Origin of the sequence: Streptomyces sp. NPDC053755, assembly GCF_040677675.1 — a bacterium.
Classification (GTDB): domain Bacteria; phylum Actinomycetota; class Actinomycetes; order Streptomycetales; family Streptomycetaceae; genus Streptomyces.
Genome location: NZ_JBFASK010000018.1, coordinates 1 through 44,787, shown reverse-complemented (window position 1 = coordinate 44,787; position 44,787 = coordinate 1). Strand labels below are relative to the sequence as shown.

Genomic DNA, 44,787 nt, shown 5'->3' with positions numbered 1-44,787 from the left:
CGGGGCCCGCGACACTCTCAAGGCCATCCGGGACGGGACGCCCCGAAGGACCGGGGGCGGGTGGGCACGGGACGTCAGGAGACCCGAGCCGTCAGCGGCGCTTCCTCCACACCGGCCTTCTCGGTGTCGGCGAGAAAGGCGCCCAGCGAGGCCAGGATCCCGGGCGCCGGCCGGTAGTAGACCCAGGTGCCGCGCCGCTCGGAGGTGAGCAGGCCCGCCTCCCGGAGCTTCTTCAGATGGTGGCTGACCGTGGGCTGGGAAACCCCCACGTCGGCGATGTCGCAGACGCACGCCTCACCACTGGGGTGCGAGGCCACCCGGGACAGGAGGCGGAGGCGGACGGGGTCGGCCAGCGCCTTGAACATCGCCGCCATGACCTCGGCGTCCCCTTCGGACAGCGCGGCGGTCACGAGGGGCGGGCAGCAGGCTCCGGCCGGCGTGCCGGGTATGTGAGAGGTCGGCTCGGCCGAGGGTCCGGACCTCACGCGGAGGCCGCCGGGCGGCCCATGACGGCGTCCGCGGCGCTGGGAAAGCAGGCCACACAGGCCACGTTGATGGAGTAGAGCATCGACGTTCCCTGGCGCTCGCGCAGGACGAACCGCACGTCCGCGAGCAGCTTCAGGTGGTGGGACACCGTCGACTGTCCGACGCCCATACGGTCCACGATCTCTCCCACGTTCATCGGCCCGGGGGCGAGCGCGAGCAGATTGAGGATCTGCACGCGGGTGGGGTCGGAGAGGGCCTTGAACCAGGTGGCGTAGGACTCGGCCGTGCTTCGGTCGATCAGCTGGGCATTCATCGTACCGCTCATGATCCATCGATGTTATTCGATAACCACCCGTGACGGCAAGGTTCGTGCGGTCCGGAGGAGGCTCACGGAGGGCCCGCCGAGGACCGCCGACACCTCGTGGGCACCCGAAACCGCCGACACGACCGACCGTGTATGTACCACGCAGGGGACACTCCCACCGGTGCGACCTGCGAACAAGCCCCACTCCCCCGCAGCCGGCCCCGTGAGTGCGGGACGCGCCCCTGCCCTGGGGCGAGGGGCCCCGGATCTCCATTGCCCCCGTTCCCTTTAATCGTCTATCATCGATATTCGATAGAAGGGGGTGCCCCACGAGCCTCCCCGCGCGGCTCGCCACGTCTCTTGTAGGTCGCTTCACGGCGCCGCTCCCCTCATGTGTCACCGTCTCAGAGAGGTTCACCTGTGGACGAATTGCGGGCCCTGGGCCTGTTCATCCTGCTCGAGGTGCTGCACTACCTCCCGTGGTTCCTGGTCGCCATCGTCCTGGGGATCGCCGTACAGCGTCTGTCGATCGACGTGGTCGCGCGCCGCAGTTTCGCCCACGGGCGCAGGGGCGTGCTCGGCATCGCCATCGTCACGGCCGTCGGAGCGTTCAGCCCCTTCTGTTCCTTCACCGTGATCCCGCTGATCCGCCGCTTCCTGATAGCCGGCGTCCCGCTCTCGGCGGTGATGTCGTTCTGGATCGCCTCCCCGTCCATGGACCCGGAGATCTACGCGCTCTCCGCCGCCCAGCTCGGGCTCCCCATCGCCACCGCCCGCCTGATCGGTGCCCTGGCACTGAGTTTCGGCGCCGGTCTCATCGTCCTGGCACTGGAACGACGCGGCCGGTTCGCCGATCCGCTCCTCGACTCCACGGAGGAGAAGGCGCCCGCCAAGAGCTGCTCGCAGGAGACCGTGGCCGTGCCCGAGACGGCCTGCTCGGCCGCGAAGGCGCCCGTGCCCCAGACAGTGACCGTCGGAGGCGGCGGCAGCGCCGGCGGCGGCAGCGCTGCGGGCGGCTGCGGTGGCTCCGCCCGGGAGGCCGAGGCCGTGCCCGCGGCCGGTGGCTGCTCCACCGCCGCGCGGAACGACGCGGACGACGACGGCACCCCGTGGCGCGTGCTCGTGCGGCGCGACATCAAGAACCTCCGTGCCGGCGAGATCCTGAAGGAGATCGTCAGCGACTCGCTGATCCTGGGCAAGTGGCTGCTCCTGGCCATCGTCCTGGAGGCCCTGATCGTCCGCTACGTCCCCACCGACGTCGTCTCGGGCATCCTCGGCACGGACGGCGTCGTCTCCGTGCTGGTCGCCGGCCTCATCAGCGTCCCGCTCTACCTCAACGGCGTCGGCGCCATCCCCGTCGTCGAGGGCCTCCTGGACCAGGGCATGGTCGCGGCGGCGGGCGTCACCTTCCTCCTCGGCGGCGCCATCACGACGATCCCCGCCATGGTGGCCGTCAAGAGCGTCGTCAAGACGAAGGTCTTCGCCTTCTACCTCGGCGTGGGACTCCTCGGCAGCATGGCCATCGGCCTCGTCACGCTGCCCCTGCTCTGACCCGGCACTCCTCCTCACCCCCCACCCACGCTCCTGCGGCGACCCCCGACGCCGCAGGAGCGTCGCCGTACCGCCGACGAACACCGTGCGCACGCCCCTTCGGGAGCGCACCAAGGCAAGGAGCGCCCATGACCTCTCCCCCACGTCCGGACGTCACCCTCGCCGCGATGACCGACGACCACGCGCCGGACGTCATGGCGATCTACCAGCAGGGCATCGACGAGGGCGACGCCACCTTCGAGACCACCGCGCCTCCGTGGAGCGCGTTCGACACGTCCAGGCTCGCCGCACACCGGTTCGTGGCGCTGGACCGGCGGGGGCGGGTGGTCGGCTGGACGGCGGTGTCGCGCGTCTCGGTCCGGCCCGCGTACGCGGGAGTCGTCGAGCACTCCGTGTACGTCTCTCCCACGGCGCGCGGAAACGGCGTGGGGCGCACGCTCCTGGAGGCGTTGATCGTCTCCACGGAGAAGGCGGGGATCTGGACGATCCAGGCGGGCATCTTTCCCGAGAACGGCGCGAGCCTCGCCCTGCACGCGTCCACGGGGTTCCGCGTGCTCGGGCGCCGGGAACGCGTGGCTCGCCATCACGGCGTCTGGCGCGACGTCCTGCTGGTGGAGCGGCGTAGCCCGGTCGTGGAATGACGGTGCCGGTCACCTCGGTGACCGGCGTCGGGGCGCGGGTACGCGGCCGGCGCGGATCGGGCCCGCGCCGACCTGCGGGTCAGGGGAGCTCGAAGGGCAGGTCCATGCCGTCGAGCGCCGCCGCGCATGCGCATCGCCTCTCGGCGTCCAGGAGGGGGACCGTCCGCAGGACCAGGTCCTTCAGGCGTTCCACGTTGGCGCCGAAGACCCGGAAGACCTCGTCCTGCGAGACGCCTTCCCCGCGCTCCACGCCGGCGTCGTAGTCGGTGACGAGCGCGATGGAGGTGTAGCAGAGCGCGAGCTCGCGCGCGAGGACCGCTTCCGGATGTCCCGTCATGTTGATCAGGGACCAGCCGGCCGACGCGTACCACTGGGACTCCGCCCGGGTGGAGAACCGTGGCCCCTCGACGACCACCATCACCCCACCGTCGTGGACATCCGCCCCGGCCTCACCCGCGGCCTTGAGCACGGCCGCCCGCCCGGCGGCGCAGTAGGGGTCGGCGAAGGAGACGTGGGCCGCGCCGCGGTCGTGGTACGTCTGCACGCGGCCCGTGGTGCGGTCGACGAGCTGGTCGGGAAGGACGACGCTGCCGGGGCCGAGGGACCGGCGCAGCGAGCCGACGGCACAGGGTGCGAGGACCTGTCGTACCCCCAGTGAGCGCAGTGCCCACATGTTGGCGCGGTAGTTGATGCGGTGCGGGGGAAGCTCGTGGTGACTGCCGTGCCGGGGCAGGAAGGCCACGGTGCGGTCGCCGACGGTTCCCACGGACACCGCGTCGGACGGCGGTCCGTACGGAGTGGTGACCTCCACGCGCCGTACCGACTCGAGGAGTTCGTAGAAGCCGCTGCCGCCGATCACGGCGATGTCGGCGGTCGGCTCCTCGGATGGATCACTCATCGTTCCGTTCCTCCTGAGGTGGGCGTACGGGACGGCCGTGGGCCGCCGGGGCCAGGGCCGGAGACGAGGGGGGCGAGGGAGGTGACGGTCTCGTGCCCGCGGACGGCCGGACGCTCGTCACCCGGACGCCGGACCGCCACGGTCCGCCAGCCGGCCTCGGCGGCGGCGTCCAGCTCGGCGCCGACGTCGCTGACGAACAGCAGGTCGTACGGCGCGTGCCCCAGCTCCTTCGCGATCGCGTCGTAGGACGCGACGGAAGCCTTGGGGCCGGCCGTCGTCAGGTCGAAGTAGCCGTCGAGCAGGGGCCGGAGGTCGCCGAGCGCGGTGTGGCCGAACCAGTCCCGCTGGGCGGCGACGGAGCCCGACGAGTAGACGAACCGGCCGACACCCCACGCCTTCCAGCGCTCCAGCGCCGGTGGTACGTCCGGGTACACGTGTCCGTGCAGCTCGCCCGCCTCGTAGCCACGCGCCCAGATCAGCCCCTGCAGCGTCTTCAACGGAGCCGCCTTCGCGTCGGCGTCGGCCCACTGCTCCAGGAGCGCGAGGGCGTCCGCCTCGTCGACGGCCGTCCCGGCGTGGGCGGTGACCGCTCCGAGGACGCGCCGCCACTCGGCGGTGCCGCGGTGGGCGGTGACCCACGAGGCCAGGCGCGCTCGCGCGTAGGGGAACAGGACGTCCCGCACGTGGCTGAGGGAGCCGGTCGTTCCCTCGATGTCGAGGACGACGGCACGGATCCCCGGCCGGGGCGGCCCGCCCTGTCGGCCCCCGGTCATCGGCTGTCCCTCAGCAGGGCGTCGAGCCGGGGAAAGGCGCCGGCGATGGGCTCCTGCGTGAAGTCCCCCACCCATCCGTCCTCCTTCTCGAAGAACCGGATGGCGCAGAAGTCCGGCACGGGTCCCATGTCGAACCAGTGGCGGGTGCCGGCGGGCACGGACAGCAGGTCGCCCGCCTCGCACACCACGGCGTAGACGCGGTCCTCCAGGTGGAGGTAGAAGCAGCCGGTGCCCTGGGCGAAGAACCTGACCTCGTCCTCGGCGTGCCGGTGCTCGTCGAGGAACGTCGACCGGGCCTTCGCCGCCCGCTCCTGCCACTGGGCCCCCTCCTCGGGGTGGAGGCGGGCGACGTCGACGAGCCTCAGTCCCTGGCGGGCGCAGAGCTCGTCGACCTCGTGGCGGTAGGCGTCGAGCAGCTCGTCGGACGACACCTGCGGGGTGACCCGGGTGCGCAGCGGCCAGCGGGTGAAGGAGACGGACCGTTCGCGCAGGGCCCGCGCGATGGCCTCCTCGTCGCGGGTGCGGAGCAGGACGGTGTCCGGTGCGTCGTCCGGCATGATCTGCAGCAGTGTCATGGCGCGGTCCTGGGGTCGGGTGCCTGCGCGGCACGGGTGACATGCAGTTCGGCGTGGGAGAGCACGAGCAGGTGGCAGAGCGACTCGAGGCATTCGAGCCGGTTCCTGGCCTGGCCCAGTGAGTCGCCCCAGGCGGTGATGCCGTGATCGGCCAGGAGCAGTCCGGGCGGGCCTGCCCGGTCGGCCCCGAGGTGGGCGGCGACGTCGTCGGCGATCCGGTCGACCTGGGGCCAGTTGGGGAAGACCGGCAGGTCCGTGGAGGTCGGGTCCTTCAGCCCCAGGCCCTTGAGCAGCTCGAAGCGTTCCACGCGTACCGAGGAGACGGCGTCCGGGGAGGCGGCGCGGTGGGCGACGACGGTGGCGTACGGGGAGTGGACGTGGATGACGGCACGGGCTCCGGTGGTGCGGTAGACCGCCGCGTGGATGGAGGTCTCCGCCGAGGGGCGGACCTGGCCCGGTCGGGACGCCTCGCCGGTGCGGGCGTCGACCTCCACCACGTCCCGGACGGTCAGCGCGCCCTTGTCACGGCCGCTCGCCGTGATCAGCGCCCGGTCCGGATCGTCGGGCAGCCGCATGGAGACGTTGCCGGACGTGCCCGGCATCCATCCGCGTTCGTACAGGGTGCGGGAGATGTCGGCGAGTCGCCCGGCGGTCTGCTTGCCCGCGACGGTGGACGGCGCATAGCTCATGCGGTCACCTCGGAGGTGTGGTGGACACCGTGCTCGGAGACGATGGCCGTGATCAGGGAGGCGGGGGTGACGTCGAACGCCGGGTTGTAGGCGCGGGTGTCGGGCGGTGCGGTGCGGATTCCGCCGTAGGCGGTCACCTCGTCGGCGTCGCGCTCTTCGATGACGATGTCCCGGCCGTCGGCGAGGGACCTGTCCCAGGACGACTCGGGGGCGACGACGATGAACGGGATGTCGTGGTGGGCCGCGGCGATCGCCAGCCCGTAGGTTCCGATCTTGTTGGCCACGTCCCCGCGTGAGGTGATGCGGTCGGCCCCGACCAGGACGCAGTCGACGAGCCCTCGGCCCATGGCCGCGGCGGCGGCGCTGTCGACGCACACCCGGTGCGGTACGCCGGCCTCGGCCAGCTCCCAGGCGGTCAGACGGGCGCCCTGCATCAGTGGCCGGGTCTCGCCGACGAGGACCTCGGTGACCTCTCCGGCCTCCGCGAGGGCGAGGATCGTGCCCAGCGCGGTGCCCACGGCGGTGGTCGCGAGGCGGCCGGTGTTGCAGTGGGTCAGCAGCCGCAGGGAGCGCTGGGGGCATCGCTCCCGCACGAGCCGGGCAGCGTGTCCGACCATCCGCCGGTTGACCGCCCTGTCCTCCTCGATCATCGCGGTGGCCTCGGCCAGGACGGCGTCGGGGCCGTCGGATAGCCGTCCGAGCACCCTGTCGACGGCCCAGGCGAGGTTGACGGCCGTGGGGCGGGCGGCGGCGATGCGCCGGGCGTCGGCGCGCACGGCCTCGCGCCCCGGGCCGTCCGTACGGGACGGGCAGTGGGTGTACGCGGACAGGGCGACGCCCAGGGCGCCCGCCAGTCCGATGGAGGGGGCGCCCCGTACCGCGAGGGTCGTGATGGCGGTGATGACGTCGTCCACGGTGGCCAGGCGCAGGAGGCGCCGCTCGTGGGGCAGCGCGCGCTGGTCGAGGGTGACGATGGCGTCGCGGTCCCAGCGCAGTGACGGCTGGTCGGAGTGCTTGCTCACGGGCGGCGGCTCCTTGGGGCCTGAGGGTGACGGCGGTCAGTCGGTCAGGGGACGCGACCGCAGTTCGACCAGGGTGGGCGCGGCGTCCACGTCGGCGGTCACCTGCTCGTGGTCGTCGCCGACGGCGATGACGTAGCCGTACCGGTTCATGTACGCCCGCGGCGGGAGGGCCAGTCGGGTGCCGGGGCCGGCCGTCGCGACCGCGGTGTGCACCGTGGGGCCGAAGAGGTCGGTACGGACGGTCACTTCGACCGCCTCGCAGTCGGCCTCCGGGTAGAGGAACCTGACGGCCGCGGTCCTGCGCGCCTTCGGCGCGGTGTCGGGGGTGAGCCCGGCCGCCACGTGGGCGGCGGCGACCGCCGGGTCGGTCCCGGTGGCGAGCATCCCGATGAGGGGGATGAAGTCGCCCCCGAGGCGCGCGTTGATCTCGACGAGGCGGGGGCCCTGGGGGGTGAGCTTGAACTCGGTGTGCGTGGCACCGTGCTCGAAGCCGAGCGCCTTGTGGATGCGGTGCAGCTGGTCCAGGAGTTCGGAGTCCTGGAGGAGCGGGTCGGCGGCGTCGACGGTGTGGCCGGTCTCCTCGAAGTACGGTTCCATGCCGACCTGCTTGCGCGCCACGATCGTGGGGGTGCACACGCCGTCGACGACGACCGCGTCGATGCTGATCTCGGGACCGGTGAGGTACTCCTCGACCAGCACGTCGGCCTCGTAGCGCGGCACTCCCGGCCAACTGGCGCCGCCGGCCGCGGTGAAGGCCGCCTCGACGGCGTCGCCGTGATCGGCGCGGACGACACCGAGGCTCCCGGCGAGACCACGGGCCTTGACCACCACGGGATAGCCGGTCGCGTCGGCGGCACCGCGCGCCTCGGCCGCCGTGGCGACCGGGACGCAGGCCGGCTGCGGCACGCCGGCGGCCGTCAGCCGCGCCCGGGTGGTCGCCTTGTCGCGGCAGGCGAGCACCGCGTCGGGCGCGCTGCCGGGCAGGCCGAGGCTCTCGGCGAGCCTCGCGGCGGTGTGCACGAGGGACTCGTCGTAGGTGAAGACGCCTGCGACGGGCAGCCGCCGCATGACCTTCTCCGCCTCGGCGAGGAGTTCGTCGACGTTCCTGGTGTCGAGGAGCGAGGTCCCCTCCACGTAGGGAAGTTGCCAGCTCGGCTCGTGGGCGTCGAGGAGCCACAGGCGGAAGTGGCGGGAGACGGCCGCCACGATGTACTCCCGGTAGCGGCGGTCACCGCTGCCCATGAGAAGCAGGACCGGTGCCTCGGTGGGGGACGACTGCGGGTGGGGCGTGGCGGCCATGGCGGGAAACCTTCGTGTCGACGTGGGGTCGGGGCAGAGGCCGGCCGACGGAGGGGGGCGGAGCCAGGGTCGGCAACGACGCTGTCGCCCAACGGCCGGAACCCTGCCAGCATTGAGCAATGTATGTCAATAGATCGATGAATGGCCGGGAAGTGACCCTTGCGGACCGTCATCGGCCCCCGGCGCCCCCGCTCCGGCGCGTCCCTCTCCACGGACCCTCGCCCACGCCCCCGTCGGTCCATGTCGGCCTGGACATGCACGCGGACGGACACCCTCACCCGCAGGTCGCGTCGCCGCGGTCACGCGGTGCCGCCTGGCCCGTCAGGCGCGTGGACGGATCGATCGGCAACCATCGATCCTCCGGCGTCGCACCCGCTTTCCGGACGTCCCGGGGCGGGCCGGCAGCGGAACCGTCAGAACGGGGAACCGTCAGAACGGGGAGCCGTCGGCACCGCGCGGGAAGGCCCGCTGCCTGAGTTCGCCGAGAGCGTCCCAGCGAATGGAGAACCAGGCCCAGGTTCCCCGCTGTTCGCGGCGCAGCAGCCCGGCCGTGGTGAGGATCTTCAGGTGGCGGCTCACCGTGGGCTGGGCCAGGTCGAGCGACTCGGTCAGGTCGCAGACGCAGAGTTCCCCGGCCGGCGACTGGTCGATGAGGTGGACGATCTGGAGGCGGGTCTGGTCGGCCATCGCCTTCAACCGGGCGGTCAGCACCTCGACTTCGTCGCGGTCGATCAGCAGCCCCGGGGAGCACGGGACACATCGCTCCGCGCTCAGGTCCTCAACCGGTATGCCCGCCAACGGAATCGCCATCCGGACACCATACGAGCCGACAAGATCGCAGGGCGAATCCGAGGCCGATATCCGTCAGGCGTTCACCAACCGTTCACCCACGGGCTCATCGCAGCAGGGCCGCGATGGCCCGGGCGGCCTCGCGGGCGGGGCGGCCGACGCCGACGAGGGTGGCCGAGGCGGGGCCGGTCCAGTCGCCGTAACCCAGCAGATGGAGGCGGGGCTCTCCCACAGCCTCCGTTCCCCTGGTGGGGATGTACCCGCCGGGGCCGCGGAGCCCGAGCGGGGCGAGGTGGGCGAGAGCGGGGCGGAAGCCCGTGCACCAGATGATCGCGTCGGCCTCGGCCCGGCTGCCGTCGGCCCACTCGACACCGGTCGCCGTCACCCGCGTGAACATCGGCTGTGCCTTGAGGAGGCCCGCGTCGCGGGCTTCGCGTACAGGCGGCACGGCGACGATGTCGCCGAGCGAGGCGACTCCCCCGCCGTCGGCGCCGCCTTCGTCGAGGGCGCGGCGCCGGGCGGTGGCGTGGTCGAAGAGGGCACGGCCGTCGATGTCGTCGGCGAGGAACCGGGCGGGCCGCCGCGTGACCCAGGTGAGGTCGGTGCCGTACGCGAGATCGGCGGCCACCTGGGCTCCGGAGTTCCCCCCTCCCACGACGACGACCCGCATTCCGGCGAACTCGCCGGGAGTGCGGTAGTCGACGGTGTGGAGCTGCCGCCCCTGGAACGCGTCACGGCCGGGGACGGCGGGGAGGAACGGTCGTGACCAGGTCCCGGTGGCGCTGACGACGGCCCGGGCGCGCCAGGTGCCGGAGTCGGTCTCGACGCGAAGGCGCTCGCCGTCGCGGCGGACCGCCCGGACGCTGACGGGTCGTCGGACGGGGAGTCCGTAGCGCTGTTCGTAGTCGGTGAGGTACTCGACGACATGGGTGGCGTCGGGGTACGTCCCGCCCGGCTGCGGTGGCATGAGGCGGCCGGGCAGGGAGGAGTAGGGGGCCGGGGAGAAGAGGCGGAGCGAGTCCCAGGTGTCCCGCCAGGCTCCGCCCGGCGTGGGCCGAGCGTCCAGGACGGCGAAGTCGAGGCCGCCGAGGCGGCGCAGGTGGTACCCGGCCGCCAGCCCCGACTGGCCCCCGCCGATCACGACGACATCGAGTGAGCCGCTCATCTCTCCGGCCTCCCTTCGTACGACGGCGCTCCGCCCGGTCGGAGTGGCGGGGCACCCAGAAGTGACGTGACGGGGTTACCGCCGGGCGGGGGCGAACCGCTTGCGCCAGGCCAGCGACACGTACACGAGCGCGACCAGGACCGGGACCTCGATGAGGGGGCCGACGACTCCGGAGAGCGCCTGCCCGGAGGTGACGCCGAAGGTGGCGATGGCGACGGCGATGGCGAGTTCGAAGTTGTTGCCGGCGGCGGTGAAGGCGAGCGTGGCGGTGCGGTCGTAGGGCAGGCCGACGGCCTTGCCGAGCGCGAAGGTGCCGAACCACATCACGGCGAAGTAGACCAGCAGGGGCAGCGCGATCCGGACGACGTCCAGCGGCTGGGAGGTGATCGTCCTTCCCTGGAGGGCGAAGAGGACGACGATCGTGAAAAGCAGCCCGTAGAGCGCCCACGGCCCGATCTTCGGCAGGAACGTCGTCTCGTACGACTCGCGGCCCCGCGTCCTCTCACCGATCCGGCGGGTGAGGAAGCCGGCGACCAGCGGAACGCCGAGGAAGACGACGACGTTCAGGGCGATCTCCCCCATCGAGATGTCGAGCGCCTCGCCCTCACCGAGGCCGAGCCATCCGGGAAGCACGTCGAGGTAGAACCAGCCCAGGACGCCGAAGGCGACGACCTGGAAGACCGAGTTCAGGGCGATCAGGACGGCGGCGGCCTCGCGGTCGCCGCGGGCGAGGTCGTTCCAGATGACGACCATGGCGATACAGCGCGCCAGACCGACGATGATCAGGCCGGTGCGGTACTCGGGCAGGTCCGGCAGGAAGATCCACGCGAGGGCGAACATGAGCGCCGGACCGAGGACCCAGTTGACGACGAGCGAGGAGACCATGAGCCTGCGGTCGCCGGTCACGGCGTCGAGCCTGTCGTACCGGACCTTGGCCAGCACCGGGTACATCATGATCAGCAGGCCGACGGCGATGGGCAGCGAGACGCCGCCGATCTCGACCTCGGCGAGCGCGTCGTCCAGTCCGGGGATCAGCCGGCCCAGGCCGAGACCGAGGGCCATGGCGAGAAGGATCCAGACGGCCAGGAAGCGGTCGAGCGTCGACAGCCTCGCCACGACCGACGGGGCATCGGCGGCGACGGGCGCGTGGTCGGTCGACGGCTTGGCCACGACCGAGGAGTCCTCGGCGCCGACGGGTGCGTGGTCGAGGGTCACGGACAGGCCCTCTTGTTCTCGGTGGCGCGACGGGCGGACTCGGCGAGGTCGGCGAACCGGCCGGCGAGCTGGGCGATGACGTCCGGCTTCAAGCGGTAGTACGTGAAGCGGCCGCAGGGCTCGGTCTCCACCACACCGGCCTCGCGCAGCACGCGCAGGTGGTTGGAGAGGTTGGTCTGCTTGGCACCCGTCTCCTCGACGAGGTGGGTGGTGCAGAGGGTCTCGCGGGCGAGGAGGGTCACGATCTGGAGCCTGAGGGGGTCGGCCAGCACCCGGATCAGATCAGTGTCGACTGACGTCATCATGGACTGATACTGTCACATCACTCGCCACTGACACCAGCCAGGGCTGATCCCACCGCCGGCAAGGAAGATCCGATGACCGCCGCTCCGCTCGCCTCCGTGCTCTTCGTCTGCGTCCACAACGCGGGTCGCTCCCAGATGGCCGCCGGCTTCCTGAACCACCTGGCCGGTGACCGCGTCGAGGTCCGCTCGGCCGGGTCGGTCCCGGGCGACCGGGTCAACCCGGCCGCGGTCGAGGCGATGCGGGAGGTCGGCGTCGACATCTCCGACCAGAGGCCGAAGGTCCTCACGACCGAGGCCGTGCGGGCTTCGGACTACGTCATCACCATGGGCTGCGGCGACGCCTGCCCGGTCTTCCCCGGCAAGGAGTACCTCGACTGGGCCCTGGAGGACCCGGCCGGCCAGGGCGTCGAGGCCGTGCGTCCGATCCGCGACGAGATCAAGGGCCTCGTCGAGCGCCTCGTCGCCGAGATCGACGCGAAGCGGGAGGCGTGACCGCCGCCGCGCGACGGGGTGACGCGTCCCGGGCGTCGGCGGCGTCACCCGTGAACACCAGCTCCTGCCCGTCACGTTGGCGGACCTGACGGGCAGGAGCTGGCCCCCTGCTCCCGGCAGGAGTGGACCGGGGCGCCGATGAGGATGTCGGCGGCGCTGGGGAACTCGGTGACGCAGCGGGGGTTGACGGCGTACCTGATGCTGGCACCGGCACGGCGCCGGGTCAGGAAGCGGACGGCGTGGAGGACCTTCAGGTGGTGCGAGACGGTCGACTGGCTGAGCCGCAGATGAGCGACGATCTCACCCACCGGCACGGGCCCCGGCCGACCGCTCAGGAACCGCATGATGCGGATGCGCGTGGGGTCGGCCAGGGCCCGGAACCAGCGGGCGTACTCCTCGACGGTCTCCCGGTCGAGTGACGATTCGGACATGGGAATCCTTCGCGGACCATGATGTTCACCGCTGCCGAGCCGGTCCGGCGAGCGGCGGACCGGCCGGGTGGTCGGGAGCCTGCCCGCCCGGCCGCGACGGCGAGCGAAGGAGCCGGCCGACGGGTGTGCCGACGCTCTCCGGGACGGTGGCGGCGCGGCGCCGCCTCCCCGTGCGGGACACGATTCCGCGGGCGATGTCGTCGCCCGGTCGGCCGTCGCGCGCGCCGGGATCGCCAGGGGGCGAACCCGGCGGTGTACCACGTGGCCCGGGCCGCGGCCGGAACTCCCGCTCCGGCCGCGGCCCGGGTGGGACGACGGGTGTCAGCAGCAGGCGCCGTCCGGAGCGCACGCGGGCGCTGCGGCGTCACCGTCGACGGGCTTGCGGGCGCGGATGATCGCGGCGTGGAGGCCGTCGGCCGCCTCCTGGGTGAAGACGACCTCCGCGTCCTTCAGGCCGACCGCGTCGAGCAGTTCCTTGTACTCGGCGACCGAGAGAGCGCCGGCGATGCACTGGCTGTGTCCGCCGCGTTCGGCCCGCTCCTCGGGGCTGAGCCGGTCCTCGGCGACGACGTCGCTGATGCCGAGGCGGCCGCCGGGGGTCAGGACGCGGGCCATCTCGGCGAAGACGGCGGGCTTGTTCAGCGACAGGTTGATCACGCAGTTCGAGATGACCACGTCGACGGTGTCGGCCGGCAGCGGGATGGACTCGATCGTTCCCTTGAGGAGGACGACGTTGTCGATCTCGGCGTCGGCGACGTTGCGGGCGGCGAGGGCGAGCATCTCCTCCAGGAAGTCCAGGCCGAAGACGCGGCCGTCGGGACCGACGCGCCGGGCGCTGAGGATGACGTCCAGGCCGCCGCCGGAGCCGAGGTCCAGGACCGTCTCGCCCTCGCGCAGTTCGGCGACGGCGCTCGGGTTGCCGCAGCCGAGGCTGGCGAGGAGGGCCGCGTCGGGCGCGGTGCCGGGCCCGATCTCGTCGTACGCGGCGGGACCGAAGGTCTGCGGATCGGGTGAGCAGCAGGCGCCGCTCGTCTCGGCTTCGGCGGCCTTGGCCCGGTAGTACTCCCGGACTTCTTCCTGCAGGCTGCCGGCGGTGGTGGTGTCGCTCATGACGGGTGGTCCTTCTCGGTCAGGCGCCGGCGGGGGCGAGGCGGTGCACGGGGCGCGGGTAGGAGGGCTTGAACGACACCGGGGTGGTCGCCGAGGAGGTGACGGCGGCGGCCAGGTCGGCGGCCTTGACGGCCTCGGTCACGGCCGCGTCGAGGGCGTCGGGCTCGCAGGCGACCCGGGCGTTGACGACGGCCCGGCCGGCGGGCGCCGCCGCGGCGGCGGCGCGGTCGAGGGTGGGCTGCGCACCGGACTCGGTGAGGCTGAGCTTGGCGAAGTCGCCGTCGGCCGTCTCGACGGTGATCTTGGCGTGCCCGATCACGGCGTCGTGCTCCGCGGCCCAGGCCGACAGCTCCTGAAGGACCGTGCGGGCCCAGGCGGTCGCGTCGAACCCGTTCCCGGCGGCGGTGAGGTCGAGCTCCTGGTTCATCCAGGCGAGCTGGGCCTCGGCGGCCGCGTAGCGGTCGTAGTCGATGTCGAGGACGACGTCCTCGTTCGTCGCCGGCGCCTGCCACGCGTCGAGGAGCGTCTCCAGGTGGGCGCCCGTGGTGGCCGAGTAGCCGACGACGGTCGCCTTCGGGTTGCTCGTGCGGAGCGAGGCGAGGAGTTGCTCGGCGCGGTCCGCCGTGATGGTGTCCAGCTTGTTCACGGCGATGACGTCGGCCTCGGTGACCTGCTGGCGGAAGAGGTACGACAGGTCCGACTCCGGCTCGCCCCGCTCGGCGGCGCGGGCGAAGGCCAGGTGCCGCAGCGGGTCGACCACGGTGGTCAGGGGGGCGACGACCATGTCGTCGCCGTAGTACTGGCGCAGCGGCCGTACGACGGTGGCCTGGAGGTCCGTACAGCTGCCGACGGCCTCGGCTATCACGGTGTCGACGCTGTCCGAGGCGACCAGCGCGACGATCGCCTCGACGAGGTCCTCGAACTTGCAGCAGAAGCAGCCGCCGGTGACCTCGGCGACGCTGTCGAGCTTGCTCCGCACGAGCTTGGTGTCGACCAGTTCGACGCCCTGGTCGTTGGTGATGACGGCGACCTTGCGGCCCTGCTCCTGGAGCGCGAGCGCGGCGGCGGTCATGGTGGTGGTCTTGCCCGCCCCGAGGAATCCGGTCAGGGGGATGAAGGTGATCATGTGGTCCTTCTCGTCCTTGTCGTGGAGCCGGGCGGGTCAGCCGCAGCAGCCGTCGCCGGAGCCGCCCAGGAGGGGCAGGTTCGCGGGCTGGGCCGGGGCGGGGGACGCGGCGCCGAACGCGACGCGCCGACTGTTTCCGAAGGCGTCCAGCCAGGCGTTCGCCCGCGGGCGCAGCGCCGGGTCGGAGAGCAGCATCGAGGTGGTGACTTCGCGGGGTGTGCAGCCGCGCAGGGCCTTCGCCTGGTGGGCTCCCGCGCCGAACTCGACGGTGCGCAGCCCCTCGGCGTAGGCGTCACGGACGGGCGCGTCCAGGACGAGGGCGAAGTAGATGCCGCTGCGCTCGCCGATCGCGGCGTAGTCGAACCCGGCCCACTTCGGGAAGAGCCGGTGGTTCTTGCGGATGGTGACGCAGGTGGCGACCAGCGCGCCGTCCTTGTAGCCGAGGTAGGCGCGGACGTCGGCGCCCTCGTCGATGAGGGCGGAGAGGATCCCGACGATGTGCTCCGGCTCCTCGCCCGCGCCGTTCTTCTCGCGGTTGAGGCAGGTGAGTTCGGCGATGCGGGCGACGAAGGGGCGGATGTCGCCGCCGTCGACGCGCTCGATCGTCACGCCGGCCGCCTCGGCGCGGCGGACGTCGCCCTTGATGCGCTGACGCTTCTTCAGCGGCAGTGCGGCGAGGTGTCCTTCCCAGTCGGGCGCGTCGAGGCTCATGAAGTCCTCGTAGCCCCAGAAGGTGCTGGACGCGCCGGCGGCGCCGAGCGCGTCGACGAGCGCGTCGTTGCCGCGGCGGCGGGGGATCCAGGGGGCGACGATGCAGCGGATGCCCGCCTCGAACGCGGCCGGCACCAGCTTGTCGACGATGGCCCCCATCAGGGTGGGGGTCCAGAAGTTGTACGCCACCTCGGTGCGGTAGCCCAGCGGGGAGCCGAGCAGGAGCGTCGGGAAGAAGGGATCGGTGCCCAGGGCGTCGACCTCGGCGCTGCGCGCGGCGTCGGTCTCGGCGCCGCAGCACACCTCTTCTCCGGAGGGCGCCTGCCATCCCAGGTAGGTGCGCGGCTCGTGGTCGACGACCGGCGGGGTGGTGAGGATGTAGCCGGGGAGGAGGGCCAGTTCGCCGCGGGCGCGGTGTGCCAGGGTGTGCCAGGGCTGGACGTCGGGGAGTACCTTCTCCGTGGCGCGCAGCCAGGTGGGTCCGAGGTACGGCCACGAATCGGTGAGGCCGGCGAGCTCACCGTTCCAGTCCATGTCCGGGAGGGCCTGGCCGGTGGTGATGACGACGCGGGGTGATCCACCCATGTCAGTGTCCTTGTCTTGTGAGCGGGCGGGTCAGCACTTCACGCAGCAGCGGATCTTGCCCGCGTCCTCGGCGTCGGTACGGCGCTCCTGCCAGAGTTCCTCGACGCGCTTGTCGGGGTGCGTCCACTCCACCCAGAAGCCGCGGTCGACGGTGGCGATGTCCTCCATCCACGGCGAGGAGAGCAGCGGCGAGCCCTTGAACAGCAGCAGACGGGTCTGCAGTGCGGTCGGGTCGGTGACGCGGGCGAGGCCCGTCTCGACCAGCCAGTCCTCGAAGCCGAGGAGCTCCTCGTACTCGATCCACGGGGTGAAGGGGATGAACGTCGGGTACAGCTCGAAGCCGATCCGCTCGGCCTCGTCGACCGCCTCGCGCATGTGGTCGACGTCGATGTGCTTGTCGAAGATGCGCAGGATGCGGTTGGAGGGGAACTCGAGCGCGCAGGTGACGCGGCGCAGCCCGAGTGAGACGAGCTTCTCCAGTTCCTTGGTGTAGTCGAGGACGTGGTCGACGCGGGTGGTGAACTCGAACGTGATCGGGCCGATGGCCTCGACGAGCCGCTCGACCACACCGATGCCGATGGTGCGGGAGTTGAAGAACTCGGCGTCGATGAAGCAGAAGTGCCGGACGCCCTCCTCCGCCAGCTGTAGCGCGTCGGCCAGGACGCTGTCGGCGTCGTAGGCGGCGACGCCGCCGTCGTACGCGCCGTAGACGGAGCAGTAGGTGCACTTGTGGTGACAGCCGCGGGACGCCTCGATGTTGCCCATCAGGCCGAACGGCGAGTGGTGCGCCGGGTAGTGCACGAGCGAGGGGAACAGGTCCCGGGCGGGCTTGGTGACCGAGATGCGCCGACGCGGGGGCTTGGGCCGCATGCCCGTGCGGGTCATCAGGGCGGGCACGGCGTCGAGCGCGAGGGTGCCGGCGGCGAGCTGGGCCAGCTCCTCGCTGATGAGCTCGGGCTCCTCCATGATGATGCCGTCGGCGACGTCGAGGAACTCCCGGTGGTTCATCTGCGCGTACTGGCCGAAGGTCACGACCGTGGTGCCGTACGCCTCCGCGACCCTGCGCGCCAGGGCGATGCCCCGCTCGAGGCCCTCGAACTGCTGGACGGAGACGAGCGTGAGGTCGAAGGGGCCTTCCGGGATGGCGTCGGGAAGCAGGTGCGCGTCCCAGCCGACGACGTCGGCGCCGTGGTGCTGCAGAGCGGCGGCCGCACACGCGGATGTCAGGGGCTGAAGCTCCGCTTCGAACGCGGAGGCAACCAGAACACGGGGACTACTCACACTTCCCCCCAGGGAGTGATCAAGGAGCGTGAACGGAGCGAGATGGGGCCGGGTCAGAGCCCTGGTCGGTAACGACGCTGTCGGCCGACGGCCGGAACCCTGCCAGCGTTGAGCGATGTATGTCAATAGATCGATGAATGACTGAAAGACCATCCCTCCGTGGCCCCGTCGCCACGGAGAGCCACTGCCCCGATTCGCCCACGTCTGTGGCTGGTTGCGAGGAGTGACGGGCCGTTCGATGTGGGTGGTTCACGCAGCGTGAAGCCGTCGACGGCAAGGAGGCCGGCGAGCGGCCCAGGGGCTGCCCCCTTCACGGCAGGCCCGGCCGGCACCTTCGGCAGACCAAGCCGCGGGGCCGGATTCAATCGCCAAACATCGATGATTTCGAGCAATCAAGAGGTCGCCAGGACGACTCGGAGGCGGTAACGTTCGCCCACGGCATCGCGGTCCGCACCCGGGGTCAGCGGGTGGACGGTACCGATGTCATCACGCTTCAGGCCCTTCAAAGGGGAGTGGGCCGAGCACCAGTCGTTCCGGCGCGTGAGCGTCCCACGGCAGCAGCCCCCTCCGGTCCCGGGCGAGTTCAACGGGGAACGCGGTAAGGATCGCCAGGGCATCCGGCTGCAGACCGTACGTCGCCGTCATCCGCACGCTCGATATCCACCGCGTCGCCCTCCCGGAGCACCCGCGGGCTCGCCCGCGTCCGCCCGTCTCGCCCCCGCGGCAGATGAGTGCCACCGGCGCTCACGGCCGCACCCGTGCCACGCCCGGCCCCGGACCCGCCTGCCCCATGGGCGGTGGTCCCCGACCGCTGTTCCTGTTCCCTGACTCCCACCCCTTCCCTCACCGCAAAGGCACCGCCATGTCTTTCATGTCCTGCGACATACGCAGCTCGGCACCGCGCCTCACCGGACGCCGTGTCCGCCAGGGCGCCTCCGTCGCCTCCGCCGCTCTCCTCCTCTCGGCCGCCCTGACCGGCTGCGCCGGCTCCGCGAAGGCCGGCTCGGACGCCATCCAGGCCAGCGGCTCCACCACCGTCGCCCCGGTCGCCTCCGACGCCGCCGAGGCGCTGAAGGCCAAGGGCCTGAACATCACCGTCGCCACGCAGGGCGGCTCCGCCGGCGGCATCTCCCAGCTCGGCACCGGTCAGATCGACATCGCCCTCAGCTCCAAGCCCTTGTCCGACAAGGACCACAAGACGTACCCCGGCACCGAGTTCGTCACCACGCAGATCGGTGCGGACGCCGTCGGCGTCATCATCACCAGGGAAGTGGCCGACGGCGGGGTCAAGGGCCTGTCCAAGGCGCAGGTGGCGGGTCTGTTCGAGGGCAGGATCACCAACTGGAAGGAGGTCGGCGGCCCCGACCTCCAGGTCTTCGTGTACGACAAGGAGCCGGGCCGCGGGACCCGCGAGGTGCTCGACAAGTTCATCTACGGCAAGGACGCGCCTCCGGCCCCGCCCAAGTCGGCGAACTACGCCGTCGTCGGCGGCAACCTGGAGACCCGCAACAAGCTGAAGTCGACCCGCGGTTCCGTCGCACCGCTGTCGACCGGCTTCATCGACGGTCACCCCGAACTGGTCGCCGTGCCCCTGGAGGGCGTCGCCCCCACCCTCGCGAACGTGGCATCCGGCAAGTACCCGATGACCCGTCCCCTGTACATGATCACCAACGGCCGGCCGCAGGGCACCGTCAAGCAGTACATCGACCACATCCTCTCGCCCGAGGGCCAGAAGCTGCTGCCCAAGCACGGCTACCTCACGCGCGAGCAGATGGGCCTCTGACCATGGGTCTCACTCTGGAGCGCCCCGCCAGGGCGCCCCGACCCGCCGTGCCGCGGCGCTCCTCCGGGAGCGGCCGCGGCAGCCGGGCGAGATGGGTCTGGGGCTGGGCGTACAGCGGCATCCTGTCCGTGCTGCTCACCCTCGCGGTCCTGCTCGGCTACCTGGTCACGGGCATCGCGAGCGGAACCGTCGACTGGGCGGCCCTGTTCACCTCGTCCACCTGGAGTCCGGGCGACCTCGCCTTCGGCGGCCTGGCCATGATCTACGGCTCGGCGGTCGTATGCGTCCTGGCGCTGGTGCTCGCCGTCCCGATCGGCTGGGCGGCGGCCGTCGCCTTGTCCGAGTACCTGCCGCCGCGCCTCGCCAGGCCGCTGCGCCTGAGCATCGAACTCCTGGCAGCGGTCCCCTCCATCGTCTACGGCCTGATCGGCATCATGGTGATCCGGCCGTTCGTGGCGGACCTCGGTGACGTGCCGGGCGGCGACAGCCTCCTCGCCGCCGGCATCGTCCTCGCCGTGATGATCATGCCGACGATCGTGGCGGTCAGCGTGGACGCGCTGGCCGCCGTGCCCGACCGGTACCGGGAGGCCGCGTACGCCCTCGGCCTGACCCGCCGTGAGGTCGTCCGTTCCGCCGTACGCCCCCTGGCCCGGTCGGGCATGCGCGCCGGCGTCCTCCTGGGCCTGGCCCGGGCACTGGGTGAGGCCATCGCCGTCTTCATGGTCATCGGCCGCGCCGACGGACGGCTGCCGGAGTCGTGGGGTGACTTCTTCTCCTTCCTCGTGCGCCCGGGCCAGACGCTCACCACCAAGCTGGCCGGCCCCGAGCCGATGCTCGCGGGCACCTCCGGCCCGTACTTCGCGGCCCTGTGCGGTCTCGGCGTCATCCTGCTCGCCCTGGTCGCCGCCGCCACCGTGTGGGGTACCCGCGGCTCCACGGGGCGGGCCGCGCGCGCTCCGCGTGCCCGTCGGTCCTCCGCGTGGCTGCGCGCGCCGAAGGACCGGCTCACCACCGTCGTCCGGCTCGGGGCCCTGCTGCTGCCGGGGGCCCTGCTCGTCGGCATGCTCGGCATCCTGCTGGCCCGCGGCGGCGCGGCCCTGAATCCCGTCTTCTGGTTCTCGCCCTCCGAGGGCGCGGCGGGTGGCGGCATCCGCGACCAGATCGTCGGTACGCTCCTGCTCCTCGCGACCACCGCGGTGATCGCGCTGCCGCTCGGCTACGGCGCGGGCATCGTGATCGGCACGCGTGCCTCCGCGAAGACCGCCCGCGTCCTGGAGACGCTGACCGTGGCGGTCGGCGGGACGCCCACCATCCTGCTCGGCCTCGCGGGGTACGTCCTGTTCTGCACGACCATGGGCTGGGGCCGTTCCTGGCTGGCCGGCGCCGTGGTGCTGGTGCCGGTGGTGGTACCGGTGGTCGCCCTGACCACAGCGGGCCGGATCCGGAGCATGCCGGGGGAGATCACCGAGGCCGCACTGGCGCTGGGCCTCACCGGCTCGCAGTACGTCCGCTCCGTGGTCATTCCGTACACGTGGCCGGCCACGCTCACCGGCCTGCTGCTCGGCCTGGCCCGCGCGGCGGGCGAGACGGCCCCCCTGATCTTCACCGCCACGGTGTTCTTCGGGGCCCCCGCCCTCCCGGCCGGCGTCGTCGACGCGCCGGTCCAGGCCCTGCCCACGCACATCTTCACCCTGTCGCAGGACTCGGGCGCCCCGGAGGCGATCGCCCAGGCGTGGGGCAGCGCCCTCGTCCTGGTCCTGATCACCGCGGGCCTGCTCAGCCTGGCGGTCTTCCTGCGCAACCGCTTCGAAGGAGCACGACGATGGACGACGTGACAACCGGTGCCGCGGCCGTGGCCGCCCTGGTCGACAGGGCCGTCATCGCGGTCCGCGACCTGGAGATCCTCGACGGTACGAAGCGCCTGGTCGGACCGGTGACGTTCGAGCTGGCCCCCGGGTCCACCACCGGCCTGTGCGGGCCGTCGGGCGCCGGCAAGTCCACCGTGCTGCGCGCCCTGGTCGACCTGCTTCCCCACGGCCTCCGCCGTCAGGGCGAGGTGGAGGTCCTCGGGCGTCCCGTCCGCTACGGCAAGGGCGACGCCGGCCTGCGCAGCACGGTCGTCCTCGTACCGCAGACCCCCGTGGTCTTCGGCGGCAGCATCCTGGACAACGCCCTGTTCGGCCTCCGTCACCTCGTGCGGGCGTCCCGGACGGAGCTGCACGACCGCGTCGAGCAGGCGCTGCGCGAGGCGGGCCTGTGGAACGAGGTCTGCGACCGGCTGGACACGCCTGCCCAGACGCTCTCCAACGGCCAGCGTCAACGGCTGTGCCTGTCCCGGGCCCTGGCCCTCGAACCGGCGGCCCTCCTGCTCGACGAGCCGACGAGCGCCCTGGACGAGCGGAGCCGCGACACGGTCGAGGAGTCCGTGGCGGCCCTGCGGGGCAACCGGACGGTCCTGCTCGTCTCCCACGACCCCGCGCAGGTGGAGCGACTCTGCGACCGGACGGTCCGTATCGACCTGCCGAACACCTGCGAGCCGTCCGCGGCGGCGGTCTGAGCGCTCGTCCGCCCCCTCCTCCGGGCCCGTCGTCGCGCTCTCCCCGCGACGGCGGGCCGCGGCGTGACCGGCGTCTCGGCGACTCCACGGCCCGTCCGTGCGACGGTGGATGCGCCGGACGCCCCTTCCGGGGAGTTCCCGGGCACGCTAGCGGCGCACGCGGGGCATGCCCAGGCCGATCCAGGAGATGATCTCGCGCTGGATCTCGTTGTTGCCGCCGCCGAAGGTGAAGATGACGGCGGAGCGGTAGCCGCGTTCGAGCTCGCCGTGCAGGACCGCGCCGGCCGAGCCCTCCTTGAGGGGGCCCGCCGAGCCGACGACCTCCATGAGCCAGGCGTACGCGTCGCGGCGGGCCTCGGAGCCGTAGACCTTGACGGCGGAGGCGTCCTGGGGGGTGAGGGTGCCGTGCTGCACGGCGTGGACCATCTGCCAGTTGAGGAGTTTCATCGCGTCGAGCCGGGTGTGCGTACGCGCCAGGCAGCGGCGCACCCAGCCGAGGTCGATCACCCTGCGGCCGTCGGCGAGCTTGGTGTCGGCGGCCCAGCGCTGGACGTCGTGCAGGGCGCGGATCGCCATGGTGCCGTGGGCCGCGAGGGTGACGCGCTCGTGGTTGAGCTGGTTGGTGATCAGGCGCCAGCCCTCGTTCTCCCCGCCGACGCGCCGGGAGACGGGCACGCGCACGTCGTCGTAGTAGCTCGCCGTGGTGTCGTGCGAGGCGAGGGTGTTGATCAGGGTGCAGGAGTAGCCCGGATCGGAGGTCGGCACCAGCAGCATGGTGATGCCCTTGTGCGGCGGGGCGTCCGGGTCGGTGCGGACGGCGAGCCAGACCCAGTCGGCGGTGTCGCCGTTGGTCGTCCAGATCTTCTGGCCGTTCACCGTGTAGTGACCCGTGGCGTCGTCGCCCTCCCTGACCGCCCGGGTCTTCAGGGCGGCGAGGTCGGTGCCCGCGTCGGGCTCGCTGTAGCCGATGGCGAAGTCGATCTCCCCGGAGAGGATCCGGGGGAGGAAGTAGCCCTTCTGCTCGTCCGTCCCGAACCGCATGATCGTCGGCCCGACGGTGTTGAGGGCCATGAGCGGCAGCGGTACCCCGGCCTGGGCCGCCTCGTCGAAGAAGATGAACTGTTCCATGGCTCCGAGTCCGCGCCCGCCGTACTCGACGGGCCAGCCGACCCCGAGCCACCCGTCGGAGCCGAGTCGGCGCACCGTCTCGCGGTAGAACCGCTTCTGGGCTGCCGGGTCGGCGTAGCGGGCGTGGACGTCGTCCGGGACGAGTTCGGCGAAGTACGCACGCAGCTCCGCGCGCAGGCGGTGCTGGGCGGGCGTGTACGCGAGGTGCATGGGGTCCTCCCGGGGCAGCGTCCTCGGTGCGGTGCGGGGCGGCGCGCGCGACGGCGGACACGGTAGAACGTGTTCCATAAATGGGGAAGCCCCCGGGCCGCGCGAGACCTCGCGGCCCGGGGCCCGAGAAAGCCCGGGGCGGACGCTTTGACGCCTCGGAGTGGCGTGCGGCCGGACGTCGGGGCGGCGGGGGCAGGGGCGAGGTGGGACGTCGGGGCGGCGGGGGCAGGGGCGGGCGTGTGGGGGGGGCACGCCTGCCGGATCGGCTCCGGCCCCGGGCGGAAGGACGTCAGCGCCGGGGCGGCCGAGGGGCACGAGCCCCCGAGGCGTGGTCCACGAGAGCGGGGCCCGAGGAAGGCCCGGGCCCGGCAAGACTCCGGCCGCGGGAGCCGGCCGTCAGGAAGGCGCGCGACTCCCGGGGCGGGCCTGGGGTGCGGTCAGCCGGCCGAGAAGCGGGAGCCGCCGGCCGCCAGGGCGGGCTCCGAGCGGACGGGACCGTCCAGCAGGGGGGCGAGGGTCTCGGCGCGCCGGGCGGGGTCCGTTTCGCCGAGGACCGCGGCGAGCACGGCGATACGGGCCTGGCCGGCCCGGAGGGTGCCGGTGAGGACGGCGCCGGCCTCGACCAGGTCGACCGCTCCGCCCCCGGTGTAGATCTCGGCGACGGGCCCCGCGGGGACCCTCGTGGTCACGGCGACCAGGACTCCCCCGGCGACCGCGTCGGCGACGGCGGCGGCTATCTCGGGGGTGGCGTTGCCCGCGCCGGTGGCCACCAGGACGACGCCCTGCGCACCGGCGGCGACGGCGGCGTTCAGGAGCAGCGGGTCGCCGTCGGAGTGGTGGGTGACGATGTCGACGCGCGGCAGGCCCTCGGGCTCGTCGTCGGGAGCGCAGGCGGCCGGGGGCAGCGGCAGGGGGAGGGACCGGTCGGGCCGGCGCTGGATGTGGACCCGGCTGAACCCGACTTTGCCGAGCGGCTGGTCGGAGGGGTCCGAGAAGGCGTCGACGCCCAGGGTCTGGGTCTTCACCGTGCCGCGCGCCGCGTGGACGCGGCCGTCGAAGGCGATGAGGACACCGAGGTCCCGCACGCTGGCGGCGATCTGGAGGGCGTCGCAGAGGTTGCCGGGCCCGTCCCCGTCGGCCGTACCCAGCGGTCGCTGGGCGCCGGTCAGGACGACCGGCCGCGGGTCGTCGTGGTGGAGGTCCAGCAGGAACGCCGTCTCCTCCAGGGTGTCGGTGCCGTGGGTGATGACGATGCCGTCGACGCCCGGATCGGCCAGCGTCTCGTGGACCGTACGCAGCAGGGTGAGCTGGCGGCGGGTCGTCATACGGGAGCTGTTGACGTTGAACAGGTCGACGACCTCGACCGCGATCCCCTCCGGCAGCGCGGCGGTGGCCAGGACGTCGTCGCCCGGCGCGTCGGCGGCGTACCCCGTGCCTTGCCAGCGGCTGGCGATGGTTCCGCCGGTGCTGATGAGAACGATCCGCCGTGTCCGGTCGTCGCGCGTCATAGGTGTCTGCCTTGGAGGGGGGTGGGGGTGCTGTGGGGGGTCGAACGGACGGACCCCGCGAGCGGTCCGGACGTCGCCGCCGACACGATAGGGCAGTTGCCGCGCAACGCGATTGCGAAGTCGGCTTCGTTCGCGCTCATCCGCGGTGCATGATTGCGTGATGGACCGGATCGATCGAAGTATCTTGCGTGAGCTTCAGGACGACGGGCGTCTCACCAATCTGGAGCTCGCCCAGCGGATCGGCCTGAGCGCCTCGGCCTGCATGCGCCGGGTGCGCCAGCTGGAACAGGACGGGGTGATCCAGGGGTACCGCGCGGTCATCGCCCCCGAGGCGGTGGGACGGAGCTTCGAGGTCCTGGTCTCGATCGAGGTGCGGCGGGACCGCGACACCGTCCAGGCGTTCGAGGAGGCGCTGCAGGACATCCCGGACGTCATCGAGGCGTACCGGCTGTTCGGCAGCCCCGGATGTCTGCTGCGGATCGCCGTGGCCGACCTGGCCGCGTACGAGCAGCTGTGGATCGAGCGGCTGACGTCCCTGGCGGGCGTGACCGAGGTGAACTCCCAGATCATCATGAAGCGGGTCAAGGAGGATCACGGCCTGCCCATCGCCCGGTGAGGCCCGCGCGGGCGCGGCATCCGTCCGGCGCAGGACGGGGTGACCAGGGTGTGCGCGAGCGGCGGCATCCGTGGGAGTCCGCTCCGTGCCGGGCAGCCGGGAACGCCGTCGCGTTCCGTACGTCAGTCCGGGGAACCGGCTGCCGCCCCGCCGGGCGGAGCTGTCTCCTCCCGGCGGGGCGGGGCCGGAACCACGTCTAGGGAAGAAGCTCGTCCAGGGAAGCGCGACCCTTCTCCGCCATGCGGCGTTCCGCCCAGGCCAGGTTCTTCGGACTCATGTCACGGCCGGAGGCGAGGACCAGGTCCTCCGCCGTGAACTCGCCCTCGGACCCGGCATGCAGAAGGCTGTCGGGCGTCGGGCTTTCCCCCCGGGATGTCTTCTCGGACTCAGCGTTCATGCCGCCTCCTCGTTCTTCCGGCACTCGCCATTCTCGCGGCCCGCCCCCCGTCCCGCATCCGGGCACCGGGGGTGGCCGGATCGCCATGGCGGTGACCGGCGACCCGCGCGCCTCGGACGAGGGCGGCCGCTTCCCTCAGCGGCAGGCGCCCGCCCTCCTCGTACCCCCGGGTGAAGGTCCGCCGGTCCAGCACCGCGCGCGGGGCATCCTCGGCCCGATCCCTGACGGACGCCTCCGTGTGCGCCGTGAAGGCCGGAAGCCGGCTCCGGCCGTGTCCTCGAGGGCGTCGTAGGCGCCGAGGAGCCGGGCGCCCACCCGTGGCCGTACGCGTCGGAGGACCGCGTCCTGCCCGCTGCGCGCCGGCGGAGGCAGGCCCCACGGGCTTCCCCTCCCGCCCCGGCGCTCGCCCGGGGACTCCCGGCCGGCGGGACCGCGCCCCCGTGAGTCCGGCGCCCCGCGCCGGCCCGCCCGTCCAGCGCGTCGCGACCCGCGAGGGAGCCGACCCCTGGCGGGGCCCCCGGGCGCCGCTGCCTTCGCCGGAACGGCGGATCCGCGTCCCTCGCCACGGCGGCCGCACCCGCTCCCGGGCCCGCGCTACCCGCACCGCCGCACCGCCTCCCACACCGCGCCTGACCACCGTGGCGACCCCGGTCCCGCCCGAAAGGCCGCGATCGAGCCGTCCGGGCGTCCCCGACCCGGAAAACTTCGGCGGCGCGCCGTGTCGCCGCCATGGCGTCGGCGGGACGCGGGTTCGACAATGGGGGGGATGACCGACGACGACCGGGGCACCCGCCGTGGCGAGATCGGGCCGACCGAGCGGCTCGCCATGAATCGCACCGGCAGCTTCGACTGGGACCTCGACACGGGCACCATCGATGTCGACGAGGCCGGGCTGCTGGTCTTCGGGATGGGAGCGGGCGCCTTCGACGGCCGGCCCGCCACCCTCGTGCAGGCGCTGGCGCCCGAGGACCGGGCCGACCTCGACGCCGTGATCCGCCACGCGATCATCACCGGCCAGACCTCGTACACCGCGCACTTCCGGGTCGACATGGAGGACGGAACACCCCAGTGGACGCATGTGCAGGCGCGGATTCTGCGGAAGCCCGACGGCATGGCCCACCGGATCGTCGGCATCGTGCGGGACACCACCGCGGAGGTCACGCACTCCGACTTCGTCCTCGAGCTCGAACGGCGCCGCGAGGTGCAGACCAGCATCGTCGAGCGGACCACGCACGCCCTGTCGCGGGCGGTGACCGTCGACGACGTGACGGCCGCCCTGACCGGCCCCGGCGGGCTCGCCCGGCTCGGCGCGGACGGTCTGGCGCTCGGTCTCGTGGAGAACGGCTCGCTCAACCTCATCGCGCTCAGCGGGGAGTCCCTGGAGATCCTCGACGACTTCCGTTCGCGCCGGCTCGACCGGGGGCTGCCCCTGGCCGAGGCCGTGCTGAGCGGACGGCCACGGTTCGTGCCGGCGTTCCCCGCCCTCGGACGGGACTTCCCTGAGCTCGCGCCGTACGTGGCCCGGATGCGGTTCCGGGCCGCCTGCTATCTGCCGCTGGTCGCCCAGGCCCGCTCGCTGGGCGGCATGGCGCTGTTCTACCGGGGCCGTACCGCCTTCAGCGCGGACGAGCGCAACCTCGCCCTCGGTCTCGCCGCGATCGTCGCCCAGTCGCTCCAGCGCGCCCTCCTCTTCGACGAGGAGCGGGCCCTCGCCACCGGCCTCCAGGAGACGATGCTGCCCCGCCGCATCCCGGAGATCACGGGCGGCGAGATCGCGGTCCGCTACCACGCGGCGTGGAGCGGCCGGCAGGTCGGCGGCGACTGGTACGACGTCATCCCGCTCCCCCGCGGCCGGGTGGGGATCGTGGTGGGGGACGTCCAGGGCCACGACACCCACGCCGCCGCGATCATGGGCCAGCTCCGGATCGCCCTGCGGGCGTACGCCGGCGAGGGCCACGCCCCCTCGACCGTGCTGGCCCGCGCCTCGCGCTTCCTCGCCGAACTCGACACCAACCGGTTCGCGACCTGCACCTACGCCCAGGTGGACCTCTCCGGCGGCACCGTGCGCGCCGTGCGCGCCGGGCATCTGGACCCGCTGATCCGGCACACGGACGGCCGGGTGGGCCGGCCCAAGCTCCGCGGCGGTCTGCCGCTGGGCCTGGCGACCGTGTTCGGCGAGGAGGAGTTCCCCGAGACCCGGCTCGACCTGGTGCCCGGCGAGACGCTGGTCCTGCACACGGACGGCCTGGTCGAGCAGCCCGGCGCGGACATCGAGGCCGGCCTGGCGGCGCTCGCCGACGCGGTGCGGACCGGCCCGCCGCAGGCGGAGGCGCTCGCCGACCACCTCTCCGAACGGCTGTGGGAGCGGTGGGGCGCGGAGGACGACGTGGCGCTGCTCGTGCTGCGGCGCAGTCCGGATCCGGGCACTCCGCGCGCACCACGCATCCACCAGTACATCCACCAGGCCGATCCGCAGGGGCTCTCGGACGCGCGGGCGGCGGTCGGGCAGGCGCTGCGGGACTGGGACATGGACGACCTGGCCGATGACGCCGAGCTGCTGACCGGGGAGCTGCTGGTGAACGTCCTGCTCCACACCGAGGGCGGTGCGGTGCTCACACTCGAGGTGCTTCCGGAACCGGTGCGTCGGGTGCGTCTGTCGGTCCAGGACCGTTCGAGTGCCTGGCCGCGCAGGCGGACGCCGGGCGAGGCGGCGACCTCGGGGCGCGGACTGCTGCTGCTGGACGCGCTCTCGTCGCGCTGGGGCGTCGAGCCCCGCGGCGAGGGCAAGGCGGTGTGGTGCGAGATCGGCCCGGTGCCGACACCGGCCGGTGCGCCCTCGACCTGACCGAGGGCCGCCGAGGACCGCCGGTCGCCACCGGACCGACGGACGAGTCACGAAGGAGGAGTCGCGCGATGGACCCCGTGGCGGCGCTGGACCGGATCGCCTTTCTGCTGGAGCGCTCGCAGGCGCCCACCTACCGGGTGCGCGCGTTCCGTACGGCGTCGGCGGCCGTCGCGGCGATGGCGGACGGCGAACTGGAGAGCCGCGCGGCCGGCGGGACGCTGGAGTCGGTGAAGGGCATCGGGCCGAAGACCGCGGCGGTGGTCCGGGAGGCCCTGGCCGGGCAGGTGCCCGCCTATCTGGCCCGCCTGGAGGAGGAGATCGACGTCCCGCGGGCCGAGGGCGGTGACACCCTGCGGGCGGCGCTCCGCGGCGACTGCCATCTGCACTCCGACTGGTCCGACGGCGGCAGCACCATCGAGGACATGGGGCGCGCGGCGGCGTCGATCGGCCACGACTGGGCCGTCCTGACCGACCACTCGCCCCGGCTGACGGTGGCGCGCGGTCTCTCACCGGAACGGCTGCGCGAGCAGCTGGACGTGGTCGCCGAGCTGAACGAGCGATGGGCGCCCTTCCGGCTGCTGACCGGGATCGAGTGCGACATCCTCGAGGACGGCTCGCTCGACCAGGAGCCGGAGCTGCTCGACCGGCTCGACGTGGTGGTCGGTTCGGTGCACTCCAAGCTGCGCATGGACGCGCCGGCCATGACCCGCCGGATGGAGAAGGCCGTACGCAACCCGCTGATGGACGTCCTCGGCCACTGCACGGGGCGGCTGGTGAGCGGCGGACGGCCGCGGCCCGAGTCGGAGTTCGACGCGGACCGGGTGTTCGCCGCGTGCGCCGAGTCGGGGACCGCCGTGGAGATCAACAGCCGGCCGGAGCGCCTCGATCCGCCCCGTCGGCTCCTGCGCCGGGCGGTGGAGGCGGGCGTGTACTTCGCCGTGGACACCGACGCCCACGCGCCGGGGCAGCTGGAGTGGCAGATCTACGGGTGCGCGCGGGCGGAGGAGTGCGGGGTGCCGGCCGAGCGGGTGATCAACACCTGGTCGGCGGAGGAGCTGCTGGCGTGGACGCGCGAGAGCTGACGGACCGCGCCGCGACCTCAGGACCGCCGCTGCGCCAGGCGCACCAGGATCTCAGGCGCGCCGCCAGATCGTCGTCGCGTTGCAGAACTCGCGGATGCCGTGGCCGGCCAGTTCGCGACCGTACCCGGAGCGCTTGACTCCGCCGAAGGGCAGCGCCGGGTGGGACGCGGTCATGCCGTTGACGAAGACGCCGCCGGCCTGGAGATCGCGTACGAAGAAGGCGACGTCCTCGTCGTCACGGGTCCAGACGTTCGAACTGAGGCCGAACGGCGAGTCGTTGGCGACGGTGACGGCTTCCTCGATGTCGGTCACCGGGTAGAGCGTGGCGACCGGGCCGAAGGTCTCCTCCTGGTGGATGCGCATCTGGGGCGTGATGCCGGTGAGCACGGTGGGGCGGTAGAACCAGCCGCGCGGCCGGTCCTCGGGCCGCCCTCCGCCGCACAAAACCGTGGCACCCTGCCGCACGGCGTCGTCGACCAGCTCCTCCAGGTCGGCCCGGCCCTGTTCGGTGGCGAGGGGGCCCACATCGGTGGACTCGTCGAGGGGGTCGCCGACGGTCAGGGCGCTCATGGCGGCGGTGAAGCGCTCGGCGAAGTCGTCGTAGACGTCCTGATGGACGATGAAGCGCTTGGCGGCGATGCAGGACTGGCCGTTGTTCTGCACGCGCGCGGTGACGGCCGTCTTGACCGCCCGGGGAAGGTCGGCCGAGGGCATGACGATGTACGGGTCGCTGCCGCCGAGCTCCAGGACGGTCTTCTTGACCTCGTCGCCCGCGATCGCGGCGACCGAGCGGCCGGCCGGCTCGCTGCCGGTCAGGGTGGCCGCCGCGATCCGGCGGTCACGCAGCACGGCCTCGACGGCGCCTGACCCGATGAGGAGCGTCTGGAAGCAGCCCTCGGGGAATCCGGCACGGCGGAAGAGGTCACCGAGGTAGAGCGCGGTCCTGGGGACGTTGGAGGCGTGCTTGAGGAGACCGGTGTTGCCGGCCATCAGTGCGGGCGCGGCGAAGCGGATGACCTGCCACAGCGGGAAGTTCCAGGGCATGACGGCGAGGACAGTGCCGAGGGGCCGGTAGTGGACGCGCGCGGAGTCGGCCCCGGAGTCGCGGACGTCGGCCTCGGCGGGGTGCTCGTCGGCGAGCAGTTCCTCGGCGTGATCGGCGTACCAGCGCATGGCCTTGGCGCATTTGGCGACCTCGGCCCGGGCGGCGGCGACCGGCTTGCCCATCTCGGTGGTCATCGTGCGGGCGACGTCCTCCGCGTCCTCGTCGAGCAGTTCGGCGGCGTGACGCATCAGCCGGGCGCGCTCGGCGAAGGAGGTGGTGCGGTAGTGACGGAAGGTGTCGTGCGCGGCCGCGATGCGCCGCTCGATCTCCTCGCTCCCGTGGGTGTCGTACGTGCGCAGCGTCTCGCCGGTCGCCGGATTCACGGTGGCGATACCCATGTCGTCTCCTCCTGCCGTCTCCCACTCCCACGGAACCCTGCCGCGCCGCGGCCCCCGGCGCAATCGGAAGCGGTACGCGGGGTGACGGGTCCCGTGCCCGTGAGGGAAGAGGCGGGCCGGCCGTACGGGACTTCTCCGGGCGGCGCGACCGGTGTGCCCGGACGGGGCGACCCGCTCCCGTCAGGACCTCGCCGCGGTCACCCAGTCCAGCGCCCCGGCCAGGTGGGCGCGGAAGACGGCGTCCTCGTACGCCTCGGCCGCATGGCCGAGGGCCGTGAAGAGGACGCGGCCGCGGTCGGCCTCGCGGCACCACACCAGGGGATGGTCGGGGCCCTGGGCGCCGCCGGCGTAGGTGGATTCGTCCACCGTCGCCAGCACCCTGACGCCCGCGCCCCGGGGGTTCGACGTGAAGTCGTACCACTCGTCCGTCCAGGCCCAGCGGGTCGGCAGCCCGGCGGTCGCGGGGTGGTCGTGGGTCTGCGCGCACACGACGCCCGGCTGGATATCCGGGTGGCCGGCGAACCGGGTGCCGAGCAGCTCGCCGTAGAAGGGCCAGTCCGGTTCGGCGTTGGCCGCCGCGTGGACCGCGAGGAAGCCGCCACCGCCCCTGACGTACGCCTCGAAGGCCGTCCGGCCCTCGGGGTCCAGGACCGGTCCCGTGGTGGACAGGAAGATCACCGCCGCGCACCGCCCCAGCCGCCCGGGCCGGAACGCCGCCGGATCCTCCGTGGTCTCCACGCCGAAGCCCGCCGCGCCGGCCAGTGCGGCGAGGGTGGCCGCGCCGGCCGGGATGGAGTCGTGGCGGTAGCCCGCCGTACGGGTGTAGATGAGGACGTCCGACGTCGTCACGAGGCAGGCTCCCGGGGGCAAGCGCTTTCCGCTGGCTGGTCGGAGGACCGTAGCCAGGGACCCCGCTCCGCCGCAAGCGCGACCGGACCGCCGCGCCATCGGAGCACCCGACCGCCGGACCGCCCGCGCCTCGGAACGTCCGTGCCTCGGAACGTCCGCGCCGACCGGCCGTCGGCTACATTGTCGTATCGGATACAGCTCTGTATCTTCTGGCGGGCCACGACACCGCTCCCTTCAGGAGGAGCCCACGTGAAGGCCTTGCCGCCCGCCCTGGCAGCCGCCGTAGGACCCGTGCCGGAAGGGGTCACCCTGCCCTTGCCGCCCGTCTTCGACACGGTCGAGGAGGAGCGCCGTCACCGCAAGGAACAACTCGCCGCGGGCTTCCGGCTCTTCGGCCGGTTCGGCTTCTCCGAGGGGGTCGCCGGGCACATCACGGTGCGCGATCCGGAACGCCAGGACGCCTTCTGGGTCAACCCCTTCGGCAGGAGCTTCCACCGGATCAAGGCGTCCGACCTCATCCTCGTCGACCACGAGGGCACCCTGTTCCACGGCGACCGGCCGGTGAACCGGGCCGCGTTCGTCATCCGCTCTCAGGTGCACGCCGCCCGCCCCGACGCGGTCGCGGCGGCGCACGCGCACTCCCTGCACGGCACGGCGTTCTCCAGCCTCGGCATCCCGCTCGACCCGATCACCCAGGACGCCTGCGCGTTCTTCGAGGACCACGGGATCTACGACGACTACCGCGGAGTGGTCAACGAACGCGAGGAGGGTGAGCGGGTCGCCAAGGCGCTCGGCTCGTACAAGGCGGTGATCCTCAAGAACCACGGACTGCTCACGGTCGGGCACTCGGTCGCCGAGGCCGTGTGGTGGTTCGTCACCATGGAGCGCTCCTGCCAGGCCCAGCTGCCGGCGATGGCCGCGGGCACGCCGCGGCCGATCGACCGCGAGACGGCGCTGATCACCCGGGGGCAGGTCGGCACGCCTCTGGCCCGCTGGTTCCAGGCCCGTCCGCTGTGGGATCGGATCACGGCCTCGGACCCCGACCTCGTCGACTGATCAGGCTCCGGAGGCCGCGGGTCCGCCTCTCCGGCCGAGGTCAGCCGTCCCGCCGGCCCGCGGCCCCGGACGGGCGGGTCGACGCCTCCAGGAGCGGGGTCAGGAACTCCCGTTCGAGACTCCCCGGCGGCAGCGCCTCCGGCTCCACGTAGCTCTGCGCGAGTCCGCCCTCGCGCAGGGCGATCAGCAGGCGGGCGAACCGGTCGGCGTCCACGGTCAGTTCGCGCCCCGCACGGCGCAGCACGGTCCGCAGTCCGCGGGCGATCTCCGCCCGCAGCCGCGCGTCGTGGCGTGCCAGGACCCAGGCCGCCTGCGGATCGCGAATGGCGTGCAGCGTGAACTCCGTGGTGACCAGATACCAGTCCCGCTCCTCGGGCTCGACCCGCGAAGCGAGCTCGGCCAGCCGCTCCAGCGTGTACTCCTCGGCCGTGAGCGAGTCGATCGCCTCGGCGAGCCGGCGCACGATCCGGTCGCTGTGTTCGTCGAAGAGGGCGAGGAAGAGCTCTTCCTTGCTCGCGAAGTTCGAGTAGTAGGCGCCACGGGTGTAGCCGGCGCGCTCGCAGATCTGCTCGATCGAGGTGGCGTGGAAGCCGTACTCGGCGAAAGCCGCCAGGGCCGCCTCCAGCAGGGCGGCCCGGGTGCGCGGCCGGCGCTTGGTGACACCCTTCGGCACGGACGGGCCCCTCCTTCGTTCACAGCCGACCCACGGATCGCCCGAGGACCGCCTCGGGACCGGCACGGTCGACCCGGCCACGATACCGGCCGCCGTCCGGGGCCCGGATCGGCCCCGGACGGTAAAATCCAGGCATGGGACAGCGTCACGTCGCGCCCGCCGCAGCCGAGCCGCTCCTGACGGTCGGCGGGAGGACGCGCCCGGCGCGTCCGCACCGGGTCCACCGCCTCGGGCGCGACCACCCGGGCCGCCGGACGGCGGACGAGCCCGGACCCTGCCGGCCCGATCCCCTACCGCCTCCGCGAGCGTCCGAGCCCCTACCTCCCGTACCGCCGTCCCCCGCGCCGCACCCGACGCCGGTCCCGCCTCCCGTACCGGCCCCGGAACCCCCGGCTCCGGCACCGCCCCGGACTCCCCCTCGGCCCTCCACGGTAGGACCTCTTCCGTCGAGGGCTCCGTCGCCGGGGGTCCCCGGGGGGGGGTGAGGGCCGTCGGCCCGGACGGGCCGGTCAGCGGCGGCGAGGACGGGGTCCCGCGTCAGCGCCGGCGAGGACGGGGCGCCGCGTCGGCGTCGGCGAGGACGGGGTCTCGCGTCAGCGCCGGTGAGGACGGGGCGCCGCGTCAGCGGACGACGTCGAAGACGTTCTTCTGCAGGCCGTTGGCGTACGTCTCGTGCTCGACGAGCTTCAGCTTCTGGGCGTCCTTGTCCGTGGCGCTGAACAGTCGCTTGCCCGCGCCGAGCAGCAGCGGGAAGACGAGCAGGTGGTACCGGTCGATCAGGCCGGCGTCGGCCAGGGCCTGGTTCAGGGTCGCGCTGCCGTGCACGATGATCGGGCCGCCCTCGGTCTCCTTCAGGGCGGCGACCTCGTCGAGCGAGCGCAGGATCGTGGTGTCGCCCCAGTTCGCCACCAGGTCGTCCTCGGTGAGGGTGGTGGAGACGACGTACTTCGGCATCACCTTGTACGCGGCGAATTCCGCCATGTCCGGCCACACCGGGCTGAACGCCTGGTAGCTGTTCCGGCCCAGGAGCATCGCGGTGGCCTCCTGCTGCTCCCGGCCCTTGATCTCGTACGCCTCCGGGACGAACTCCACGTCCTTGAAGGTCCATCCGGAGTTCCGGTAGCCGGGCTCGCCGCCCGGGGCCTCCACGACGCCGTCGAGGGAGATGAAGGCGGTGCTGATCAGGGTACGCATCGGGATGTCCTCGGTGTCTCGTGTCCGGTTCTCGGCAAGTGCGGCTCGTACGCGAGGGGATCACACGATTCCTCGCCGCGCACCAGCCATGGTCTGGGACCGCGGAGGGCGCGAAAACTCATCGGTCGTCGCCCGCGCCGTCGCGGTCACCCCGATGACGTTGCGCGGACGCGCCGCCGGGCCCGGGGCGGTCAGGGGCGACATCGCCGGTGCGGCTGACCCGGGAGGCGAGCAGGCCGCCGACGAACCCGGCGGCCAGGCCCCACAGGAGGGCGAGGCCGGCCGTCCTCCAGACGTGCGGGCGCAGCACCACCTCTCCGCCGAGGGAGCCCAGCTCGCCGATGCCGAGGACGGAGAGGCCGAGTCGCGCCTCGACGAGGGTGAGGGGGGCGATGACGAGCATGGTGAGCGCGAAGGCGATCCCGAGGTGCAGGGCGTGCTGCCAGGGGCGGACCCTGGCGGGTGAACGGACGGCGGCGACGAAGGCCGCCACGAGGACGAGCACGGCGGCGACGGGGAGCAGCCACCAGGCGCGGGAGTCCTCGGCGGCCAGCGAGGACAGGTCGACCGTCGAGAGTCCGGAGCCCTCAGGCGTTCGCAGCACCGCGTCGAGGATCTGGGGCATGGGCAGGCCGAAGGGGCCCTCGACCCTGCCCTCCCAGGAGCCTCCGATGCCGACGCCGAGCCCGAGCCAGGCGACGTTGGGGAGGCCGAGCAGGAGGACGGCGAAGGTGTCGGCCGGATGGCCCTTGATACCGGCCACGACAAGGCCGACGCCCAGGCCGATCACGACGTACGCGAGGACCAGCAGGAGCATCGCGAAGGCGGCGGGGCGCACACTCTCCTGATGGCGCAGCAGCCGGGGCGGAAGTGGGGTCCGGCGCGAGACCAGCAGGGCGATGAGGAGGACGCCGAGGATCCACAGCAGCCCGAAGAAGAGCGTGGGACCGGGAACGGCACGGAAGCCGACGGTGGGGTCGACCACGTCGAGGAGGTCGCCGAAGAGGTCGGCCAGCGGGTCCTCCCGCTCCTGGCCTCCGAGGCTGACGTGGAAGTCGTGCCGCGCGACCGCGCACAGCGCCGCGAGCGCGGCGAGCCAGAGGAGGGCGATCCCTCCGGCCCGGACGAGGAGGTCGCCGGTGCCGGTCGTGGTGTGCCGGCGCGGGGGGCGCAGGAAGCAGGCCCCGGTGACGAGCGCGCCCACCAGGGTGACGGTGAGCGGCATGGCGGTCAGGTCGGCGTCGGTGCCGGCGAGAGCGCCGGCGTCGCCCGAGACGTCGATCCGGCCTCCGGCGGCCATGACGACGACGGCGGCGACGAGGGGGACGAAGCCGCCGGGAAGGTCTGCGGCTCCGGCTGCCCAGAGGCCGAGTGCGGCCATGACGGCCATCGCGAGGAACCCGGCCAGGACCGCGGCCAGGGCCTCCGCCCAGGACCGAGCGAGGTGACTGCTCACCCGGCCCACGCTAGTACCGGCGGGGGCGGTCCGCTTGTGGGCGCGCGTTCGACACACGGCGGCCGCGGTGCGGGGGCGGGCGACCGGACGGAGGGCGAGCGGACGGCCGCGGAGGGGGCGACCGGGCGGAGGGGGCGACCGGGCGGAGGGGGTGACCGGGCGGAGGGGAGGCTGCCTGCCGCGCGGGGTGCAGGCGGCCGCGCGGGCGGGTGCAGACGTCCGTGCGGCGCCCGGCGCGGTACTCGGAGTGCGGGCGGGCGCGTGGGGTGCAGGCGGGCACGCGGGGTGCAGGCGGGCGCGCGGGCGGGTGATGGCCCGGCGCCCCGCGCGGCGCTCGGAATGGCGTGCGGCGCGGCGCGGCGCTCGGAGTGGTGCTCGGAGTGGCGTGCGGGTCCGGGAGTCGCCGCCTCCGGGCCGGGGCGGCGCTCCCGGACGAGCGGGGGCGGCGAGTTCGCATACCCGGGGCGGCGGTCGGCGGAGCGGGACGCCGAAATTGGGATGCCGGGGCCGGGAGGGTCTGTGTACCGTCCAACGAGTGGAACCTCTTACCGACCGACAGATCCGTTCGTCCTTCGTGAACTGCACGAAGGGGGAGGCGAGCCGGCTCCGGCTGCCCCTCGACTTCGCCGAACTCCCCTGGGAGGACCTCGACTTCCTCGGGTGGGTCGACCCGGGCGCGCCGCTGCGCGCCCATCTGGTCGTGCCCCGCGAGGACGGCCCGCTCGGCGTCTCCCTGAGAGTGCCGGCGACGAACCGCACCAGCGCGGTCAAGTCCAGCCTGTGCCAGATCTGCCTGACGGGTCACGCCTCCTCGGGGGTCACCCTGCTCGCCGCACCGCTGGCGGGCAGCCGCGGTCGCGAGGGGAACACGGTCGGCACCTACGTCTGTGCCGACCTCGCGTGTCCCCTGTACGTCCGCGGGAAGCGGCAGCCCAAGCTGCGAGGGGGCCGCCAGGAGGAGTCCCTGATGGCGGAGGAGCGGATCGACCGGATGATGACCAATCTGAACGCGTTCCTGGCCAAGGTGACGGCGGGCTGAGCACCTCCCCCCGCGGCCCCGCCTCTCAGCGGAAGGCCGCCTCGCCCGTGAGCGCCTTGCCGATGACCAGCGCGTGCACCTCGCTGGTTCCCTCGTACGTGAGCACCGACTCCAGGTTGTTCGCGTGGCGCATCACGGGGTACTCCAGCGTGATGCCGTTGGCGCCCAGGATCGTGCGGCACTCGCGGGCGATGGCGATGGCCTCCCGCACGTTGTTCAGCTTGCCGACGCTCACCTGCTCGGGGCCGAGCCGCCCCGCGTCCTTGAGCCGGCCGAGGTGCAGCGCGAGCAGCATGCCCTTGCCGAGTTCGAGTGCCATGTCGGCGAGCTTCTGCTGGGTGAGCTGGTAGGACGCGAGGGACCGCTCGAAGACGACGCGGTCCCCCGCGTAGGAGATCGCCGTCTCCAGGCAGTCGCGAGCCGCGCCGAGGGCGCCGAAGACGATGCCGAAGCGGGCCTCGTTCAGGCAGCCGAGCGGACCGGAGAGGCCCCGGGCGCCGGGGAGCACCGCGTCCGCCGGCAGCCGTACGTCCTGGAGGACCAGCTCGCTGGTGACGCTCGCCCGCAGGGACAGCTTCTGCCTGATCTCCGGGGCGCTGAAGCCGGGTGTCCCGGCGGGCACCAGGAAGCCGCGGACGCCGTCGTCGGTCCGGGCCCAGACGACGGCGACGTCCGCGACCGATCCGTTGGTGATCCACATCTTGGTGCCGTTGAGGACCCAGTCACCGCCGTCCCGCCTGGCGTGGGTGCGCATGGCCCCGGGGTCGGAACCGGCGTCCGGCTCGGTGAGCCCGAAACAGCCGATGTACTCCCCCGCCGCCATGCCGGGCAGCCACCGCTGCTTCTGCTCCTCGGAGCCGTACTTCCAGATGGCGTACATCGCCAGGGAGCCCTGGACCGAGACCAGGCTGCGCAGTCCCGAGTCGACGGCCTCCAGCTCCAGGCACGCCAGGCCGTACGCGACGGCGCTGGTGCCCGCGCAGCCGTACCCCTCCAGATGCATGCCGAGCACCCCTGCGCCGCCGAGTGCGCGGGCCAGTTCCCGCGCCGGGATCGCCCCCTGCTCGAACCAGCCGGCGACGTGCGGGCGCAGCTCGCGGTCGGCCATGGCCCGGACCGTCGCGCGGATCTCGCGCTCCTCGTCGGTCAGCAGACCGTCGATGGCGAGGAGATCGAAGGGATGGACGGGTGACGACTTCGACGCGGCGGGCGACTTCACGGACGGCCTCCAGGCGGCTGCGGCAACACGGCGGGGCGAAGCCTAGCCGCAGATCGGATTTTGGATCCAGTATTGAATATCCCTTGTCCGATGCGTACGTTCGCGGTGGATCCGATCGCCGGCTGAGGAGAACGGGATGCGCGCTGATCGACCGGCAACGCCGGGGCACTCCCAGGAGCACGGGCAGCCGCGCCCCGGAGCCGATGAGCACGGTGAGACCACCCGTGGGGCCAGGGCGGGACTTTCCGGACACGGCACAGGGGCGCCCGCGACGCAGGGCGGACACGGCGCGGAGCCCCCCGCGGCGCTGGGCGGACACGGCGCGGAGGCGCGTACCGGAGCGTCCGCCCTCGGCGGCATCGTCGTGGCCGATTTCGGCCGGGTGCTCGCCGGCCCGTACATGACGATGCTCCTGGCCGACCTCGGGGCCGACGTCATCAAGATCGAGCGGCCTGGCTCGGGTGACGACACCCGCGCGTGGGGGCCGCCCTTCGCCGACGGGGAGGCCACGTACTTCCTCGGAGTGAACCGGAACAAGCGCTCCATCGCCCTGGATCTGACGGACCCCACGGATCTGGGGACGGCCCGGGCGATCGTCGACCGCGCCGACGTCCTGGTCGAGAACTTCCGCCCCGGCACGATGGAGAAGCTGGGCCTGGGCCACGAGGAGGTACGGGCCTCCAACCCCGGCCTGGTCTACTGCTCGGTGACCGGCTTCGGCTCCGCCGAGGGCGCCCATCTGCCCGGCTACGACCTGCTCGTGCAGGCCATGGGCGGGCTGATGAGCGTCACGGGCGAGCCCGGCGGTCCAGGCACCAAGGCGGGCGTCGCGCTCGTCGACGTCGTCACCGGCCTCCACGCGGGCCTGGGCATCCTCGCGGCGCTGCGGCACCGGGAGCGGACGGGCGAGGGACAGCGGGTGGAGGTCTCGCTGCTCGGCTCGCTCCTCTCCGCCCTGACCAACCAGTCGGCGGCCTATCTCGGCGCCGGCGTCGTGCCCCGGCCCCTGGGCAACCGTCACCCGAGCATCGCCCCGTACGAGGTCTTCGAGGCGAGCGACCGGCCGCTGGTGCTCGCCGTGGGCAACGACCGTCAGTTCCGGTCGCTCTGCGAGCGGCTGGGCACACCCGGCCTCGCCGACGATCCCCGGTTCGCCGACAACACCGCCCGGGTCGCCCACCGCGAGGAGCTGGTCGCGGCGCTCTCGGGTCCGCTCGGCGCGCGGACGGCAGGCGACTGGTTCGAGGAGCTGACGGCCGCCGGGGTGCCGTGCGGTCCGATCAACGATCTGGCGGACGCCTTCGCGCTCGCCGACCGCCTCGGCGTGGCCGCACGCGTCCCCGCCGCCCTCGCCGGACCCGGCCAGGTGGCCCACCCGATCGCCCTCGACGCCACCCCGCCGGTCTACCACCGCGCTCCCCCGCGACTGGGCGAGCACACCGCGGCCGTCCTCACGGAGCTGGGGCTGCCCCCTCGCACTTCATAGGAAGATGTACGGCACCGGCAGCGCGGATCCGCCGGTAAGCGAGCGAAGGAAGGTCACTGGCGATGAGCAGCGCGGTACAGAGGCGGCGGCCGCCGACCGCCCAGCAGTTCGTCCTGGAGGAACTGCGGCGCGCCATCACCAGCGGCGAGCTGAAGCCGGGCGGCCAGATCCGCCAGGACGCGCTAGCGGCGCGGCTGGACGTCAGCCGGGTGCCGCTGCGCGAGGCCCTGAAGACCCTGGAGGCCGAGGGCCTCGTGGTGCACCACGTCCACCGGGGCTACTTCGTCGCCGAACTCTCGCTGGACGACCTGGAGGAGATCTACCGCATCCGGGGGCTACTGGAGACGGAAGCCGTCCGTCTCGCGGTGTCCCGGGGCCCGGACGGTCTGACCGCCGCGCTCGAGCAGATCCAGGGCGAGGTGGAGCGGGCCGCCGACGCCGGGGACGTGACGGCGATGGCCGCCGCGAACCGCCGGTTCCACTTCACGCTCGTCGAGGCCTCCGGAATGCCTCGGCTGGTCCGACTGATCGCCACCCTGTGGGACTCCACGGACGCGTACCGCTCGCTCTACTACACGGAGGTCGCCAACCGGGAGCGCGCCGTGCGGGAGCACCGGGCGGTCATCTCGGCGGTGCGCCACGGCGACACCGACGCCGCCCTGCGCTGGCTGCACGACCACCGGGCCCACGCGGTGGCAGCGCTGCGCGAGGTCCTCGACCTGGACGCGTAGCCGAGCTGACCCACGGCACCCGCCCGGGACGGGGCCCCGGACCGACCCGCGGGTCCGCGCCGTGGGCGAAACCTGGACCGACCCGCAGGGCACCCGACCGGGACGGGGCCGTCCGCGCCCGTGGGCGAAACCTGGACCGACCCGCAAGGCACCCGCCCGGGACGGGGCCCCGGACCGACCCGCGGGTCCGCGCCCGTGGGCGATAATCCGCGTGCGGCGCGCGACCTCGGCTCCCTACCCTCGACGCCATGGATCACGGAGAGCTGGTGAACGTCGTCGACGTCGAGGCGACCTGCTGGGAGGGCAAGCGGCCTCCCGGGGCGGTGAGCGAGATCATCGAGATCGGTCTCACCGTGGTCGATCTGGAGGCGGGTGAGCGGATCGGACGGCACCGGATCCTGGTCAGGCCCGCCCGGTCGACGGTGAGCCCGTTCTGCACCGGGCTGACCGGACTCACCCAGGCGGAGGTGGACGCGGGCCTGGACTTCGCCGCCGCCTGCCGGCTGCTGGCCGCCGAGCACGCCGCCGGGTCCCGGCCGTGGGCGAGTTGGGGCGACTACGACCGCAAGCAGTTCGCGCACCAGTGCCGGGTGACCGGCACGGAGTACCCCTTCGGGCACCGGCACGTCAACGCCAAGGCCGTCTTCACCGAGGCGAACACGCTGTCCCGGCGGCCGGGCATGGCCCAGGCGCTGGAGATCGCCGGACTCCCCTTGGAGGGACGGCACCACAGCGGCGAGGACGACGCCTGGAACATCGCCGCGCTCGTCCTCCGGTTGCACGGACGCGGCGCCTGGCCCGCGCGCACGCCCTGATCCCCGGAACGCCGCCGACCCGTCACAACCATTGACAGGCTCACCTCACTCTCACCATTCTGAGAGCGCTCTCAAGGCGCGTTCGTCCGCTCGGACGCGCCTGCCCCCACCCTTCCCCCCACCCCGAGGAGCCCCACGTGCCCTCCCGCCATCGCCGCAGGCTCACCCTGCTCGCTCCCCTCGCCGTCGCCGCGCTGATCGGCACCGCCGTCACCGTGGCCGGTCCTTCCCCCACCGTCCAGGCGGCCGCCGTCCCGGCCACGATCCCGCTCACGTTCACCAACAACTCCGGCCGAGCCGAGCCGGTCTACGTCTACAACCTCGGTACGGAGCTCTCCACCGGACGCCAGGGCTGGGCCGACGCGAGCGGCACCTTCCACCCCTGGCCGGCCGGGGGCTCCGTCCCCGTGCCCGCGCCGGACGCCGCCATCGCCGGACCGGCGAACGGCGGGTCCATGACGATCCGTCTGCCGAAGTTCTCGGGCCGGATCTACTTCAGTTACGGACAGAAGCTCGTCTTCAAGGTCGCGACGGGCGGTCTGGTGCAGCCCGCCGTCCAGAACCCGAGCGACCCGAATAGGAACATCCTGTTCAACTGGTCGGAGTACACGCTCAACGACTCCGGGCTGTGGCTCAACAGCACGCAGGTCGACATGGTCTCCGCGCCGTACGCCGTCGGCGTCAAGCGCCCCAGCGGGGCCGTCGCGACCACCGGCCGGCTCAAGCCGGGCGGCTACCGCGGCTTCTTCGACTCGCTCCGCGGTCAGCCCGGCGGCTGGGCGAACCTCATCCACACGCGCGCCGACGGCACCGTCCTGCGCGCGCTCGCCCCCGGCCACGGCATCGAGGCGGGGGCGCTGCCGGCCGGCGTCATGAACGACTACATCAACCGCGTCTGGACCAAGTACGCCACCTCCACGCTGACGGTGACGCCCTTCACCAACCAGCCCTCGGTCAAGTACTACGGCCGGGTCTCGGGCAACGTCATGAACTTCACCAACGGGTCCGGCGCGCTCGTCACGTCCTTCCAGAAGCCGGACTCCGACAGCGTCTTCGGCTGCTACAAGCTGCTCGACGCCCCCAACGACATGGTCCGCGGCCCCATCTCCCGTACGCTCTGCGCCGGTTACAACCGCTCCACCCTCCTCACCAACCCCAACCAGCCGGACGCCTCCTCGGCCGACTTCTACAAGGACGCGGTGACCAACCATTACTCCCGCAAGATCCACGCCCAGATGGCGGACGGCAAGGCCTACGGCTTCGCCTTCGACGACGTCGGCGCGCACGAGTCCCTGGTGCACGACGGCAACCCGCAGCAGGCGTACGTGACCCTCGACCCGTTCAACTAGGGCCTCCTGTCGCACAGGCCCCGGCCCGGGGGCCGGTGGTGGGTCGACCACCGCCGGACCCCCGGGCCCGCCACCGCCTCCGCCCCGCGCGCCGTGCCGCGCCTCTCCGTCCGGCGCGTACTCCCTCCCTCACCGGCCCCTCGGGGCGCGACCTCTCAAGCGGACCCCGGGCGTCCACGATCCCGGGCCCGCGTGAGGGATCATGGCTGAAGAAGCGGAGAAGGGACGGGACCGACCATGAGGCACCGCAGTGTCGCCGATCTGATGACGCCGACCGCGGTGGCGGTGCAGCCCGGGACGCCGTTCAAGGAGATCGCGCGGCTCCTCGACGAGTACGGCATCACGGCGGTGCCCGTCGTCGACGAGGCGAACCGGCCCATCGGTGTCGTGTCGGAGGCGGACCTGCTGCGCCGGCACACCACGAAGGACGGTCCCAGCACCGCCGAGGCCATGATGACCAGCCCTGTCGTGGTGGCACGGCCCTCGTGGACGGCGGTCGAGGCGGCCCGGGTGATGGAACGGCACCGGGTCAAACGACTGCCGGTGGTGGACTCGGGCGGGCAGCTCATCGGCGTGCTCAGCCGCAGCGACCTGCTGCAGCTCTTCCTCCGGCGCGACCGGGCGATCCAGGAGGAGATCCTGGAGGACGTGGTCACCCGCATCCTCCGCCTCTCGCCCGCCGCCCTCCACATCGACGTCGCGGAGGGCCGCGTGACCCTGACCGGCACCCTGCCGAACAAGAGCATCGCCCCGGTGTTCGTGCGGCTCTGCGAGGACGTGGACGGAGTCGTGGAGGTGGTCGACCGCCTCTCGTACGAGGACGAGGACGAGGACCGGGCGGCGGGGGCGACGGCCGAAGCGTGACCGCCGGGGCTGCGGCGGGGTCAGGGCGGGTCCCGCCCTGACCCCGCCCCCGGCCGCAGGGAATCCGCCTCAGCGACGCGGACGACTCCCACAAGGACGCGGACGACCCCTACGAGCGCGTGGACACGACTGGTCGAGCCGCCCCGTCCTGATGCTCCTCATGGGACGCACACCGTCCGGCGGGTGGACGCGCCGAGGCCGACAGGCAGGCGCCCCGGCCGCCCCGTCGCCGCAGCCGGCGACCGCGCCCGCCGCCCCGTCGGGCCATCGGAGCGGCGCACCGGTCCGGCCGGTCGCGACGGCCGGGCACCAGCGCGTGGCGCCCGCACCCCTCCCCGCCGCCCCTCGACCGGGCGGCAGGCCGCCTTTCAGGAGACCGCTTCGGGCCAGCCGTAGCCGGGGCCGGTGTGCTGGGGGACCGTGCCCGCGCCCGCCGCCTCCATGTCGCGGTTGGCCTCCCGCATCAGCTGTCCTGCCAGATCCTTCATCGCCCGGCTCGCCGCCAGCTCGTCGCCGATCGCCGGTACGTCCACGTCGGCCGGGTTGCACCGCGCGCTGCCCCGGCCCGTGAGGTGCGACGTGCCCGTGTCCAGGTGCGCCTCGGCCTTCGTCCTGCCGGCCTCCTCGACCAGTTCCAGGCCGACCTTCCACTCGAGGTGCCGTGTCATGGTCTGCCTCCTCGCCATGCGGGGCAGCGCGGGACGGCCCGCGCGCCCCTTCCTCCTCCCAGGATCCATCGCCGCGCGCGCGGGCGCGCGGCGACGGCCGCCCGGCGATCGCCCACGGCGCCCGGTGCGGGTGTGCGCCACGCCCGGCGCTCCCGCCCGGCCGTCCCGCCGCCCCAGGTGGCGTCGCCGACGGGTTACCGAGTGACCCGCCGTCACCTTGTTACCGTGTGGAGCCTCCACGACTGATGGCACGTCAGCTTCCGCGTTGACGGCGTGATCCCGCACGTCTCCTCACGAAAGGCCCCTCCATGACGCCAGGGCGTGTTTCGAAAGTGGCGCCGTCCGCCCGAAGGGCGGGCCCCGCGGCGTCC

43 protein-coding genes are annotated in these 44,787 nt (G+C 72.9%); 16 read left to right on the top strand and 27 right to left on the bottom strand.

What is annotated here, in order from left to right:
- Window positions 1-74: 74 nt before the first annotated feature.
- Together AB0K65_RS18715 and AB0K65_RS18710 are read right to left on the bottom strand one after the other, a co-directional pair.
- Window positions 75-410 carry a metalloregulator ArsR/SmtB family transcription factor gene (locus tag AB0K65_RS18715; RefSeq protein ID WP_365717790.1) on the bottom strand — a complete coding sequence of 112 codons (336 nt, stop codon included), beginning with the start codon at window positions 408-410 and terminating at the stop codon, window positions 75-77.
- A 71-nt stretch (window positions 411-481) separates the two neighbouring features.
- The gene (locus tag AB0K65_RS18710) at window positions 482-811 is read right to left on the bottom strand and encodes a metalloregulator ArsR/SmtB family transcription factor (protein WP_344493458.1); all 330 of its coding nucleotides are present in this window, start codon (window positions 809-811) and stop codon (window positions 482-484) included.
- A gap of 399 nt (window positions 812-1,210) precedes the next feature.
- On the opposite strand from AB0K65_RS18710, the gene AB0K65_RS18705 reads away from it, so the two are divergent.
- The gene (locus tag AB0K65_RS18705; RefSeq protein WP_365717788.1) at window positions 1,211-2,341 is read left to right on the top strand and encodes a permease; all 1,131 of its coding nucleotides are present in this window, start codon (window positions 1,211-1,213) and stop codon (window positions 2,339-2,341) included.
- A 128-nt stretch (window positions 2,342-2,469) separates the two neighbouring features.
- Complete coding sequence (locus tag AB0K65_RS18700) at window positions 2,470-2,982, top strand: N-acetyltransferase family protein (RefSeq protein ID WP_365717786.1); 513 nt, start codon at window positions 2,470-2,472, stop codon at window positions 2,980-2,982.
- Between the two features lie 79 nt (window positions 2,983-3,061).
- On the opposite strand, the gene AB0K65_RS18695 is transcribed toward AB0K65_RS18700, so the two are convergent.
- The 10 genes from AB0K65_RS18695 to AB0K65_RS18650 form a co-directional block, all read right to left on the bottom strand.
- Window positions 3,062-3,880 carry an S-methyl-5'-thioadenosine phosphorylase gene (locus AB0K65_RS18695; protein WP_365717784.1) on the bottom strand — a complete coding sequence of 273 codons (819 nt, stop codon included), beginning with the start codon at window positions 3,878-3,880 and terminating at the stop codon, window positions 3,062-3,064.
- The gene (mtnC, locus tag AB0K65_RS18690; protein ID WP_365717782.1) at window positions 3,877-4,653 is read right to left on the bottom strand and encodes an acireductone synthase; all 777 of its coding nucleotides are present in this window, start codon (window positions 4,651-4,653) and stop codon (window positions 3,877-3,879) included. Before mtnC ends, AB0K65_RS18695 begins: the two co-directional genes overlap by 4 nt.
- Window positions 4,650-5,228: a cupin gene (locus tag AB0K65_RS18685; protein WP_365717780.1), complete on the bottom strand. Its 579-nt coding sequence runs from the start codon at window positions 5,226-5,228 to the stop codon at window positions 4,650-4,652. Before AB0K65_RS18685 ends, mtnC begins: the two co-directional genes overlap by 4 nt.
- Window positions 5,225-5,917: a methylthioribulose 1-phosphate dehydratase gene (gene mtnB / locus AB0K65_RS18680; RefSeq protein WP_365717778.1), complete on the bottom strand. Its 693-nt coding sequence runs from the start codon at window positions 5,915-5,917 to the stop codon at window positions 5,225-5,227. Before mtnB ends, AB0K65_RS18685 begins: the two co-directional genes overlap by 4 nt.
- Window positions 5,914-6,939 (bottom strand): S-methyl-5-thioribose-1-phosphate isomerase, encoded by a 1,026-nt coding sequence (gene mtnA, locus AB0K65_RS18675; protein ID WP_365717776.1) that lies wholly within the window; start codon window positions 6,937-6,939, stop codon window positions 5,914-5,916. The genes mtnB and mtnA overlap by 4 nt, the downstream gene beginning before the upstream one ends.
- Before the next feature lie 36 nt (window positions 6,940-6,975).
- Entirely contained in the window at window positions 6,976-8,238 is a 1,263-nt protein-coding gene (locus AB0K65_RS18670) for an ATP-grasp domain-containing protein (RefSeq protein ID WP_365717774.1), read from the bottom strand.
- A gap of 429 nt (window positions 8,239-8,667) precedes the next feature.
- Window positions 8,668-9,048, bottom strand: a complete 381-nt coding sequence (locus AB0K65_RS18665; RefSeq protein ID WP_365717772.1) for a metalloregulator ArsR/SmtB family transcription factor — start codon at window positions 9,046-9,048, stop codon at window positions 8,668-8,670.
- Between the two features lie 85 nt (window positions 9,049-9,133).
- Complete coding sequence (locus AB0K65_RS18660; RefSeq protein ID WP_365717770.1) at window positions 9,134-10,192, bottom strand: ArsO family NAD(P)H-dependent flavin-containing monooxygenase; 1,059 nt, start codon at window positions 10,190-10,192, stop codon at window positions 9,134-9,136.
- A gap of 75 nt (window positions 10,193-10,267) precedes the next feature.
- On the bottom strand, window positions 10,268-11,362 hold the full coding sequence (arsB, locus tag AB0K65_RS18655; protein WP_365717975.1) for an ACR3 family arsenite efflux transporter: 1,095 nt from the start codon (window positions 11,360-11,362) through the stop codon (window positions 10,268-10,270).
- Window positions 11,363-11,403: 41 nt separating this feature from the next.
- Complete coding sequence (locus tag AB0K65_RS18650) at window positions 11,404-11,712, bottom strand: metalloregulator ArsR/SmtB family transcription factor (RefSeq protein WP_365717768.1); 309 nt, start codon at window positions 11,710-11,712, stop codon at window positions 11,404-11,406.
- A gap of 72 nt (window positions 11,713-11,784) precedes the next feature.
- Between AB0K65_RS18650 and AB0K65_RS18645 the strand changes: the two genes are divergently transcribed.
- On the top strand, window positions 11,785-12,204 hold the full coding sequence (locus tag AB0K65_RS18645; protein ID WP_365717766.1) for an arsenate reductase ArsC: 420 nt from the start codon (window positions 11,785-11,787) through the stop codon (window positions 12,202-12,204).
- Between the two features lie 71 nt (window positions 12,205-12,275).
- Here AB0K65_RS18645 and AB0K65_RS18640 read toward each other — a convergent pair whose 3' ends face one another.
- The 5 genes from AB0K65_RS18640 to AB0K65_RS18620 all read right to left on the bottom strand — a co-directional run bounded on the left by AB0K65_RS18640 (window position 12,276) and on the right by AB0K65_RS18620 (window position 17,448).
- Window positions 12,276-12,635, bottom strand: a complete 360-nt coding sequence (locus tag AB0K65_RS18640; RefSeq protein WP_365717764.1) for a metalloregulator ArsR/SmtB family transcription factor — start codon at window positions 12,633-12,635, stop codon at window positions 12,276-12,278.
- A 321-nt stretch (window positions 12,636-12,956) separates the two neighbouring features.
- Complete coding sequence (locus tag AB0K65_RS18635; RefSeq protein WP_365717762.1) at window positions 12,957-13,745, bottom strand: methyltransferase domain-containing protein; 789 nt, start codon at window positions 13,743-13,745, stop codon at window positions 12,957-12,959.
- A gap of 19 nt (window positions 13,746-13,764) precedes the next feature.
- Window positions 13,765-14,871 carry a GTP-binding protein gene (locus AB0K65_RS18630; protein ID WP_365717760.1) on the bottom strand — a complete coding sequence of 369 codons (1,107 nt, stop codon included), beginning with the start codon at window positions 14,869-14,871 and terminating at the stop codon, window positions 13,765-13,767.
- A gap of 36 nt (window positions 14,872-14,907) precedes the next feature.
- On the bottom strand, window positions 14,908-16,167 hold the full coding sequence (locus AB0K65_RS18625; protein WP_365717758.1) for a GNAT family N-acetyltransferase: 1,260 nt from the start codon (window positions 16,165-16,167) through the stop codon (window positions 14,908-14,910).
- A gap of 30 nt (window positions 16,168-16,197) precedes the next feature.
- Complete coding sequence (locus tag AB0K65_RS18620; RefSeq protein ID WP_365717756.1) at window positions 16,198-17,448, bottom strand: RCCLKC-tail radical SAM protein; 1,251 nt, start codon at window positions 17,446-17,448, stop codon at window positions 16,198-16,200.
- Window positions 17,449-18,319: 871 nt separating this feature from the next.
- Between AB0K65_RS18620 and AB0K65_RS18615 the strand changes: the two genes are divergently transcribed.
- The 3 genes from AB0K65_RS18615 to AB0K65_RS18605 are packed head-to-tail and all read left to right on the top strand — an operon-like array spanning window position 18,320 to window position 21,788.
- Window positions 18,320-19,231, top strand: a complete 912-nt coding sequence (locus AB0K65_RS18615; protein ID WP_365717754.1) for a phosphate ABC transporter substrate-binding protein — start codon at window positions 18,320-18,322, stop codon at window positions 19,229-19,231.
- A 2-nt stretch (window positions 19,232-19,233) separates the two neighbouring features.
- Entirely contained in the window at window positions 19,234-21,066 is a 1,833-nt protein-coding gene (gene pstC, locus AB0K65_RS18610) for a phosphate ABC transporter permease subunit PstC (RefSeq protein ID WP_365717752.1), read from the top strand.
- Complete coding sequence (locus AB0K65_RS18605; RefSeq protein WP_365717750.1) at window positions 21,054-21,788, top strand: ATP-binding cassette domain-containing protein; 735 nt, start codon at window positions 21,054-21,056, stop codon at window positions 21,786-21,788. Before pstC ends, AB0K65_RS18605 begins: the two co-directional genes overlap by 13 nt.
- Window positions 21,789-21,935: 147 nt before the next feature.
- Here AB0K65_RS18605 and AB0K65_RS18600 read toward each other — a convergent pair whose 3' ends face one another.
- Together AB0K65_RS18600 and AB0K65_RS18595 are read right to left on the bottom strand one after the other, a co-directional pair.
- Window positions 21,936-23,126, bottom strand: a complete 1,191-nt coding sequence (locus tag AB0K65_RS18600) for an acyl-CoA dehydrogenase family protein (RefSeq protein WP_365717748.1) — start codon at window positions 23,124-23,126, stop codon at window positions 21,936-21,938.
- Between the two features lie 437 nt (window positions 23,127-23,563).
- Window positions 23,564-24,634, bottom strand: coding sequence for an asparaginase (locus tag AB0K65_RS18595; protein ID WP_365717746.1), 1,071 nt, complete (start codon window positions 24,632-24,634; stop codon window positions 23,564-23,566).
- A 160-nt stretch (window positions 24,635-24,794) separates the two neighbouring features.
- Here AB0K65_RS18595 and AB0K65_RS18590 point away from each other — a divergent pair, with 160 nt between their 5' ends.
- Entirely contained in the window at window positions 24,795-25,250 is a 456-nt protein-coding gene (locus AB0K65_RS18590; RefSeq protein ID WP_365717744.1) for an Lrp/AsnC family transcriptional regulator, read from the top strand.
- Window positions 25,251-25,446: 196 nt separating this feature from the next.
- On the opposite strand, the gene AB0K65_RS18585 is transcribed toward AB0K65_RS18590, so the two are convergent.
- Window positions 25,447-25,647: a hypothetical protein gene (locus tag AB0K65_RS18585; RefSeq protein WP_365717742.1), complete on the bottom strand. Its 201-nt coding sequence runs from the start codon at window positions 25,645-25,647 to the stop codon at window positions 25,447-25,449.
- Window positions 25,648-26,413: 766 nt separating this feature from the next.
- Between AB0K65_RS18585 and AB0K65_RS18580 the strand changes: the two genes are divergently transcribed.
- Together AB0K65_RS18580 and AB0K65_RS18575 are read left to right on the top strand one after the other, a co-directional pair.
- Window positions 26,414-28,492: a SpoIIE family protein phosphatase gene (locus AB0K65_RS18580; protein WP_365717740.1), complete on the top strand. Its 2,079-nt coding sequence runs from the start codon at window positions 26,414-26,416 to the stop codon at window positions 28,490-28,492.
- 68 nt (window positions 28,493-28,560) lie between these two features.
- Window positions 28,561-29,574, top strand: a complete 1,014-nt coding sequence (locus AB0K65_RS18575) for a PHP domain-containing protein (protein WP_365717738.1) — start codon at window positions 28,561-28,563, stop codon at window positions 29,572-29,574.
- A gap of 51 nt (window positions 29,575-29,625) precedes the next feature.
- Here the strand turns inward: AB0K65_RS18575 and AB0K65_RS18570 are convergent, their stop codons facing one another.
- A complete protein-coding gene (locus AB0K65_RS18570; RefSeq protein WP_365717736.1) occupies window positions 29,626-31,017 on the bottom strand; it encodes an NADP-dependent succinic semialdehyde dehydrogenase in 1,392 nt (463 codons plus the stop codon).
- 180 nt (window positions 31,018-31,197) lie between these two features.
- Complete coding sequence (locus AB0K65_RS18565) at window positions 31,198-31,866, bottom strand: ThuA domain-containing protein (RefSeq protein ID WP_365717734.1); 669 nt, start codon at window positions 31,864-31,866, stop codon at window positions 31,198-31,200.
- A 249-nt stretch (window positions 31,867-32,115) separates the two neighbouring features.
- Here AB0K65_RS18565 and AB0K65_RS18560 point away from each other — a divergent pair, with 249 nt between their 5' ends.
- Window positions 32,116-32,922, top strand: coding sequence for a class II aldolase/adducin family protein (locus AB0K65_RS18560; RefSeq protein WP_365717732.1), 807 nt, complete (start codon window positions 32,116-32,118; stop codon window positions 32,920-32,922).
- 40 nt (window positions 32,923-32,962) lie between these two features.
- Here the strand turns inward: AB0K65_RS18560 and AB0K65_RS18555 are convergent, their stop codons facing one another.
- The 3 genes from AB0K65_RS18555 to AB0K65_RS18545 form a co-directional block, all read right to left on the bottom strand.
- Window positions 32,963-33,595: a TetR/AcrR family transcriptional regulator gene (locus tag AB0K65_RS18555; RefSeq protein WP_365717730.1), complete on the bottom strand. Its 633-nt coding sequence runs from the start codon at window positions 33,593-33,595 to the stop codon at window positions 32,963-32,965.
- A gap of 621 nt (window positions 33,596-34,216) precedes the next feature.
- Window positions 34,217-34,789, bottom strand: a complete 573-nt coding sequence (locus tag AB0K65_RS18550) for a dihydrofolate reductase family protein (protein WP_365717728.1) — start codon at window positions 34,787-34,789, stop codon at window positions 34,217-34,219.
- Between the two features lie 118 nt (window positions 34,790-34,907).
- Window positions 34,908-36,245 (bottom strand): streptophobe family protein, encoded by a 1,338-nt coding sequence (locus AB0K65_RS18545; RefSeq protein ID WP_365717726.1) that lies wholly within the window; start codon window positions 36,243-36,245, stop codon window positions 34,908-34,910.
- Window positions 36,246-36,780: 535 nt separating this feature from the next.
- Between AB0K65_RS18545 and AB0K65_RS18540 the strand changes: the two genes are divergently transcribed.
- Window positions 36,781-37,284, top strand: a complete 504-nt coding sequence (locus AB0K65_RS18540; RefSeq protein ID WP_365717724.1) for an FBP domain-containing protein — start codon at window positions 36,781-36,783, stop codon at window positions 37,282-37,284.
- A 25-nt stretch (window positions 37,285-37,309) separates the two neighbouring features.
- On the opposite strand, the gene AB0K65_RS18535 is transcribed toward AB0K65_RS18540, so the two are convergent.
- Window positions 37,310-38,503 carry an acyl-CoA dehydrogenase family protein gene (locus tag AB0K65_RS18535; RefSeq protein ID WP_365717722.1) on the bottom strand — a complete coding sequence of 398 codons (1,194 nt, stop codon included), beginning with the start codon at window positions 38,501-38,503 and terminating at the stop codon, window positions 37,310-37,312.
- Window positions 38,504-38,639: 136 nt separating this feature from the next.
- Here AB0K65_RS18535 and AB0K65_RS18530 point away from each other — a divergent pair, with 136 nt between their 5' ends.
- The 5 genes from AB0K65_RS18530 to AB0K65_RS18510 all read left to right on the top strand — a co-directional run bounded on the left by AB0K65_RS18530 (window position 38,640) and on the right by AB0K65_RS18510 (window position 43,748).
- Window positions 38,640-39,989, top strand: coding sequence for a CoA transferase (locus AB0K65_RS18530; protein ID WP_365717720.1), 1,350 nt, complete (start codon window positions 38,640-38,642; stop codon window positions 39,987-39,989).
- 62 nt (window positions 39,990-40,051) lie between these two features.
- Window positions 40,052-40,720, top strand: coding sequence for a GntR family transcriptional regulator (locus AB0K65_RS18525; RefSeq protein ID WP_365717718.1), 669 nt, complete (start codon window positions 40,052-40,054; stop codon window positions 40,718-40,720).
- Window positions 40,721-40,968: 248 nt separating this feature from the next.
- Window positions 40,969-41,535, top strand: coding sequence for a 3'-5' exonuclease (locus tag AB0K65_RS18520; protein ID WP_365717716.1), 567 nt, complete (start codon window positions 40,969-40,971; stop codon window positions 41,533-41,535).
- Between the two features lie 137 nt (window positions 41,536-41,672).
- Entirely contained in the window at window positions 41,673-42,884 is a 1,212-nt protein-coding gene (locus AB0K65_RS18515) for a glycoside hydrolase family 64 protein (RefSeq protein WP_365717714.1), read from the top strand.
- Window positions 42,885-43,121: 237 nt separating this feature from the next.
- The gene (locus AB0K65_RS18510; protein WP_365717712.1) at window positions 43,122-43,748 is read left to right on the top strand and encodes a CBS domain-containing protein; all 627 of its coding nucleotides are present in this window, start codon (window positions 43,122-43,124) and stop codon (window positions 43,746-43,748) included.
- Window positions 43,749-44,116: 368 nt separating this feature from the next.
- On the opposite strand, the gene AB0K65_RS18505 is transcribed toward AB0K65_RS18510, so the two are convergent.
- Window positions 44,117-44,416 carry a DUF1876 domain-containing protein gene (locus AB0K65_RS18505; protein WP_365717710.1) on the bottom strand — a complete coding sequence of 100 codons (300 nt, stop codon included), beginning with the start codon at window positions 44,414-44,416 and terminating at the stop codon, window positions 44,117-44,119.
- Window positions 44,417-44,787: the final 371 nt, after the last annotated feature.

What these genes read in the sequence shown, in the direction of transcription:
- AB0K65_RS18710 (WP_344493458.1), bottom strand. Translation starts at nt 811, where the DNA reads ATGAGCGGTACGATGAATGCCCAGCTGATCGACCGAAGCACGGCCGAG.
- AB0K65_RS18700 (WP_365717786.1), top strand. Translation starts at nt 2,470, where the DNA reads ATGACCTCTCCCCCACGTCCGGACGTCACCCTCGCCGCGATGACCGAC.
- AB0K65_RS18695 (WP_365717784.1), bottom strand. Translation starts at nt 3,880, where the DNA reads ATGAGTGATCCATCCGAGGAGCCGACCGCCGACATCGCCGTGATCGGC.
- mtnC (WP_365717782.1), bottom strand. Translation starts at nt 4,653, where the DNA reads ATGACCGGGGGCCGACAGGGCGGGCCGCCCCGGCCGGGGATCCGTGCC.
- AB0K65_RS18685 (WP_365717780.1), bottom strand. Translation starts at nt 5,228, where the DNA reads ATGACACTGCTGCAGATCATGCCGGACGACGCACCGGACACCGTCCTG.
- mtnB (WP_365717778.1), bottom strand. Translation starts at nt 5,917, where the DNA reads ATGAGCTATGCGCCGTCCACCGTCGCGGGCAAGCAGACCGCCGGGCGA.
- AB0K65_RS18670 (WP_365717774.1), bottom strand. Translation starts at nt 8,238, where the DNA reads ATGGCCGCCACGCCCCACCCGCAGTCGTCCCCCACCGAGGCACCGGTC.
- AB0K65_RS18665 (WP_365717772.1), bottom strand. Translation starts at nt 9,048, where the DNA reads ATGGCGATTCCGTTGGCGGGCATACCGGTTGAGGACCTGAGCGCGGAG.
- AB0K65_RS18660 (WP_365717770.1), bottom strand. Translation starts at nt 10,192, where the DNA reads ATGAGCGGCTCACTCGATGTCGTCGTGATCGGCGGGGGCCAGTCGGGG.
- AB0K65_RS18650 (WP_365717768.1), bottom strand. Translation starts at nt 11,712, where the DNA reads ATGATGACGTCAGTCGACACTGATCTGATCCGGGTGCTGGCCGACCCC.
- AB0K65_RS18645 (WP_365717766.1), top strand. Translation starts at nt 11,785, where the DNA reads ATGACCGCCGCTCCGCTCGCCTCCGTGCTCTTCGTCTGCGTCCACAAC.
- AB0K65_RS18640 (WP_365717764.1), bottom strand. Translation starts at nt 12,635, where the DNA reads ATGTCCGAATCGTCACTCGACCGGGAGACCGTCGAGGAGTACGCCCGC.
- AB0K65_RS18635 (WP_365717762.1), bottom strand. Translation starts at nt 13,745, where the DNA reads ATGAGCGACACCACCACCGCCGGCAGCCTGCAGGAAGAAGTCCGGGAG.
- AB0K65_RS18630 (WP_365717760.1), bottom strand. Translation starts at nt 14,871, where the DNA reads ATGATCACCTTCATCCCCCTGACCGGATTCCTCGGGGCGGGCAAGACC.
- AB0K65_RS18625 (WP_365717758.1), bottom strand. Translation starts at nt 16,167, where the DNA reads ATGGGTGGATCACCCCGCGTCGTCATCACCACCGGCCAGGCCCTCCCG.
- AB0K65_RS18615 (WP_365717754.1), top strand. Translation starts at nt 18,320, where the DNA reads ATGTCCTGCGACATACGCAGCTCGGCACCGCGCCTCACCGGACGCCGT.
- pstC (WP_365717752.1), top strand. Translation starts at nt 19,234, where the DNA reads ATGGGTCTCACTCTGGAGCGCCCCGCCAGGGCGCCCCGACCCGCCGTG.
- AB0K65_RS18605 (WP_365717750.1), top strand. Translation starts at nt 21,054, where the DNA reads ATGGACGACGTGACAACCGGTGCCGCGGCCGTGGCCGCCCTGGTCGAC.
- AB0K65_RS18600 (WP_365717748.1), bottom strand. Translation starts at nt 23,126, where the DNA reads ATGCACCTCGCGTACACGCCCGCCCAGCACCGCCTGCGCGCGGAGCTG.
- AB0K65_RS18595 (WP_365717746.1), bottom strand. Translation starts at nt 24,634, where the DNA reads ATGACGCGCGACGACCGGACACGGCGGATCGTTCTCATCAGCACCGGC.
- AB0K65_RS18590 (WP_365717744.1), top strand. Translation starts at nt 24,795, where the DNA reads ATGGACCGGATCGATCGAAGTATCTTGCGTGAGCTTCAGGACGACGGG.
- AB0K65_RS18585 (WP_365717742.1), bottom strand. Translation starts at nt 25,647, where the DNA reads ATGAACGCTGAGTCCGAGAAGACATCCCGGGGGGAAAGCCCGACGCCC.
- AB0K65_RS18580 (WP_365717740.1), top strand. Translation starts at nt 26,414, where the DNA reads ATGACCGACGACGACCGGGGCACCCGCCGTGGCGAGATCGGGCCGACC.
- AB0K65_RS18575 (WP_365717738.1), top strand. Translation starts at nt 28,561, where the DNA reads ATGGACCCCGTGGCGGCGCTGGACCGGATCGCCTTTCTGCTGGAGCGC.
- AB0K65_RS18570 (WP_365717736.1), bottom strand. Translation starts at nt 31,017, where the DNA reads ATGGGTATCGCCACCGTGAATCCGGCGACCGGCGAGACGCTGCGCACG.
- AB0K65_RS18550 (WP_365717728.1), bottom strand. Translation starts at nt 34,789, where the DNA reads ATGCGTACCCTGATCAGCACCGCCTTCATCTCCCTCGACGGCGTCGTG.
- AB0K65_RS18530 (WP_365717720.1), top strand. Translation starts at nt 38,640, where the DNA reads ATGCGCGCTGATCGACCGGCAACGCCGGGGCACTCCCAGGAGCACGGG.
- AB0K65_RS18525 (WP_365717718.1), top strand. Translation starts at nt 40,052, where the DNA reads ATGAGCAGCGCGGTACAGAGGCGGCGGCCGCCGACCGCCCAGCAGTTC.
- AB0K65_RS18520 (WP_365717716.1), top strand. Translation starts at nt 40,969, where the DNA reads ATGGATCACGGAGAGCTGGTGAACGTCGTCGACGTCGAGGCGACCTGC.
- AB0K65_RS18510 (WP_365717712.1), top strand. Translation starts at nt 43,122, where the DNA reads ATGAGGCACCGCAGTGTCGCCGATCTGATGACGCCGACCGCGGTGGCG.
- AB0K65_RS18505 (WP_365717710.1), bottom strand. Translation starts at nt 44,416, where the DNA reads ATGACACGGCACCTCGAGTGGAAGGTCGGCCTGGAACTGGTCGAGGAG.